This window comes from Komagataeibacter ossonobensis (genome assembly GCF_057359305.1).
Genome location: NZ_JBXAYQ010000007.1, coordinates 1 through 56,017, shown reverse-complemented (window position 1 = coordinate 56,017; position 56,017 = coordinate 1). Strand labels below are relative to the sequence as shown.

The window sequence follows — 56,017 nt, the reverse complement described above, 5'->3', positions numbered from 1 at the left end:
TCGGGCTGGCCATGGCCGATACCCTGCTGGGTGGGGCCGAACGTTTTGGCCCGGCGGGTCCGCCGCTGGCCGTCATCATCGCGCCGACACGCGAACTGGCCATGCAGGTCACGCGTGAACTGACGTGGCTGTATGCGCCCGCGGGCGGGCGCATCGTATCGTGCATTGGCGGCATGGACGCGCGGCGTGAAGCGCGTGCGCTGCAGATGGGCGCGCATATCGTAGTCGGCACGCCGGGACGGCTGTGCGATCACCAGTCGCGTGGACGTCTGGACATGTCCCAGCTGCGCGTGGTCGTGCTGGATGAAGCGGACGAGATGCTTGACCTCGGCTTCCGTGACGAACTTGAGCAGCTTCTTGACGCCATGCCCAAGACACGGCGCACGCTGCTGTTCTCGGCCACCATCGCCAAGGAAATCGCGTCGCTTGCACGCCGTTACCAGAACGACGCCGTGCGCATCGATACCCTGTCGGGCGCCAAGCAGCACGCCGATATCGAATACCGCGCCATCGTGGCCGATGCGCGCGAACTGATCCCCGCCGTGGTCAACGTGCTGCGCTATACCGACAGCCAGACCACCATGGTGTTCTGCGCCACGCGTGAAATGGTGCGCCACATGCAGGCGGCACTGGTCGAACGCGGCTTTTCTTCCGTCGCCCTGTCGGGTGAACTGGGCCAGAACGAACGGACGCGCGCCATCGACAGCCTGCGCAAGGGCCAGGCCAATGTGTGTGTCGCAACCGACGTGGCCGCCCGTGGCATCGACATCCCGGCACTGGCGCTGGTGATCCACGCGACCCTGCCGACCGATCCGGCCACTCTGCTGCACCGTTCGGGCCGTACGGGCCGCGCGGGGCGCAAGGGCGTGTGCGTGCTGATGGTGCCCATGTCGCAGCGCCGCCGTGCCGAACGCCTGATGCAGGGGGCCAAGATCACGGCCACATGGTCCGGCGTGCCGACGGCGGCCGATATCCGCGCCAATGATGCCAAGCGCCTGCTGGCCGATCCCGCCCTGAACGAGGACGTGGCCGAAGCGGACAAGGAACTGGTTGGCCAGCTGGTTGAAGGCCGCACCAGTGAACAGCTTGCCGCTGCCCTGCTGCAGATGTACCGCGCCCGCCTGCCCGCGCCGGAAAACGTGCGCCACATCACGCCCGATGCCCCGCGCCCCCCGCGTGAGCGTAGTGAGCGTAGTGAGCGTGACGGTCCCCGCCCCACCCGTGACAGCTACGCCAGCGCCGAACCGGGCGCATGGTTCGCCATGAATGTGGGCCGGCAGGAAAAGGCTGATCCCAAGTGGCTGATCCCGCTGATCTGTCGCCTTGGCGGCGTGCGCAAGGCGGAGATCGGTGCGATCCGCATCAACGATAACCAGACCCTGTTCGAGATCACCCCGGATTCGACCGAGAAATTCCGTTCGTGCATTGCCGCGATCGAGAATGACGAAGTGCAGATCACACCCGCCAGCGCACCGGCTGGCGGTGGCGCGCGCCGCAGTGGGCCGCCGCCGCGTGGCGGGCGTCCGTTCGGGCGCAAGCCCGGTGGTGGCCGCCCAGGTGGCGGGTTTGGCGGGCCGCCGCGCGGTGGCGCGTCCTCACGCAAGCGTCCGCGTTCGTAAACGCGGCACGCCCCTGCCCAGACACGCTGTGTTTCCTTCATGCCCGGTTCAGCCGGGCATGTCTGTTTTCATGACCCTGACAGGAAGGGGCCTGCCGTGCTCACCTCCCGCCATGCCAGCCTGTGCCTGTTCAGTCTTCTGGCGCTGCTGACCGCAGTCCCGGCCCATGCGGATTCCGATACCGCATTGGGCCATGAACTGGCTGCCGCCACCGGACATTACGCACCGGATACCCACCTGTTTGAAAAAGGGCCGCTGGCCACCATCGTGAAACAGGAACTGGGGGCACGGTACGGCAGCTTCATACAGAACATGGAAGTCGCCGGCCCGCTGGAGGCCGCGGGCGATACCCTGTTCATCACGGGAAACCGGCGGCATGAAGGCGGCAGCAGCATAGCCTGGCTGCTGGTTGACCGGGCGGGACGCAACATGACGGTTGGTATCCTGAACCCCGGCACGCTGGCACTTTACACAACCGGGCCTGTCGCGCTGACCAAGCCCGCCGATGTGCGAACCCTGATTGAAAACCTTGATACCGTCCCGCCGCTGTGTAACAGGCCACAGGACCTGTCACCGGGCGGGCGGCTGGACTGGCAGGGCATGCTGGAACCGGGGGGAACATGCGTCTATCGCATCGGCCTGCAACAGGGAGAGCGGGTGACGGCGCGGCTGGATACACCCGATAACGGGCTGGAAATGCGGGTGATCGACCCCCATCCGGACCATGCCGGAACCATGCAGTCATGGACCGTACCGCACGATGACCTCTACCTTGTCGAGGTTGCCCCACGGCTTGATGTCACGGTGCGGAAGAGACACGCCTTCCATTTGCGCATCAGCACCTCCCCCTGACAAAAAAGGTCCGTCCCCTTATGGGAACGGACCCTGAAAAAATCTGGCCGGTCGACATGGACTTTGCCGATTAAACCATATTTTTCAATACTTTAATTGTTATTTCCACCGCCCAGGAAATTATTGACACTGGAATTGGTCTGGCTTTTCAGATCATCCCAGCGCTGGCGTTCCGCGCTGCCAGCGTCGCGCAGGTTGTCCAGGCGGTTTTTCGGAGCATTGCGAATCGCATCCAGACGGTCGCGGCCATTCTGGATCTTGTCGTCAACGCGGCTGCGCGCATCCTCCAGCTTCTGCTTTTCGGCATCACGGGCGTTATCCCAGCGGCCAACCGTGTTGTCATGCAGGCTATTCACCCTGTTGTCGTAATCCTGCTTGAGGTTCTGCTGACGGTCCCGCAGGCGGCTATCGGCGCAGTTACCCGCCTGCGCCGCACGGCCCAGCAGGTCCCACTTGGGGGTATCCTGGCCATTGTCGCAATCAGACGCCATGGCCCCCACAGATCCCCCGACAGTTGCACCAGCCAGGGACAGGGCAAGAAGATATTTATGGAATTTCATCACCAGAACCTTGGAACAATTGTTTTCTACATGAACTTTACAAAAGTCATAGACCATATCTTGGTCAGGAATATGACAGTGCACCAGCTTCATACCTGAATATAGTAATCAATTCGCCAATGCCTAGCGCATGGAACACATGTCACCCTTCGTACTGGCGCAGGCAAGGCCGCCACGCATGGTGGACATGCCGTAATAATGCCACTATGTGACACGGACAAGCGCACGCGCCCATGCCTGAACCCCCGGTCATGGTCCGTCGTGAAAAGGTGGCGGTGCGCATACCTGTTCCTTGGCGGTCCCTGTCCCATGTGGAATGAACCTTATCTTGAAACATGCTGCCGTTCGGCCCTGCACCGCCTGAAACTGAGCGGCCATGCCGGCCGCCCGGCCAACGTGCCCGATGCACCCTGCCTGAAGCGGCTCAGCCATATGGGGCTGGCGTGCAGCGCAGGGAATGACCGCTTCACCCTGACCGGGGCGGGCCATGCGCGCCACCGGACCGAAATACTGAAATTACCCACATGATCAGCCATGACGATATCTGGCGCGCCATCGACCGGCTGGCCGCCGAACGGGGGCTGACCCCTTCCGGCCTCGCGCGGGCGGCGGGACTGGACAGCACGACCTTCAATCCCTCCAAACGGATCACGCCATCGGGCCGTCCCCGCTGGCCCGGCACGGAAAGTCTGGCGCGCACGCTGTCGGCCACCGGCATTTCGTTTGAAGGGTTCAGTCGCCTGCTGTCAGGTCACCATGACCCCGAAGTGTCGAGCAAGGCCCATCATTCCCACCTCAAGATCGCCCCCTTCTCGCAGCTTGCCCACCCCGAACTGTTTGACGAAACCGGACTACCTGATGGGGAACGGTGGGAAAAATGGGAATTCCACGGCATGGCCGACCACCATTCCTATGCCGTGCATGTGGATTGCGACACCATGGAACCGATCTTTCGCAAGGGCGGCACGCTGGTCATTTCCCCTACCGCCGCGATCCGGGTCAATGACCGTGTCCTGCTTCATACCCCGCAGGGCACGTCATGCTGCGGGCTGGTGGACGAACGCTGGCACGACGCGCCCGTGACCGCCCCGCTGCATGAACTGGTGCGCATAAAGGGACTGGCCGCGATCGAGGGGGAGGAAATCATCCTTGATGGCGCAACCCGCATCCACCGCATCACGATGGCCTGCATGTAACATTGTATGCGGAAGGTGATATTTTCCGTGTTATCGTGACAGGTAGCGGCTGACTTTCTTCCCGATTTACACTATGTCTCGGCCATGACCGACACGCCCCTCTCCCTGATCCGCAATTTCTCGATCATCGCGCATATCGACCATGGGAAATCCACCCTGGCCGACCGCCTGATCCAGGCCTGCGGCGCGCTGACACAGCGGGAAATGACCAACCAGGTTCTGGATAACATGGATCTGGAACGTGAACGTGGCATCACCATCAAGGCGCAGACCGTGCGCCTGTCCTACCCGGCCGAAGATGGCAAGACCTATGTCCTGAACCTTATGGACACGCCGGGCCATGTGGACTTTGCGTATGAGGTCAGCCGGTCGCTTGCCGCGTGCGAGGGGTCGCTGCTGGTGGTCGATGCGTCACAGGGTGTGGAAGCGCAGACGCTGGCCAATGTGTATCAGGCCATCGACGCCAATCATGAAATCGTGCCGGTCCTGAACAAGGTCGACCTGCCTGCCGCCGACTGCCCCCGCGTGAAGGAACAGATCGAGGAAGTGGTGGGCATTGACGCCGAGGATGCCGTCGAGGTCTCGGCCAAGACCGGCCTGAATATCGAGGCCGTTCTGGAAGCGCTGGTCAAGCGCCTGCCGCCGCCCACCGGCGATGCCGGGGCCCCGCTCAAGGCGCTGCTGGTTGATAGCTGGTATGACCCGTACCTGGGCGTCATCACGCTGGTGCGCGTGAAGGAAGGGCGGCTCAAGCGCGGCATGCGCATCCGCATGATGTCCACCGGCGTGGTCCACCAGGTGGATCAGGTGGGTGTGTTCGCCCCGCGCATGACCAACGTGGACGAACTGGGCCCGGGTGAGATCGGCTATATCAACGCCGCCATCAAGACCGTGGCCGACACCAACGTGGGCGACACCATTACCGATGACCGTCGCCCCGCCGATGCACCACTGGCAGGTTTCAAGCCCTCCATTCCCGTGGTGTGGTGCGGCATGTACCCCATCGTGGCCGATGATTTTGAAAAGCTGCGTGACAGCCTGGCCAAGCTGCGGCTGAATGACGCATCGTTCCACTACGAGGCCGAGACGTCCGCCGCCCTTGGCTTCGGCTTCCGCTGCGGGTTCCTTGGCCTTCTGCACCTTGAGATCATCCAGGAACGCCTCAGCCGCGAATTCGACCTTGACCTGATCGCGACAGCCCCTTCGGTCGTCTATAAAATGCAGCTGACCAATGGCGAGACGGCGGAACTGCACAATCCCGCCGACATGCCCGACCTGTCGCTGATCGAGAAGATCGAGGAACCGTGGATCAAGGCCACCATCATGGTGCCCGACGAATACCTTGGTGCGGTGCTGACCCTGTGCAGCGAACGGCGCGGCGTGCAGGAAGACCTGACCTATGTCGGCAACCGCGCCATGGCGGTCTATCGCCTGCCGCTGAACGAGGTCGTGTTCGACTTCTACGACCGTCTGAAATCGGTCACGCGTGGTTATGCCAGCTTCGATTACCAGATGGACGGGTATGAGGAGAGCGATCTCGTGCGCATTTCCATCCTGGTCAATCAGGAGCCGGTGGATGCCCTGTCATTTATCGCCCACCGTTCGGCCGCTGAAACGCGCGGGCGTTCCATCTGCGCCAAGCTGAAGGAACTGATCCCCCGCCAACTGTTCAAGATTGCGGTACAGGCCGCGATCGGCAGCCGGATCATTGCGCGTGAGACCATTGGCGCCATGTCCAAGGACGTGACGGCGAAATGTTATGGCGGCGACATCTCGCGCAAGCGCAAGCTGCTGGAGAAGCAGAAAGAAGGCAAAAAGCGCATGCGCCAGTTTGGCAAGGTCGAAATCCCGCAGAGCGCCTTCCTCGCCGCGCTGAAGATGGACCAGTAATCCCCCGTCCCGGCCTGTCACATCATAATTGTGGCAGGCCGTGCGGACATGGCGTTTTCTACTTGCGCCAATGAAAATTGGTGATATGTTCCGCACGCATCGGACCCCGCCATTCCGACAGGATGGCATACAGTCCGGTACCGGCTGGAGAGATGGCCGAGCGGCTTAAGGCGCACGCTTGGAAAGCGTGTGTACGTTAATAGCGTACCGTGGGTTCGAATCCCACTCTCTCCGCCATATCCTGTTTTCCAGTATGAAATCAGTTAATTAGCTACGCCCGGCGGCGCAGTTCCGCATGGTGTAGTTACGTGTGCAGCGTTACATATCGTAGGGCATGAATGACGTGCATGATATGTCTGGACAATGTGCCTTCATGCGTAGCGTGAAAGCCGTCAGGACATGGACAGAACTGACCCTGCCCAAATCAGACACAGGGCGTAGGCGGTCAGGATACCGCACACAACCGGCCTGAACATGATCGATTTAGGCATACATCGACCCCTGCATGATGTTCCGCAGGCTTCACACAGCGATACCCTGCCTGCGTCCTGTGGCCCCTGCCAGCATCAAGAACATCAGTAAGGATAAAGCATACTGCTTGTCCCCAGGACCTGACTGCTTGCGATCATCACGTAACCGGGTGGTTGCCTATTCGACCAGCGAACCGGCGGCAATCGTTGTATTGGCCGCGCCAGCGTCTCATGCCACCGACCCGCAAGGATTTTGAAGACGGTTTTAAAAGTCAGATACAGACATATCCTGAAATCATAAGAAAGTTTTTGCTGAAGCTTTTTCCAAAAAGCTTCGAAAGACGTCACCTTTTTAAAACAAGAGGGCACCCAAAAAGTTTTACTTTTAATTAATAATAAAAACAGTATTTAATAATTTATATCATTAATTTTTTATTTAAAATATAAAAATACATATCCATTACTGGTCGGGCGCAGGAGCAAAGCGATAACTTTCGATCTGGCGCTCCGAATTACGGACCATATCGTATGGTGTGGTCATCTTCAGGCGATCAGCGATGGTATTCCACCGTGCCGCCGCAGATTGCAGCGTTGACTGGTACGGCATGGTTACCGGCAACTGCTCGGTCCAGGCAAGGATGGGACCAGATCCGAAAATTATACCGCTTGCGGCTGCGACCAGCACGATGGTGAGCAGACGACGCGTAGGGGATGGGAAAGAAGAATGGGCCATCAGAACTGAAAATATATGAAGGGAGCGACACCGCTTGGTCCTGCGGCATCAATCATTAACACACAGATACCGAACGCAAGGGCCAGCGCCCAGTCCGGCGCACGCTGCACCACGGGAAACGCTGCAATACGTTCAGGCATGTTCCTGGACACAAAATGCAGACCGATACCAATAGCGATCAGGCCAAGCGTAAAGGGCGTGACCTGTGCAAAACTTCCTAGTTTCAGGGGTGTTATGGACTGCAGGTAAAACCAGACGCTTTGCATATCTTCCGCGTGGAAAAACAGCCATGTCAGACAGACAAAGTGAAATGTCAGCAGCACGGCCATGATGCGGAAAATGCCCCGGCTATTTTCCAGACGCTCGGAAAAAGGGCGTTCCAGCACCAGGCCACCGCCATGCAACGCGCCCCACATGACAAATTTCACGGCGGCACCGTGCCACAGGCCGCCCAGAAGCATGGTAATCAGAAGATTGGCGGATGTACGCGCCCCACCACGATGACTACCGCCAAGCGGTATGTAGAGATAGTCACGCAGCCAGAACGATAGCGTCATATGCCACCGCCGCCAGAAATCGCGCAGGGACGCACTCCGGTAAGGCTGGTTGAAGTTTTGCGGAAATTCGAAACCCAGCAGCGCAGCCAGACCTATGGCAATGTCCGTATAACCAGAAAAATCACAGAATATCTGAACGGCAAATCCATAAAGGGCGAATACCAGATCCAGCGTGGAAAAACTGGCAGGATCAGCAAAAACCGGGTCAACAAGCTGCGTTCCCAGATAACTTGCCAATATAACTTTCTTGAAAAGTCCCCCTGTAATCATCAACAGGGCTGTTGCCATGAGGGGAGGATTGCTTGATGGCCGCTCCAGCTGCGGCAGGAATTTGGAAGAACGTACAATCGGTCCGGCCACAAGCTGCGGAAAAAAGGACATATACAGCATCATGTCCGTAAAACGACGGCACCGCGTGACTTTACCACGATACACATCAACAATGTAGCTGATGCCATGAAAGGTAAAAAATGAAATGGCGACGGGCAGAAGGATTTCAATAAGCGGAACAGGTTCCCCCCATCCGATATCACGTGTCGCCTTATTCAGGGATGTCGCAAAGAAATCGTAATATTTGAAAAACGCCAGAACCAGCAACTGAACAGCTATACCGCCGCCAACCATCCATTTACGTAAACGCGGATTGTCTTCTTCTGGCAAAAACAGGCCAACCGAATAACTGACAGTCGTGCTGAACAGCAGGAGAAAGCAGAAATGCCAGTTCCAGCATGCATAAAAGACGTAGCTTGCAGCAACCAGAAAGATCTTCTTGATTTCCCACAGCCCACCAATCAATGCGAGAATGACAGCAACGGCAATAAAGAATAAGGCAAAGTCAAGCGTTGGAAAAAGCATTATTTTTTATGTTTCAGTGACGTCCACAGCTTATAACCATTCATCAAGTCATCGTATAATGACGTGGCGGTCTGTTGATAGCCCGCTTTCAGAAGATGAACATGGTCCTTCGCGGCGATTGGCGGGTTGCGGTTACCCCAGACAAGAATGGTGCATCGTCCATCCGGGTGGGCTGTATCCGCCATGGCCTGCCGCCAGTCCCACTGCATCCAGTGGTTGCGCCGGGCGACGTCAGTCTGGGCCTGCCGGACGGTATTGAGGGCGGCCGGTGAGGCAAAGCCCCTGCCCGTGGACACCAGCCTGTCACATGACCGGGTGAAAGGGGGCAGTCGTTCCTGGCGTACGCCATCGGGCGGCATGACAACCACAAGCCCCGCCATGGGCGCCGCATTATGCAGCGTCTGTATGATCTGCTCGTATCGTGCCGAATATGTATCGAAATTTGTTGAAGTATTGAAACCTTCGTTGGTGCCAAAGGCAATAATCAGAAGGCGCGGGTTCAGACGCCGCATTTCTTCCGATAGTATTTTAGGATCGACCCGGCTCAGGATTTCTATGGTGGAACCTGTAATACCCAGATTGGAATATAATATTCCCGGCGCGGGCCTTGCCTGGCTTCCTTTCGCCACTTCCCAGCCCAGGACATCCACCGGACCATCACCCATGGCGGAGACCGTGACGGCGTGCGTATCAGCCGTGGTGGGCATCCGCAGCCACATGGAATCAGAATCCTGCGATGACGCGGTTGAAACAACCGTACGCCCGCCATCATCCGTCTGTATGACAAGCTGACCGCCACCCGGCTGGCTGAGGAACTCCACCATGCCACGTCCGGCACCCCCCGCTTCATCCGGGGTAATGGTCATGCTGGCGGACGCATCCGCATGCTGCCTGACCAGACTGATACCCCACGGGCCTGTCGCTGTTTTGCTGAACGCACTGACAGGCGTCCATCCTGTAGAAGAAACCGTAACCTGTGCAGGGTGGTAATAGCGGAATGGAATGCCAGGCTGTAGAAAGCCCCTGCCGGCATTCTGGAAATCCTTTTGCAGCAGGGTGCGCATCTGGTCGCTGAAAGCATCGTTGGCGGTATGGCTGTCCCCAATCTGCAGTACGGTCACAGGTTCGGTCGCCTGGCCACCCTGCAATGAATCCAGCGCTTTATAAAAAGGTACTACAGAAGCATAACGGCCGATTTTTTCATGGTCTGGTACCGGGTCACGCGCTGCTGCACACCCCATTAACAGCATTGCACAAAACAGCGGCAACGAGCAGTTACGAAGCAGGCGAGTGCTCAGGCTACGGCGAGAGAATGACACTGAGTTCCCAGTAAAAATTTTTTAATGCCTGCTTCTACCATGCAACACGATATCTGTAACCAGATATTTTCAGTATGTGACAGGCTCTGACCCTGTCCGCTTCTATGTTTCTGCGCGCCGGGCACGGTTCAATAGAAGATATGACATGGGGAATGATGCTGAAGAATGACCATGTAGAGGCAGGCCACGCCCCTTCACGCACACGACATGACAGTCCGGAAACCGCGGACCGAAGTCATGCGTTCATATGACAGGACATGGTAAAAAACAGCAAAGCATTCCCACCCGACCGAGGCATGACCACCAGATTTCCACAATAAGGTACCATACTGCCGGAGCGCGAAACCGATTGGTGAGGCACCCGGTCGCCCTGATGCGGGTATGACATGATGGAACGGGTCCGGATACATTGCGTGACCTTATGCGGGGCCGCACGGCCTTTCCTGCGCTGCGGAAAGCCACCTGGAACAGGCCTGCTCACTACTGATGCGTGGCCAGAATCCCGGACGCATGTCTGGAAGAACGGTGGACTGTCACGAGCAGGATATCAGAGTGTAATTCCGGCATTTCTTGATTTTGAAATATCTGTTATTGGTCATGATCATGCGGTATATTTCACAGTCCCTGAAGCACAGGATGGCAACTCTTTCTGCCGTTGCTTCTATTGCCATTTTTTCTTTGGCAACAACATCTTGCCAGGCATCTGATATTACAGGTAGCCGCTCCCGGGCAGATGAAGTGGCCATGCAGCAGGGACAGACGGCGCTCCTCCATCCGCTTTCTCCCAGTGATGCCACCCGTATCCGTACAGCCTTCGCGGATCAGTCCGCTGGCAATTTCGACCAGGCCGATGCCCTGCTGAAACAGGTAAAGGACGGCAGCCTGACCGGTACCGTCCTTGCTGAACGGTGCCTCCATACATCCTATACCTGCACGACACCCATGCTGAGGGACTGGCTGGCCCATTACCCGGACCTCCCGGCCACGCCGATGATGCAGGCATTGCTGCAATCCCGCAGCGACCTGCCGGCCGATGTCTCGGCGGGATTCCCGATAAAAGTCCCTGCCAGTGGAAATCGGGCATCCGGCGGGGGCATTAATGCCGCGGATGCGCAAAATCTCTATATACAGGGGCAGGATCAGGTCGTTCTCAACAAGGCCCTGACTACACCCGCCATCAAGGAAACAAGTGGCAAGGTCGCGTTCTATGCGGGCCTGTCGGCCTGGCGGCTGGAGCAGATGCAGCAGGCGCAACTTTTATTCGCGTGGGCCGCGAATGCCGACACGGCCTCCCGCGACCTGCGTAGCGCAGCCGCCTGGTGGGCAAGCCGCGCAACCGGGCGTATCGGCAATACGAAGGATGCCTTGCGCTGGCTTGTACAGAGCGCCCGTTGCAAGGACTGCTTTTATGGGGTGCTCGCACGGCGTGCCATCAATAAAAACGGTCCGCAGATGGCTGATGCAGGTGTGCCGACCGTTGTGGATGTCAATGCGGTTTCCGCCCGGCCCGCAGGCCACCGGGCTTTGGCGCTGCTTCAGGTTGGACGTGCGGACCTGGCCGAGACCGAACTGCGCACGGATTGGGTAAATGCGGAAAATACCAATGCACGCCGGTCCATAGGGCTGATCGTACACACGGTCGGGGATGCGGCCGAAACATCCGGTCGCATGGAGACCAGTAAACTTGTGCCGGGCCATACCATCGATCTGCCACAACGTTTCACGCCACGCGGTGGGTTTGTGGTGGACCCGGCGCTTATATATGGAATCATTTCCATTGAATCCCGTTTCCAGCCGACCGTGGTCTCCAGAAGCGGTGCGCGGGGACTGATGCAACTAATGCCACGCACAGCCGCAAATTTCGTCGGTGGACGCAATGAGGATTTAAGTAATCCTTCCGTCAATCTGCTGATCGGACAGCGTTACCTGATGGCACTTGCGCATGATGGGCATATCAATAATCATCTTATCCGACTGCTGGCCAGTTATGCCGTCGGCCATACAGCGGTGGCGCACTGGAATGCTTCCGAACACGGCACCAATGAATCCCTTGCTTTTCTGGAAGCCATTCCCAATCCCAAGATCCGCAACTGGATCGAGACAGTCCTTCTGCATAGCTGGATGTATTCAGAAAAGCTCAATCGGCGTCCCGTCAGCCTTGACCTGCTGGCCGAAGACAAGAAGGCCAGGCTGCCGCTGGAAGCGGAAACATCCCTCCAGTAAAAAAATCATTTAAAATCAATTTTTTAATAAATAAAAGCCAACCAAAAACTTCTTCTTGCTTTGTACACTGTCGCAAAGGCTGCCTGTTCAATCAGCCATATAACAGGTTGTCGCCCCGTTTCCAGCAAACGTTATGAACGTGGTTGACAGGCCCCGTCCCGGACATGGCAGCACAGGCATACCTGACACCGCAACCACCCGACCGCAGGTAATCACCCGCATGCCATTACGTGGCATGCGGCATGTTGATGCCCTGTTCTTCCGAAAATTGGTCGAGTTTCAGTCATCTACCCCCTTCCTGACCAGACTCTACTTCAGGAATGATCAGATTCGCAGTGATGACGCCACGAATTGTTTCGAGAAAGATTGACGCCTTTAAAGGATCATAGTAAGGAAACATCTATAAATGTGTACAGTTTCAATTTTGATATTCCAGTGGTAATATTTATAAAATATTAAATATTTCCGCCTGCTGGAGTTGAGTCGCAGAATCAAGATCTATCAATCCGCACCGCTCCTTTGAAACTGCATTATAATTACAAGCTATCCATATCGGGATTGCTTGGTTCAATTCCGTTTGTCGCGCATCAATCTGTTGCGAATACCTTTGAGGCGTTTATGATTTTTTCTTCCGGCTGGCTTAAAAAGAACAATATGTCTCAAGGTCGGCTTCGCCATTTGATGTGCGCGACTGTGCTGTTTTCCGCGCTATGTGCTGGTGCCAATGCACAGACCCCGGGACCGGCTGTTGCAACCGGAACCTCCCCGGGCGGTTTGTCGGCCCCTGCATCTGCTCCGGCTCCTGCTGCGGCAGCGCCTTCTGCCACTGCGCAGGCGACACCTGCTACATCCTCCGATGCGGCTTCCCCCGCGCCTGTTACGACCCCGTCCCCGGCACCGGTCTGCCATGCATCGTCTGGTGAAACCGGGCGCATACTGGTGATTGGTGATTCACAGGCCCAGGGCCTGGCGGGTGGGCTGCGATGGCTTTATCGCACCAACAGGAACATGCGTGTCCTGGACCATAGTAAGATTTCCACCGGTCTGGTGTCCGTATCATTCTTTAACTGGCCGGACGAGGTTCATAATCTGGCGGCGACCGAGCATGCCGATGTTGCCGTTGTCATGTTTGGCGCCAATGACAGACCTCCGGTCAGGGTGCATGGTGTGGTTGATCCGGCCCAACTGGCGAATTTTACAAAAATTTACTCAGCGCGCGTACGTGACATCATGACGACGCTGAAAAATGCACATATCCCGGTGATCTGGGTTGGGCATCCCATGGTGCGTGATGAAGAATTCTCCGCTGACATGGCGATCCTGAATACCATTTTCCAGGATCAGGCGGCCGGGAACGGTGCCCAGTTCGTACCGCTATGGACAGCCTTTTCCGACAATGGACATTTTTCCGCATATGGCGAAGGTGTCGATGGATCCAAGGTGCGCCTGCGTGCAGACGACGGCGTGCATCTGACACCAAGCGGCTATCAGAAAGCAGCCAAGATACTGGAACCCCTGATTGCCTGTTACCAGCCTGATACGGCACAGAAAACCAAACCGGCAGCCCCGCCTGCGCCAGCACCGTCACCAGCGGCACAGTAGCAACCTATAAGAATTAGTCCGATGCTTCCACGATATGCGGACACGCCTGTCCGCATACCCATCGGGCCGTAATCGCAGCAACCAGTCATCCGGGCGATGGTCGCCCCATCGGCTGGAAAGGCAGCCGTTCCGGTCGCAGTTGTGCCCGCGACCAGCCAGATGACCCGCATGGCACCATAGCGTCGTTCCAGGCAGTGTGCCGTCCCGTGACACACCGGTATGGATGACATGGGATTGAAAGCGGCATGCTGTCACGGATGCACGTCCCTGCGTGTACCGGATCCGGTCAGCCTGGCAATAAAGGCAGTTCATGGTACTGCCAGAAACGGCCCGCGCCCTACGCCCGGATCAGATTGCCAGTCACTGATTGCGTCCATCGGGCAACGGTATCGCAAATTTCCTGCCAGACGGGTGCTGTACACGTCAGGCATAACACTAATACAGTATAACACCATTCATGCCCCTGCCGGGGTATGCCGGTATATTGATGCGCGGGAATAAAGGGTTATCGACGTATCATTTTATTACAGATATCATGGATACGATCAGACAGGGGGTAGGCATTCCCTTGCACCGCAGGGAAAATCCCTTGCGGAATGTCGGGTCTGGCGCGTATCAGGCGCTACGACAGGACATTGCGGTCAGGGAAGTATGTAGTTCGTTGGAAAAGAGTTATTTAAACGACAGAATCAGCAGGCCCACGACAGGACGGGTCGCCGTCGTGACCGGGGCAACCGGCGGCATTGGACAGGCACTGGTACGCCGCATGATCGGGTGTGGCTATCAGGTAATCATATTATCCCGACAGGCGCAGATGGACATGCCCGGTGTCACGCCCGTCGTATGTGACCTGACCAATATGGACAGCATATGCCAGGCTGCCAGAACGATTATCCAGCATGCGCCGCAACTTGACGTTATCGTGCATTGCGCGGGCATCATCACGCCCCGACCAGTTGGCGAGATGGGTACGCAGGAAATCGCCGACCAGATTGCGGTGGATCTGACCGCCCCCATTGAACTGACCAATGCCCTGCTGCCCGCGATGCGACGCGGGGGACATATCGTATTCGTCAATTCCATGGCCGCGGTTTTTCCGCTGGCGGGTAGCAGTGTCTATACGGCGGCCAAATTCGGCCTGCGCGGTTTTGCCCGTGCGCTGGAACAGGAACTGCGTCCCCGGCACATACAGGTGTCATCCATCTATCCCGCCAGCGTCAATACGCCGATGCTGCGCCATGAAATGGATGCAGGCGGGTCGATATACAATTTCATCGACCAGCCACAGGAGCCGGATGTCACGGCGCAACGGATTCTGGAATGCTGCGAACGCAGCAGCCGGGAAATTTTCAGTTCCGTCTTTGACAAACTGTTCACCCACGCCTGCCTGGCGTCACAGGGGCTGCTCAACCTCAGCCTGCCGGTCATGAAAATTCTGGGGCGGATGGGCTACCGCACCTATAAACGGCGCTCTTCACGCACCTGATCGACTGGACAGGAACCGTCTGGAATATCCCTGGAATCATAAAGAAGTTTTTTAGTGAAGCTTTTCCCAAGAAGCTTCGAAGAACGCCGCCTTTTTTGAAAAAACGCGGCACCCAAAAACTTTTGTCATTCCTGATCAGGCTTTTTCCAGCAGTTCGCGGGCCAGCACGTTATGCCGCCGGGCCAGTGCGGCCGGGTCATGCGCCGTAAACTGTCCATCGCGGATCAGCACCCGCCCATTGACGATGCTGCATGCCACCCGCCCCGGCGTACAGAACACCAGCGCCGCCACCGGATCGGACTGCGCGCCCGCATGGTCGATCCCGCGCATGTCAAACGCCACGATATCCGCCGCCATGCCGGGGGCCAGATAGCCGACATCATCACGTCCCAGCACGCAGGCGCCACCGCGTGTGGCCAGTTCCAGCACTTCACGCGCCTGCATCATGGGCTGGTTATTGCCCGCGGGCAGCAGGCGTCCCAGCAGCATGGCCTGACGGGCTTCCCCCAGCATATGGCTGCCGTCGTTGGAAGCCGAACCATCCACCCCCAACCCGACGCGCATGCCTGCCGCCACCATCCGCCGCACCGGGGCGATACCCGACCCCAGCCGCATGTTGGAACACGGGCAATGCGCCATGCCGGTATGGGTCACGCCAAAACGATGAATGCCGGCATCATCCAGTTGCACGCAATGGGCGTGCCAGACGTCCCGGCCGACCCAGCCGGTGTCCTCGGCATACTCGGCGGGGGTCATGTTGAATTTTTCACGGCTGTAGGCAATGTCGCTGGCATTTTCCGCCAGATGGGTATGCAGCATTGTGCCTGTCGCACGCGCAAGGTGAGCCGCATTGCGCATAAGATCACGACTGACGGAAAACGGCGAACACGGCGCCACGGCCACCCGCAACATCGCCAGTGGCGCCGGGTCATGATAGGTTTCGATCACGCGCTGCGTATCCGCCAGGATGGCGTCTTCATCCTCCACCACGCGGTCCGGCGGCAGGCCGCCCTTGCTTTCGCCAACACTCATCGCGCCACGGGCGGCATGGAAACGTATGCCCATCTGCCCAGCCGCCTCGATTTCATCATCCAGCCGCGCGCCATTGGGAAACAGGTACAGATGGTCGCTGGTGGTGGTGCAACCCGACCACAGCAGTTCCGTCATGGCCGTGCAGGCGGAAATGCGGATCATCTCCGGTGTCAGGCCCGCCCATATGGGATAGAGCGCCTGCAGCCACCCGAACAGGGAGGCATCCTGTGCCGTCGGAATGACGCGCGTCAGGGTCTGGTACATATGGTGGTGGGTATTGACCATGCCCGGCATCACCACATGCCCTGTCATGTCAATGACATCATCAGCCACAGGCAACGGGTCCGCAGGTGTTCCGATGGCCGCGACCTGCCGGTCACGTATCAGTACCCATCCCCCTTCGATTTCGCGCCGCTGGGCATCCATTGTAACCAGACGCAGCGCATTCCTGAGCAAAAGGGTACGGACCATGCATTACCACCTTGGAAATTGTTTCCGGACAATCAGTTGATAGAAAATAATAAAAGTTTTTGGGTCCCGCCTTTTTTCAAAAAGGCGGTATTCTTTGGCGCTTTTTGAAAAAAGCTTCACCAAAAACCTCTTTCTGTTTTGCGGGACCTCTCATTACAGATTTCCGGGAAAAGGGAAACGTTGCGTTTATGCAGCATTTCCAGCGGACTGCCTATATGCACGACCACGACTGGCCCGCAGTGGTCCATTAGGCATATGTCCCATCCGTGGGGTAAAAAAGACATTGGATGAACCGGCAGGCCCCGCCCATGTTCCATGGAGGGAAACTGCCCCTCACCCCGTCAGCATGAAGGAATCCAGGCAATGCCAGCAACCCCATCCCCCCTGCATGTCGATCCGCTTGTATGGGGCCATGGCCCGCGTATTTTCGAGGTTTTCCTTGAGCCGACCTGCCCGTTTTCGTGCCGTGCCTTCGGCAAACTGCCCGACCTGCTGGAAAAGGCTGGCGCGGACCGGATCACCATCAGGATCCGCCTGCAATCCCAGCCATGGCACATGTTTTCCGGTGTCATCATACGGTGCATCCTTGCTGCCGCCACACTGGAAGGGGGCAAGGAGACAGCCCGTACCGTCATGGCAGCCGTGGCGGCGCACCGCGAGGAATTCGAATTTACCGATCACTGCGCCGGTCCCAACATGGACGCGACGCCAAACGACATCATCAGACGGATCGAACATTATAGCGGCGTGAAGCTGACGCCGGCCTTTGCCGTGCCGGAACTGCAGAAAGCCATCAAATGGCAGTGTAAATACAGTCGCCAGAACGGTATCCATGCCTCCCCCACCTTCATGGTGGATGGCCTGATCGACCCTGCCATCAGCAGTGGCGATACGGTCGAAGCATGGATGGAGCGTATTTTCGCCTGAAGGACGTTTCTGGTGAAGCGTTTTTCAAAAAACTTCGATAGATCGCCGCCTTTTAAAAAAGGCGGCGCCCAAAAGCTTTTATCATTCCCAAGCACCTGCCGGACGGTCCATGGATCAGTTTGGCAATCACCATGCCGACTGTCTGGCCGGTATCATATGCGCAACGTATGCCGCACAGAATCACTGTAATTTTTCAGAAAAAAACTGGTGCCGGGTGAGGGATTTGAACCCCCGGCCTTCGGTTTACAAAACCGCTGCACTACCACTGTGCTAACCCGGCATGACAATGAAGCACGCCCACGATCGGACGCATCACTGCACCTGTTTCCCCTTTTTGCCGAAATGCCCCGCATGGTCAAGCGGGGATTCCCCTTTAATGCGCGGCCATCCGCTGCGCCCACACGGCGCGGATATGTTCGCGTTCCGCACGGCTCAGGTTCCCAGAAACCGCACCATTGGCCTGCTGTGTTGCAGGGGGCCTGCGGCCATGCGCGGCATGGCGGACGGGACGAGAGGCATGGGGCGCGATCCCGGCGGCAGGATTTTCGTTCACCTCCCTGATCGCCTCGGCACATGACGACTGCTTGCCAACACCTGCCTCGATCGTGGGCAGCAGGCCCACGGGGGAGAAGACAAAACCCGTCAGCACCGACGCCACGGCCCGGCCGATCACCTCTGCCCCGGGCATGATGCTGGGGTGCTTCAGCGGCCCGGTAATGTGCAGCGGGCCGGGGAAGGATGCGATGGCGAAATGGCGCGACCGTGTCAGCAGGGCGTATTTGATGGTGTTGTCACTGAAATTGATATCCCCCTTGCCCACCGTGGAGGTATCGCCCGTTTCCATCAGCATGGTTTTGGTATGGAACACACCATCACGCAGTGGCATGTCCGCGATCAGGCATTTCAGGTCGGTCTTGGCTGGCAGCCCGAGGGCGGACAGCAGCGCCTTGCCCAGTTCCAGCCCCAGCAGGTCGGGCAGGATGGCGGAAATATCCCCGCCTTCATCCAGCGCCATGGTTACGCCGCCATTGCCATCGCCCACGATCTGCGCCAGCGACTGCCCATGGCCATGCACCATGATATGGCCGCCAATCGTCCCCTGCCCCTGATAATTACCCAGCGCCTGCATAAGGCGGGACAGGTCGATCTGTTCCATATCGACCCGGATGCGGGCATCAACGCCATTGCCCTGCGGCACGAAGGTGCCACTGCTGGCCAGTTTCCCCTTGCCCACACCAAAACTCAGGTGATGGACATCAATCGTCCCGTCGCGGATATCCACCAGCGCATCGATGTTATCCAGCGGCACATGCCGGTTTTCGATATGGTCCCCGTGATAGGCCAGATGGACATTGGTGGCCTTCAGCTTGGGCAGGTTGATGGGCGTGGTGGGCAGCACGGCGCCACTGGCCTCATGCGCCTTCTGTTCCGCCGCCTGCTGTGTGGTGGAGGGATGATCCCCTGGTGTCGCCCCGAAGAAACCGCCAAGATCGGCAAGGTCCACATGGCGCGAATGCAGGCCGGCATCCACGAACGTAACCGCCTGGTGGGGATCGACGCTCAACGTGCCGCCAAGGTCGCTGGACCCGACCATGCCCTCGAAGTCATGAAAGCGCACGCGCCGGTCATGGTAATCAAGGCTACCCGCCACATGGTAGGTGGGTGTCTGCGGGATCACCACGCCCGTCAGCGGATACAGCAGCGACATGTCCGGTCCCGCCAGCGTCAGCTTCAGGCGCGCGCCACGGAACGACAGCGGGTCATCCACCGATCCCACCAGCGTCAGGCGCGTGGGGCCGTGATGCACATCGACATCAATGGGATAGGGTTTCGTCCTGTCCGCCAGTGACACCAGCGCCCCGCCGGAAAAATGCCCCGTAATGGCCTGCCCGGTATAGGTGCCGCGCACATCCGCAACGATGCGGGCCTGCGTATCCGCCTTCGCCGGCGTGGTATGCACCTGCGCGCGCATGTTGCTGCGCAGGCCCGCATGCACGAAATGCAGTTGCCCGTCGGCAATGTTCAGTTCCCCGATCTGCGGCATGGCAGTGGACCCGCCATCACTGCTGCCGGGGAAATGGTAATTGGCGCTGCCATCACGCTTTTCATCCAGTTCCACGACCGGCCTGTCCAGCGCGATTACCGGCAGGTCGATCCTGCCCCCCAGCAGGTGCCACAGATTGACCCCCACCATCAGGTGGTCCGCCGTGGCGAATGGCGGCAGGGTGTCAAACCCGTCCGGTTCATCAATATGTACGTCATCGGCGGTAATACGGATCACGCGCCCCAGATGCACATGCAGGTGCGCGATCGTGACCCTGCGACCCAGCGCGGCCTCCGCCCGGCGTTCCACCATCGGGATGAACCAGTCCCATGACCAGAAGATGACCAGCGCCAGCATGGCAACCGCCAGAACCCCCAGCACCGGAAACCGTATCTGCGCCAGCACGCCACGCCGCCGTGTGCTGGGTGATCCATCCTGACGGTCCGGTTCTGGCATGCCGCGCGTGCTCCTTGTGCAATGACGGGTAAGGTATCAGATGAACGACTGGCCGCAGATGGAGTTGCGGTCCGTGCCCGTCCCCTCCCTACCCGCCCACGGTTAACGGCAGGTTTGGACTGGCGCGCAGGCCGCGCGTCCTGTATGCGGGCAGGCAATATCGTTCCCCTATGCTAACCCCTTTGTCGCGAGAGGTCACCGTCATGCCCGCCTATCGTTCCCGCACTACGACCCATGGCCGCAACATGGCCGGTGCGCGCAGCCTGTGGCGTGCAACCGGCATGAAGGATGGTGACTTCGGCAAGCCGATCATCGCCATCGCCAATTCGTTCACGCAGTTCGTGCCCGGTCATGTCCACCTCAAGGACCTGGGCCAGCTTGTGGCCGGTGCGGTGGCCGAAGCCGGTGGCATCGGGCGGGAGTTCAACACCATTGCCGTGGATGACGGCATCGCCATGGGCCATGGCGGCATGCTGTACAGCCTGCCGTCGCGCGAACTGATCGCGGATGCGGTGGAATACATGGTCAACGCCCACTGCGCCGACGCGCTGGTGTGCATAAGCAACTGTGACAAGATCACGCCGGGCATGCTGATGGCGGCGATGCGGCTGAACATACCGACCATCTTCGTCTCCGGCGGGCCGATGGAAGCGGGCAAGATCATCAATAACGGCACCGAACAGCAGGTTGACCTCATCACGTCCATGGTGGCGGCGGCCAATTCGGATGTGACGGATGAACAGTCGGCCACGATCGAACGCTCCGCCTGCCCCACCTGCGGTTCGTGCTCGGGCATGTTCACCGCCAATTCCATGAACTGCCTGACCGAAGCGCTGGGCCTTGCCCTGCCGGGCAATGGCAGCCTTGTCGCGACCCATGCCGACCGCCGCGAACTGTTCGAGCGCGCGGGCCGTGAAATCGTCGCCCTTGCCCGCCGCTGGTATGAAAATGACGACGCCACGGTCCTGCCGCGCGGCATCGCCACCAAGTCCGCGTTTGAAAACGCCATGTCGGTCGATATCGCCATGGGCGGGTCGACCAACACCGTCCTGCACCTGCTGGCGGCAGCGCATGAGGGCAAGGTGCATTTCACCATGTCCGACATCGACCGCCTGTCCCACAAGGTGCCCAACCTGTGCAAGGTCTCGCCATCGCGCATGGATATCCACATGGAGGACGTGCACCGCGCCGGTGGCATTCCCGCCATCATGGGCGAACTGGCCCGCATGGGCCTGCTGCACATGGACACCCCCAGCGTGCATGCACCCAGCATGGCGGCAGCCCTGTCCAAATGGGATATCAGCGCCGATACGGTGGATGAGGACGCCCGCACCTTCTTCCGCGCCGCCCCCGGTGGCGTGCGCACCACGGAAGCATTTTCACAGGCCAGCCGGTACAAGGCGCTGGATACCGACCGTGCCAATGGCGCGATCCGTGATTCGGAACACGCCTACAGCCAGGACGGTGGCCTTGCGGTGCTGTTTGGCAACCTTGCAGAAGATGGCGCCATCGTCAAAACCGCAGGCGTTGCCGATAACCTGCTGACCTTTACCGGCCCGGCCCGCATTTTCGAAAGCCAGGACGCGGCCGTATCTGCCATCCTTGGCAATAAGATCGTGCCGGGCGACGTGGTGGTGATCCGCTACGAAGGGCCGAAGGGTGGGCCGGGGATGCAGGAAATGCTGTATCCGACCAGCTATCTTAAATCCAAGGGACTGGCTGAAAAATGCGCCCTGATTACCGATGGCCGCTTTTCTGGCGGCAGTTCGGGACTGTCGATCGGCCATATCTCGCCCGAGGCGGCGGAAGGCGGCATCATCGGCCTTCTGCATGAAGGCGATACGATCGAGATCGACATTCCCAACCGCGTCCTGCGCACCACCGTCACCGATGCGCAACTGGCTGCCCGCCGCGATGAAATGGAAGAACGTGGCGACCGGGCGTGGCAGCCAGACCGGCAGCGCGAAGTCTCCGTCGCCCTTCAGGCTTACAGCGCACTGACCACCAGTGCCGCGCGCGGCGCCGTGCGTGATGTCAGTCAGCTTGGGCGCCGCACCAGCCGCTGATATATCCGGCGACCTGGCAGACTGTTGGAAAATAATCAAAGTTTTTGGATACCGCCTTTTTTCTAAAAGGCGGCGTTCTTTTGAAGCTTTTTGAAAAAAGCTTCAGCAAAAACTTTCTTGGGATTGCAGACTGTTCAGACAGTCTTTTCCGACACCGACGCCCCGGCGGGATACAGGTTCCCACCGGGGCGTCGCGCGTTATGTGGCTAGACCTCGCGGAAGGTGACGGCCTTATGCCCCATGCGGCGAAATGTCGCCGTCACCCGCTGCTTCAGCGCCACCAGATCGGGCAGGATGGCGTTGTGCAGGCTGCGCACGCTGTCATGGGTTGCGTAAAAACGCAGCGAGGACGCAATGCCCGTAATGATGGCCGCCCCCACGAACACGCCATCCACTTCTATGATCTTTGACTCAAACATGGTTCCCTGACCCGAACTGCCGGTTGCGCCAGCCTGAATGGCACGACCACCCCATGGGCAGACCGTATCGACAGACCGCCACCAGCAATATTCTTCTGATTTCCATTACCCGCCGCAAACGCGGCAGGGCAGAAGGAGTTTCATCATCACATATCCCGAAAAAACCCTGTGGCCACAATTGGTTGACAGCCATGGTCCGGGCTATGTGACACGCCCCCGCCAGAGCGTGGCAGTGGGACCGCAGGGCATGAAAAAGACGATTATTGTGGCATTTCAATGACTGATGACAATATGGACAGACAGATACCAAAACAATACATGCAGAACATGAATGGTCCGCAATAATAATTGCCATGAACTGCAATATACCGACATACCAGCCCATCACCTGCCCTATGCACGGTATATGACAGGACTTGCCCACGACGTTGCAGGCCGCCCATACTGGGCAGGGCTGACATGCCCACACCCCCCGTGACAGCAGGGGGACAAAAGCTGTTTCCTGTCACCCTGACAATTCACCAAGACCTTACACAGACCGGTGCCGACCCTTGCCTAGCCTGACACGTCCAACCCATCCCGAATGTCCTGTCCCGCCACGGCGGACCCTGCATGGGACCGTTCTGGTCCTGGCCCTTATGGGTGGCATGGATGTGGCACATGCCGCATCAGCCACCTATCCCGCGCCCATCATGGGAACGGAGACGACCGCGCATGCATGGGGTATTGAAACCCGCTTTGCGCAGACCGCGCCCTGCGTGGTGGAAATGACCATAAACCAGCCCACTTTCATGGCCCACATGCCCGAAATGATTCAGGCCGGACTGTTCAATACGCAGGTCACACCCGCCCTGCAGAAGCAGGCGCCGCATTATCTCATGAACACATTGCAGATGGATGTGACGCCCGGCTTCGTCCACACACTGTTTACCCAGCGCGGCGCACCCGTACGCTGTCATTTTGCATGGTCCTACACCGCCCCGAACGGTACGCCGCACCCCATGGTGAATTTTGACGTGACCCGTCAGGCACATGACCGCATTGACTGGGCGCATCTGCGTTTTGGCGACATGATGACGATGGCGCAGAACCCGGTGGTGGACCGGGAATTTGATGCGCAGGTCAATCAGGAAACGATAGACGTGACCATTGCCCTGTCCAGAAGCGGCTTTTCAGCCGACCTGCCATCGCCCGCCACAACGGCAGGGACGCGTTCCCCTTAAGGGAAAAATGATTGATAAATAAACATAAAAGCTTTTTGGCGCCGTCTTTTTTTAAAAAGGCGGCGTTCTTCTGAAGCTTTCAGAAAAAAGCTTCACCAAAAACTTCCTTGTTATTAGCCAACAGTTCCTTAACGACCATGTCCGGCAAGCTGCATGACGAGGTCGATCAACGCCGCCGCCAGCAGCACGACCGTCACCACACGCAGGCCGATGCGCAGCATGCGCTCGCGCCGCGTGGGGGGCAGTTCACGACGATGCAGGACGAAGGAATCCTGCGGGCCGGGATTTCCTGAATCAGGTTGCTCGGCCATTGCCCTGCCTTATCAGATGTTTCATGGATAAGCCCCATTTTACCAGAACAGATGGATAACGCCAGACCGTGTCCCGACATTGCCCTGCCCTTCGCATGACACGGTATGTCCTGCCCCTTCTGGTCTGGCTTGTGGCCCTGTTCCCATCCCATGCCGCACACGCCGAAGGGTGTGCGGAACTGGGGGCGGGGCAGCAGTTGCCAACGCTGGACAACGCAAAACTGTCGCCCCGGACACAACTGCTGTGCAATGCCCGCTATGCCGTGCTGTATTCCGGGCTGGCACACGAACCCCTGTGGTCGGCGGAACATCTTGATACCGCCATGATCCGCGCGGCCATGTCCACCCCGCGCCGGGGGGACTTCCACCCTGACCCGCGCATTGCGCCCGGGGCGCGGGCGGAACTGGAAGATTATGTCCGATCCGGCTTTGACCGGGGGCATATGAGCCCCTCGGGCGACATGCCCGACGAACAGACACAGCAAGAGACGTTCCTGCTATCCAATATCGTGCCGCAACGCGCCGCACTGAACCGGGGCAGGTGGGAGGAAATCGAATCGGCCGTGCGCAGGCTGACCCTGCGTGAAGGGGAACTGTATGTCGTGACCGGCCCCGCCTTCCATGGCCGCACGCTGTCGGCCATCGGGGCGGATCGCGTGCTGGTGCCAACCTCGACATGGAAGGCCATATATGACCCGCGCCGTGAACAGACGGGGGTTTACGTATGCCATAACGTCGCCCGCACGCCCGGCTGCAGCCATGTCAGCGTGGCGGAACTGACCCATATTACCGGGATCGATCCCTTTCCCGCCCTGCCCGCACGCCTGAAGCAGACCTGCATGACGTTGCCGTTGGGCACGACACGTCCCCACACACGCAGGACAACCCGTTACCACCGCCGCAGCCGGCATACCTATTACCGGTGGTGACCAGCCCCTTTCTTTTTTGCAGGAGACAGATCATGACCGCCCATCACCCGACAGCCACCGACGCGCTGGTCCCCTTTGCCGATAACAGCGCCAGCCGTACCATTGGTGGCATGACGGTGGAAAACAGCACCGACAGCATCGCCTTTTACGGCCAGACGGACCTGAGTCGTGACAAAGCCGGGCTGGAACGCGCACGCGCGCTGCTGGCCTTCATGCAGCAGGTCGTGACGACCCTGGAAGCGCAGAAGGACCTGCCTGATTCCCTGCCGCCCCGCAAACCGGCCAAGGTCGCCAACCCCTTTGCCTGATACCGCGCCGATCCGGCACGCCTGATGCACAACGGGGCCGGTCCATTGCTGGACCGACCCCGTTGCAAAACCCGTATCCCGTGGCACGCCACGGGATAGACAGGATCAGCGCTTGCTGAACTGGAAGGAACGACGGGCCTTGGCGCGACCGTACTTCTTACGTTCAACAACACGCGAATCGCGCGTCAGGAAGCCAGCAGCCTTCAGGATGCTGCGCAGCGCGGGTTCGTAATGGGTCAGCGCACGGCTGATACCATGACGGACCGCACCAGCCTGACCGGACAGACCGCCACCGACAACGGTGCAGTACACGTCAAACTGGTTGTAGCGATCAGCAACCAGGAACGGCTGGGTGATCAGCATGCGCAGCACGGGGCGTGCGAAATAGGTGCCGACCGGACGGCCATTGACGATGATGTCGCCCTTGCCCGGCTTGATCCACACGCGGGCCACGGCGTCCTTACGACGGCCCGTGGCATAGGAACGGCCCTGCGCATCGCGCTTGGCTTCGTAAACGGGTGCGGCTTCCTGCGAAGAGGTAACCTGGCCGGAAGCAACCGCTTCCTTGAGGTCGGCCAGCGTGCCTGTACGTTCTTGGGTTTCGGACATGTTGTTCAGCCCCCGACCTTCTGGGTGTTCACGGCGTTCTTGCGGTTCATTGACGCAACGTCGAGAACCTGCGGCTTCTGCCCTTCGTGCGGATGTTCGCTACCGGCATACACATACAGGTGCTTCATCTGCGCGCGCTGCAGCGGGCCACGGGTGATCATGCGCTCGACAGCCTTGCGCACGACATCACCGGGGTTCTTGCCGGTCAGGCGCTGGGTGATGGTGCGTTCCTTGATCCCACCGGGATAGCCGGTGTGATAGTGGAACAGCTTCTGGTCCACCTTGTTGCCGGTCAGGCGGACCTTCTCGGCGTTGATGACGACAATGTTGTCGCCGCAATCAACATGCGGGGTGAACTGGGGCTTGTGCTTGCCGCGCAGGCGCTGGGCGATGATGGTCGCCAGGCGACCCAGGACGAGGCCTTCGGCATCGATCAGGGTCCAGCCACGCGTCACCTCTGCGGGTTTCAGCGAAAGTGTGGTCTTCATGGATTCAGTGTTCCGTCCAGTAATGTAGCGGTAACAGGTGGCGCGTTATCATCCGTACGGGACACGAACGTCAAGCACATAATCCCGTACAGGCGGCATTTTTCCGGTAAAAAAACGTGTGTGGTATCATGATACCGCACATCTTTCCGCAGCTCTCTGCCCGCTGGCGATTGCCCAAGGGGGCTGGAATGCGATAGCACTCAGTTCAAGGTCATTACGGATATCAGGCTCGTGAAGAAACTCTATCCCGCCATTCCCCTGCTTATACTTGTGCTGCTGGTCGGCAGCTGGGGGGTGCACCACTTTGCCCAACGCAGGCTGGAGGCCGGCATTGCCGACTTCCGGGCCTCCATCGGGCCTGACGCCACGTTCAGCTACGCCACGGCGCGCCCGCGCACGCTGGCGCGGGGTGCGCATTTCACCGCTGTCACCTACCACAACCCCGCCATGACGCTGATCGCGGCCGACGTGCGGCTGGGTGGGCTGACCGGCAATAACGTGCAGGGCGAGAAGATCGGCAGTCTGGTGCTGCGCAACGTGAAGGTCATGACCACCTCCAACACCATATCGCTGGATCAGGTGGAACTGGGCAACCTTGTCCTGCCCAACACCGCGCGTGCGGCGGGCGACATGGCCCGCCCGCTGGGTTTCGATTCCCTGGTGCTGGACAAGGGGACATTTACCAACATGCATCTGGCCATTCCCGCCAGCCAGACGGACGTGACCATCGGGCGCATGACCGTAAGCCAGTACGGAATGGGCCGCGCATCGCATCTGGACCTTGACCGGCTGGCGACGCAGATCAACCTGACACCGACACGCCGCATTTCCGTCGATCATATCGTGGTGGACGGCCCGGATTTCGCCAGCGAGGTCGCAAGCCTGATCCAGTCGGGGCATCTGGTGCATGAACGCCATCCGCAGACGATGGACCTGAAGAAGGTGGAAATCGACAGCACCCACCCCATGCTGCAGATCGACCATGTGACCACGTCGCGCTTTTCCACCGAAACCGAAGACAAGATGGATACGAAGCTGGATCACCTGACCCTGTGGTCCACCGGCACGGACAACCCGTCCATCCTCAATGCTTTCGGCTATGACCATTTCAGCGGCAACATCCACGCCAACAGCACCAGCGACCGCAGCGCGGGTCGTGTGCATCTGGAACCGCTGACCATCGAATCCCCCGACATGGGCAACCTGACCATGGTGTCCGAACTGGACCAGATCCCGTTTGACGACATGGCCATCATTCCCGAAACCGCGCGGATCGTCTCCGCCGCCATGACGTGGGACGACCTGTCGCTGGCCAATCACGTGGTGGCCGGTCTGGCCAAAAGCCGTGACATGGATGTGGATACCTACCGGCAGAACCTGCTGACCACGCTCAGCACGTCCGATGATGCCTCGATGCGCGCCATGGGCCGCTTCCTGCAGTCACCGCAGGACCACCCGCTGCAGATCGCCCTGCGCCCGATGAAGCCTGTCAACCTGATGATGCTGGGTGTTGCCCTGTCCATGGCCGGGGATCCGTCAGTCGCCGCACCGCTGGGCCTGACCATCTCCACACCCTGATGACCGATGCCGGGCCGGTGCATGTCATTGGCGCGACCGGCCGGTCGGGACTGGCGCTGTGCCATGCGCTGAAGGCGGCCCGGCGGCCCGTTGTGCCCGTCATGCGCAACCTGTCCCGGTGGCGGGCGACGGGCATGGCGTATCCGGCCCGTGTGGCTGACCTGCGCGATGATACCGGCCGCCTGCGCGCTGCACTGGCTGATGCCACGTCCATTGTCCTGACCGCCCATGCCCGCCACCTGCCCGCCGTGCTGGCGGCGGCGCCGCCACAGGCCCGGATCGTGGCGCTGGGCAGCACCCGTATCTTTACCCGCTGGCCCGACGCGCATGCGCGTGGCGTGATGGCAGGCGCGCAGGCATTTGTCCGCTCAGGCCGCCATGGCGTGCTGCTGCACCCGACCATGATTTATGGCGCAACGGGAGAGGATAACGTGCAGCGCCTTGCCACCCTCATGCGCCGCCTGCCCATCCTGCCGCTGCCCGGTGGTGGCACATCACGCATCCAGCCCATATGGCAGGGCGATGTGACCCGCGCCATCCTTGCTGCCCTGAACCACGCGTGGGATGGGCCGCACAGCCTGGTCATCGCGGGTGGGGATCAGGTTACCTATCGTGATTTCACGCGCCATGTCGCGATCGCGGCGGGGCTGCGCCCACGGCCTGTCGCATCCGTTCCCGGATGGATGCTTATGGCGGCGGCGCGAATCCACCTGCCCGGCCTGCCGCATATTGCGCCAGCCGAGGTGCGGCGACTGATGGAAGACAAGATTTTCGACATTGCTCCCATGCGCACGCAACTGGGGCTTACACCCTCGCCGCTACTGGCCGGGCTGGAACGCACATTCGCGCGACCCGGGCAATAGCCTGCCGCCACACGTCATATTCGTTATTTTCAGGAAAGGTGGGTTGGGGCGAACGACGGGGATTGAACCCGCGACAACCGGTACCACAAACCGGCGCTCTACCAACTGAGCTACGTCCGCCACAACTGCGCAGTCATTTAGAAAATCCGTACGCGTACGTCAACTATCCTTTTTGGATTTCCACCACATTTCCTGCGCACAGCCGTTCACGCACGGATTGCAGCCGCTTTACGGCGCCCGCGATCACCTCCTTCTTCTTGCAGAAGGCAAAACGGACATAGCGGGCGGGGATATCCGTGCCCCTGCTGTCATAGAAAGCCGAGACCGGAATCGCGGCCACGCCCACATGGCGGATCATCTGCTGGCAGAACGCGACATCATCCCCCGCAAAGCCAAGTGGCGCGATATCCGCGATCAGGAAGTAGCTGCCATCCGATGGCAGCACCGACAGGCCCGCGCGCGACAGCCCATCCGCAAGGGTATCACGCGCGCCGCGCATGCCTTCCGCCAGCTGGTGGAAATAGGCGGTATCCTTGTCCAGCCCCATGGCCACCGCACGCTGCAGGTTGGGGGCGACAGTGAATGTCAGCAACTGGTGCGCCTTCATCACCAGGTCAGCCAGCGGGGCGGGAGCCGTGACGTAACCAACCTTCCATCCCGTCATGGAAAAGCTCTTGCCCGCGCTGCCAATGCGGATCGTGCGTTCACGCATGCCTGGCAACGTCATGAGCGGCAGGTGCGCAATCGTGCCGAAAGTCAGGTGTTCATACACCTCGTCACACACCGCATAGGCATCATGGCGCGCAACAAGGCCGGCGATGAACTCCAGTTCATCGCGGGTGAACACCTTCCCGGTCGGATTCATGGGTGTATTCAGCAAGATCGCCTTGGTGCGCGGGCTGAAGGCAGCCGCCAGTTCCGCCCGCGGCAGGTCCCAGTGCGGCGGTGTCAGCCGCACCTTGCGCACGACCGCGCCCAGCATGTCCAGAACCGGCATGTACGTGTCGTATAACGGTTCGAACACCACCACTTCATCGCCCCGGTTGACCAGTGCCATGAGGGAGGCGGTAATCGCTTCCGTAGCACCACATGTCACCACCACTTCACGCGCGGGATCGACCGCAATTCCATAAAAGCGCGCATTGGACCGTGCCACGGCGGCCCGCAGTTCCGGCAGGCCCGCAAGCGGGGGATACTGGTTGCGCCCGTCACGCAGGGCGTCGGCTGCGGCATCCACCATGTCGGCAGGCCCTTCGGTATCGGGAAAACCCTGACCGAGGTTGATGGCGTCATGTTTCACCGCCAGCGCAGAGATGACTGAAAAAATGGTGGTCGGCAGCCCCGAAAGCAGCGAGTTGGCGGGTTTCATCATATCATCCTGTCCCGGCGCGCATATCAGGACGCGCGCGCGTGCGTGTTTTTTGCCTTATCATCCGATTGCCTGAAATCCAAAGCCATGCAACCCTGCCTGCGCCAGACAGACGGCACCGCGGACCTTACGCCACGAGACGGAAGACAGACACAGCAGCATGAAAAAGATCGAGGCCATCATCAAGCCCTTCAAACTCGACGAGGTGAAGGAGGCCCTGCATGAAATCGGTCTGATGGGAATCACCGTCACGGAGGCCAAGGGCTTCGGGCGGCAGAAAGGCCATACGGAACTGTACCGTGGCGCGGAATACATCATCGACTTCCTGCCCAAGGTAAAGCTGGAAATCGTGTGTCCCGACGACATGACCGAGCGCGCGATAGAAGCCATCATGGCGGCCGCCCGCACGGGGCGCATTGGCGATGGCAAGATATTTGTCACCCCCGTCACGGATGTCATCCGTATCCGCACAGGTGAGCGCGGCGCCGATGCGGTCTGAGGTCAGGGATGCAAATATGGCTTCCATGACCGCAGGCCTATCGACAGCAGCCTTCCGTTTCCGTAACCATAGCCGCCGCGCCGCATGGAACGGCACACCAAAGTCAGGACAGGTAAATTAACATGGCAAAAAAAGCACAGGCCCCGGCCGCGGCCTCCACGCCGTCACATTCCGCCAAGGCCATCGCGAAGGTCTTTGATATCATCAAGGAAAACGCGGTCGAGATGGTTGACCTGCGTTTCACCGATCCGCGTGGCAAGTGGCACCACACCACCCAGTACGTCACCACGATCGAAGAAGACACCTTCCGCGAAGGCTTCATGTTCGACGGCTCCTCCATCGCCGGGTGGAAAGCCATCAACGAAAGCGACATGATCCTGCTGCCTGACCCGACCACCGCAGTTATGGACCCGTTCTCCGCCAAGCCGCAGCTGATCCTGATCTGTGATATTGTCGAACCGTCCACCGGGCAGTTCTACAACCGCGACCCGCGCGCGACCGCCAAGCTGGCCGAACAGTACCTGCAGTCCACCGGCCTCGGCGACACCGCCTTCTTCGGCCCCGAAGCCGAATTTTTCATCTTCGACAGCGTGCGCTTCGGCACCGGCCCGAACTTCGGCACCTACGAGCTGGAAAGCATCGAAGGCCCCGGCGCCTCGCTGAAGGACTACCCCGAAGGCAACATGGGCCACCGCCCCGGCGTCAAGGGTGGTTACTTCCCCGTAGCCCCGGTTGACAGCGAAGGCGACCTGCGCGCCGAAATGCTGACCACCATGGGTGAGATGGGCCTGCCCATCGAAAAGCACCACCACGAAGTCGCACAGTCGCAGCATGAGCTGGGCACCAAGTTCGACACGCTGGTCCGCTCCGCCGACTTCATGCAGATCTACAAGTACTGCGTGCACAACGTTGCCCATTCCTATGGCAAGACGGCAACCTTCATGCCGAAGCCGATCTATGGCGACAACGGTTCGGGCATGCATGTTCACCAGTCCATCTGGCGCGACGGCAAGCCCACATTCGGCGGCAATGGCTATGCCGACCTGTCGGATGAGGCGCTGTACTACATCGGCGGCATCATCAAGCACGCCAAGGCGCTGAACGCCTTCACCAACCCGTCCACCAACTCCTACAAGCGCCTGATCCCCGGATTCGAAGCGCCCGTGCTGCTGGCATACTCGGCGCGCAACCGCTCCGCTTCGTGCCGTATCCCGTACGCGACCAGCCCGAAGGCGAAGCGCGTCGAGGTCCGTTTCCCCGATCCGACCGCGAACCCCTACCTTGCTTTCGCCGCCATGCTGATGGCTGGCCTCGACGGGATCAAGAACAAGATCCACCCGGGCGATGCGATGGACAAGGACCTGTATGACCTGCCGCCGGAAGAACTGAAGCAGATCCCGACGGTTGCCGGCTCCCTGCGTGAAGCCCTGACGGCGCTGGAATCCGATTACGAATTCCTGCTGGCCGGTGACGTGTTCACCAAGGACCAGATCGAAAGCTACTGTGCCGTGAAGTGGGAAGAAGTCTACAAGTTCGAACACACGCCGCACCCCGCTGAATTCGAAATGTACTACTCCGTCTGATAACGGCTTCCCTCCGGGAAGGCCTTATGGACGAAAGCGCCGGGACCGGAATGGTTCCGGCGCTTTTTTCATGTCCGCATCACAACCGCGCGCGACAATGGGGCAACCGGGGTCGTGTGCACACGTTTGCTCGATTCCCGGCCCTGCACACTGGTCCTGACCACCAATCGCCTACACCTTGAGGCCTGCATGCCGCACGTACACGCCTCACGAGGACAGACATGACCCAAGCCATACCCGACACCATGCAGGCCGTTACCTTCAGCCAGCCCGGCGGTCCCGATTGCCTACGCATTTCCACCCTGCCCGTGCCCCGTCCCACCGGTGGGACGGTACTGGTCCGCGTCATGGCGGCGGGCATCAACCGGCCCGACATCATGCAGCGCCAGGGACTGTATCCGCCACCGCCGGGGGCCAGTCCCCTGCTGGGGCTGGAAGTCGCGGGGGAAGTCGTGGCGACGGGACCAGACGTACCCGCCGACAGTTTCCCCGCCATCGGCGCGCGGGTATGCGCGCTGGTCAATGGCGGGGGCTATGCCCAGTACTGCACCGTGCCCGCGGGCCAGTGCCTGCCATGGCCCACGGGCCTTGACGCCATCCATGCAGCCGCCCTGCCCGAAACCTTTTTCACCGTCTGGTCCAACCTGTTCATCACAGCGGGGCTGAAACCGGGTGAAAGCGTGCTGGTGCATGGGGGGACCAGCGGCATCGGCACCACGACCATCCAGCTTGTGCGCGCCATGGGGGGCACGGTCTATGCCACGGCGGGCACGGATGACAAATGCGCGCTGTGCACCACGCTTGGCGCCACCGCCGCCATCAATTACCGGACCGAGGATTTTCCCAGGCGCATAAAGGAACTGACGGAAGGCCGGGGTGTGGATGTCATCCTTGATATGATCGGGGGCGCGTATCTGGATGGCAACCTGCGGTCACTGGCAACCGCGGGACGGCTGGTCATCATCGCCCTGCAGGGCGGGGCGAAGGCCGATGGCGTCAGCCTGGCGCGCATCATGACCCGCAGGCTGGTGGTGACAGGCAGTACGCTGCGCCCGCGTGATGCCGCATACAAGGCAGCCGTCGCCCGGCAACTGGAAGAACGGGTATGGCCATTGCTGGCGCAGAGGACCATCCGGCCCATCATCCATGCCACCTTCCCCTTTGCGCGGGTTGCCGATGCCCATAAACTCATGGAAAACGGAACGCATATGGGCAAGATCATGCTGGACCTGCAGCACCTGCCCATCGATACGACAGGACGATAGGAACACAGCGGGTGCTACTGAACGTCATTGAGCGCGGACCAGAACAGATTACCCCGGACACGGCCGGGCGCCCTCCCGTTGTCCTGCTGCATGGCCTGTTCGGGCGGGCGCGCAACCTTGGCTTCTTCCAGCGCCGGCTTGCCACCACCCGTCGCACGCTGGCCATTGACCTGCGCAACCATGGCGACAGCCCGCACGGGCTTATGGATTACTACACCATGGCCGCCGACCTGCTGGAAACGCTGGCCCACCACAATGCCCTGCCCGCGACCCTGGTGGGGCATTCCATGGGTGGCAAGGTCGCGATGACGCTGGCGCTGACGCGACCGGGCATGGTGCACAGCCTGCTGGTGGCCGATATCCCGCCCGCACGCACCGGGCATGGTCAGTTCGCGCTGGGCGAACAGATGCTGCGGGTGCCGTTTCCGCCGTTCCTCAACCGCGCGGGCGCGGACAGGCTGCTCCAGCACTACATTCCCAACACGGATATCCGCGCGCTCATGCTGCAGAACATCCGGGTGGGAGAAAACCCGGACTGGAGCATCGGCCTGCGGGAAATCGTGGAATCGCTGCCCAATGTGGAAAACTGGCCCTACATACCAGAAGGCTATGCCTATCCCGGTCCCACGCTATTCCTGGCGGGGGGGAATTCCCCCTATATCCGCCCCGAGCATTATGCCATCATGCGCCGGCTGTTTCCGTGCTACCGGCTGGAACTGATCGAACAGGCCGGGCACTGGCTGCATGTCGAAAACCCCGAAAGATTTGCGGAACTGCTGGAAAATTTCACTGAACGTTACTGAACCGCCTTCCGTTACACATCCGGTCCTTGACAGACCCCCCATCCGCGTCGGTTATGCTGACGATATAACAGGGCAGGCAGGTGCGCGGCCCCGGCAACAGACCAACATGGCGGAGACCCGTAGCCTTTCATGACGGTGACACTCAGTCCCTCCTCCCGGCGGCGCAATGCCGTGGAGCCCGTACTGATCCCACGCCGCACACAGCCCGGCGCCAGCCTGCCGCCTGATCCGGCAGGGGACCAGTACCAGCCACCCGACCGCGAGCGCCTGCTGGCGGGCGTGGCCGTGCCGCCACCGCCGGGCTATCGCAAGCTGCGCCCCACCATGTCGGGCCTGATCCGCCCCGATACGGAAGAAACACCCGGCCCCGGCCGGGCCATCGCCATATCGGGGCTGCTGCACGCGGCCCTTCTGGCGACCATCCTGATTGAATCCGCCCACCACAGCCAGCATGGCTCCCCCAATGCCACGCAGTCGGAGCCACAGGTGGAAATGGTCTTTTCGCCGCCGACCTCCAGCGGGATGCAGGGACAGTCCTCGCCTGACATGGCGGGCGGCCAGAACGCGCCACGGCAACAGCAGGACCAGCCCGAACCCAGCGCGCAGGAAAAGACCCCCAACCCGCAGCAGAGTGACGAGGATTCCTCCCCCTCGCCCAACATACCCACACCGGAAGTGCCTGCCGCACCGCCGCTGAGTGACGCGCCATCCGACCTGTCGGTACCGCAGTCCGAACGGCAGGATGCGTTCAATCCGTCCATGCAGAGTTCGGGCCACGGCCACCACCCCGCACAGCAGTCGCACAACCATTCCTCCGCCACGGATTACAGGGCGCTGGAACATCCGCGTAACTGGACGCTGTCGCAATCACCCCTGCCGCGCCGCAGCCAGCGCGGACGCGCGGGCGGCACGGGCAGCCCGATCGACCTGTCGCTTGGCCCGCTGGTCAAGAATGGCCAGGTCAACGCCCCCTATTCCACCAACACGCAGATCAAGGGGGTCAGCGATGATTATGGCAGCGAACTCGACCGCTGGATCCGCAGCCACATGTACTACCCCGAGGAAGCGGCCCGCGCGGGTGAGGAAGGCCCGTCTTCGGTGCATGTGGAACTGGACCGCGATGGCCATGTCACCAAGGTGCGCCTGACAGGGCAGTCGGGGTCGTACTACCTTGATGCCGCGACGGTGGGCATGTTCCGCAACGCACAGCTACCGCCGGTGCCACCGGACATGCAGGGGGATACCTTCCCCATTGACCTGACCATCAACTACATCCTGATCCGCCGCTAGGCGCGTCAGGCAGACGGAGAGACGCGCCATGGATACAGCCCCCCTCCTGCAGCAGGTCGGACGTGACTTCCAGCCGTTCGATACGGCGGATGCCGCCGTGGCCCGCATTACCGAACTGTATGACCATGCGGGCGAACTGGTCCGCCATGCCTTTACCACACGCGATACGACGGGCCTTGCGGATGCGGTCTATCCCTACCTGGCCTTCATGCCGCAGGCCGCCCTGCCGCCCGATGGCCCCCGTCCGCCCTTTGACGTGGTGCTGGAGCCGGGATTCTATGGCACCACCCTGACCCGGCCCGCGCTGTTTGCCGATTACTGGCACGAACAGATCGAAAGCCTGCTGCGCCATTACAGAACGCCGGTCCTGGTCGGACTGTCGAACCAGCCAATCCCGCTACCCTATGTGATGGAGGAAGCGGTTACGTCGCTGACCGAATCCGACCTGGCATGGATCCAGTCGCATTTCGCGCTGCCTGACCTGCATGTCACTGATGATTCGATCGCCAACTGCGATTACATCCCGCGCCCCGGCGTACCCCGGCCGCTGGCGCTGTTTACGGCGGCGCGCACCGATTATTCACTGGCGCGGCTGCACCATTACACCGGCACCGCACCGCGCCATTTCCAGCGCTTCATCCTGCTGACCAATTACCAGCGTTACGTGGATGCATTCCGCGAATACGGGCATGCCCAGGTGGATGCGGGATCGGAATACACCACCTTTGTCGAACCGGGGGAGATCATCCACACCCGCGACACCCCGCATGCACCCACCCATGCGGGCCAGAGCCTGCCGCAGATGCCCGCCTACCACCTGTGCCGCCCCGACGGCGACGGCATCACACTGATCAATATTGGCGTAGGCCCCGCCAATGCCAAGACCATTACCGACCACCTTGCGGTGCTACGCCCGCACTGCTGGCTGATGGTGGGCCATTGCGCGGGATTGCGCCGCAGCCAGAAGCTGGGGGATTACGTGCTGGCGCATGGCTACCTGCGTGACGACCACGTGCTGGATGACGACCTGCCGCCATGGGTGCCCGTTCCCCCCATTGCCGAAGTGCAGATGGCGCTGCAGGACGTAACCGCGCGCGTGACCGGCCTGCATGATGCCGAAGTCAAGACACGCCTGCGCACCGGCACGGTCATGACCACGGACAACCGGAACTGGGAACTGCGGCTTGGCGCGCTGTTCACCCGCATCAACACCTCCCGCGCCATTGCGGTGGATATGGAGTCAGCCACCATCGCGGCCAACGGGTTCCGTTTCCGCGTGCCCTACGGCACGTTATTATGCGTATCGGACAAGCCGCTTCATGGGGAACTGAAGCTGCGCGGCATGGCCAATGCCTTCTACCGCGAACGCGTGCGCCAGCATCTGGTGGTAGGAATCGAGACCATGCAGCAGTTGCGTGCGCAGGGCGTGGACCGCCTGCATTCACGCAAGCTGCGCGGGTTTGACGAACCGGCATTCCGGTAACGGCGGGGATGGGGCTGCTTTCGCACCTGGCTGGGGGCGAAACGGGTCTTGCGAACACGTTACCGACCGCCATATGGGGTGGCAGGTTTTCTCAGGGCGCTGCCCTGAGACCCGGCAAAGGCCAGTGGCCTTTGCAAACTGCTTTAATTTTCAGGACCATTCAAAAAATCTGTCCCTGAAACAGTCTCGAAATCATAAGGAAGTTTTTGGTGAAGCTTTTTTCAAAAAGCTTCGGAAGAACGCCGCCTTTTTGAAAAAAGGCGACATCCAGAAACTTCTTACTTTTAGAAATCCGGCAGCGTCGGGGCCAGATGGCCACCCTGCCTGACCGGGGCCATGCGGCGGGCCAGGCCGGTCGCGTCATCGGTTTCCACCATCATGCCCGCAATACTGGCATCCCCTTCGGCGGGTTGCAGGCGGTCACCGGGCATCTTGCGCACGAAGCGGGCGATGGCCGCGTCCTTGCCCATGCCGATCACGCTGTCATAATCGCCACACATGCCCGCATCGGTCTGGAATGCGGTACCGCCGGACAGGATACGATGGTCCGCCGTGGGCGTGTGGGTATGGGTACCGATCACCAGCGATACCCGGCCATCAAGGAAATGCCCCATGGCCCATTTCTCGCTCGTGGCTTCGGCATGCACGTCCACCACGGCGGCGTGCATGGTCACACCCAGCCGGTGTCGCGACAGGATATCGGTGACGGAGCGGAACGGATCATCCATCGCATCCATGAACTGACGGCCCATGACACTGACCACCAGCGCCTTGCGGCCATCGACCAGTTCCACCACCACGCTGCCCTGTCCCGGCGTGCCAGGGGGGTAGTTGGCGGGGCGGATGATGCGGGGTTCGCTATCGATATGGCCGATCAGGTCACGACGATCCCAGCTATGGTTGCCCAGGGTGATGACATCGGCCCCCGCTTCGATCAGGTCACGCCCGATGGCGGGCGACAGGCCGAAGCCATGGCTGGCGTTTTCCCCGTTCACCACCACAAGATCGAGTGCCAGGTCGCGCCGCAGGGTAGGCAGGCGTGAAATAACGGCTTCGCGCCCCACGCGCCCGACAATGTCACCCAGAAACAGAATTCTCAAGAAAACAGCCTTTGTTACCGTGTACGCCCGTCGCCACGACACCGGATCCATTCACGTTCGGTCACGATCGCGGGCAATGCCACATCATACAGGCCGGTCGGAATGCATGTCACTTCCTGAAAGGACAGGCCAAAACCAACCGTTCGCGCACGCGGCAGGCGCGCCAGCGTGCGGTCGTAATATCCCCCGCCATATCCCAGCCGCATGCCACGTCGGTCAAACGCCAGCAGCGGCACACACACCACATCGGGCTGCATGGAGGGACCATCGGGGTGCAGGGTGCCGTAACGTCCCGGCAGCATGGGACATTCGGGCCGCCAGCGGCGAAAGATCAGTGGATGGCCGCGCGGCGGGGTTTCAGGCAGGACAATGCACATCCCGTCCGCATGCAGGGCCTGCATGACCGGCTGCAGGTCACTTTCCCCTGGCAGGGGCCAGACCAGGGCGACACAGTCCCCCGCCCCGGTCATGCCACGCAGGCCGCGCACCATGCGGTGGCACAGGGCTTCTTCCGCACCGGCACGGGTGGGACTGGTTGTGAAAGCCTGCCGGTGGCGCGTCATCTGGTGGCGCAGGGCCTGCTTGGCCCGCACGACAGGCCACGATTCGGGATCGAGAGAGGTCATGAAAACATATACGGAGCCGCCATGGCCGTTGGTCGGATCAGCCCTCCCGGACCTGCTGACGCAGGTGGGCGCCAGGTAACGTGACCACGGTCACGACAGTGCCAGCTCCCTAGGAAGTGCTTATCGGCCCAGGGGTTGAATCATGCCTGACGCACCTGGCAGCCCCGCCCCTGCAATCTAGTCTTCTTCCATCGCGGCTGCAATGCTTTCCGCACGTTCAACCAGATGCGCCAGCTGGTCGCGCCGGCGTTCGTTTTCAATCCGCGCCTGACGCCCCTGCGCCAGCTGATGGGCGGTGTCAGAGGACACCTTTTCCGCCGTCAGGTCATGGATTTCATCGGCCATAAGCAGGGCGGCAAGGGCCAGCAGGCGTCCCTCCCCGCTATGCCCACCCAGTTCGCGGATGCGGTCGATACGCCGCTCCACTTCCTGCGCCATGGCCTGCAGGTGCTTTTCCTGTCCTTCCTTGCAGCCCACGGCATAGGAAAAGCCGTTGATGCGCACGGTCACCTGGCTCATGGCCGTTATTCCTTCCCGCCGTCAGCTTCGTCCTCGCCCAGCACATCACGCACACGGGCAATCAGAACATCGATATTGGCCGCCAGTGCCTGCACGTCCACCTCCGGTCCGGACGGGCGGGCGATGGACGCCAGTTCCGTGCGCCGGTCAAGGGCGAAGGCAATACGGTTCAGGGCCAGTTCAAGACGATCCGCCGGGTCCCGTCCGGCATCCGAGGGGGAAGGGGCGACTTCCTGCCCCGGTGGCATGATAATATCAGACACGTTCATTCTTTCCCTCGTTCCTCCCCTTGAACTGATCGCCCGGTGTGGTTTCAACGTCAAGCATGATCGACAAACATGACCATTCTATGCATGCCGCCCCCTGCATCACCGTTTCCTGCATGCATGACCTGACGCGGGTCATGGCCATGGCCGCATCGTTACGCGTCAACTGCACCATGGTTTCCCCTCCCGGCGCGGGATGTGTCATGGGGGTGCCATGGTGGACGGCGCTGGTGGCGGACTGCCCGCTGCCGGCCCTTCTGGATTGTGGGCAGGCGGCGGGATACGCCGCCTGCGCCCTGCGCGCGGGCGTATATGGCGTCATTGCGCATGTGTCCGTGGCACAGCACCGTGCCCTTGTGTCCCTGGCGCAGGTTACGGGCGGCCATGTGATGGAACGGCGCCCCGCATCGCTGGACCTGCCCCCGCGTGACGCCGGGCCGGTGCTGGAGCGGTACCTGCGGAGATTTTCCGCAGGATGACCGGATGCACGCGACGGGCAACCCGCCTGTGGCGGCATGATACCATCAACCCGCAGCCGAAGCATGCGCTTTTGGGTCATGCGCCCGTCACGGGCTGATCACGGCATGACACCCGCGACCACCCGGTTACCGAGATCCCGGTCCGGGCACGGGCATCAGACACGGCACCGCGCCACAACAGGCTGACTGAAACCCTGATGCCGGGCAAATCACAGCCATCCGCCGGGATACGCCCCATTGCCCTGCCTGCGGACACATGCCATGCGGGGGCTGTTCGCCACCCCGATGGTCGCATAGGATCAGGCCGACATGACCGATTGCCAGCTTTACCTCATCACCCCCGAATCGCTTGATCCGGCGACGTTCGCCCCCCGCCTGGCCGAAGCGCTGGACGCAGGTCCGGTCGCGGCCGTGCAGCTGCGCCTTAAAAACGTGGATGACGACACGATCCGCCGCGCGGTGGACGTATTGCAGCCCGTTGCCCATGCGCGGGACGTGGCCTTCATCATGAACGACCGGCCCGACCTTGCCATCGCCTGCGGATGCGACGGGGCGCATGTGGGCATGGACGATACGGATGTGGCCACGGCGCGCCGCATGCTGGGAGACGAACTGCAACTGGGCGTATCATGCTACGACAGCCGCGACATGGCCCTGCGCGCGGGGGAAGCGGGGGCTGATTACGTGGCGTTTGGTGCGTTTTTCCCCTCCCCGTCCAAGGAAACCGAAATCCGCGCCGATCCCGCCCTGCTGACGTGGTGGAGCAGCATGATCGAACTCCCGGTCGTGGCCATTGGTGGCATCACGCCTGAAAACTGCGGCACGCTGGTGCGCGCGGGGGCCGACTTCCTGTCGGTGATCAGTGCCGTATGGTCCCATCCCGATGGGGCAGGCGCGGGTGTACGCGCCATGAACGCAGCGATTGCGGCGGCAGAAACCACTTAAAAAACAACAGAAGTTTCCGGGCGCAACTTTTTGAAAAAAGCGTCACCAAAAACTTCTTTCGTCATCCCTGGCCTTCGCCCATCCACTGCACATCACTGATCCGGCCGGTACCGGCCGCCAGCATCACCAGACGATCAAAGCCAAGGGCTATGCCCGCGCATGGTGGCAACGTGTCGAGGGCGGACAGAAAAGCTTCATCCATCGGCCAGTCCAGCCCGGATTCATCGGGATAAAGCGCCAGGCGGCGGGCACGATCGGCCTCGAACCGCTGGCGCTGTTCGGTGCTGTCGGTCAGTTCCTCGAACGCATTGGCCAGTTCGATCCCGCCCGCATACAGTTCAAAACGCAGCGCCACGCGTGGATCGGCCGGGTCACGCCGCGCAAGGGCTGCCTGGCTTGCAGGCCAGTGTGTCAGGAAGGTGGGGCGCGTGCGCCCGATATGCGGCTCGATCCGCGCCATCATCAGGCGAAAGAACAGGTCTTCCCATGTCTCACCCTGCCGCAGGTCGCAGTCTGCCGCGCGCGCAAGGGCGGCGGCATCCCCTTCATTCGCCAGGATATCCACGCCGACATAGCGACGAAAGGCATCCGCGACACGCAGGCGTTCAAAGGGGGCGGCAATGCTGATGTCATCCCCACCCACCCGCACCACGGGCGGCAGGACGGCACGCAGCAGGGTTTCCGTCTCATCCATCAGCGCATCAAACGTGGCGCCGGGATGATACCATTCCAGCATGGTGAATTCATGCGCGTGCAGCCGGCTGCCTTCCGCATTCCGCCATACACGGGCCAGCTGGTAAACCGGCAGGCCGGTCGCCGCCACGATGCGTTTCATGGCGAATTCCGGGCTGGTGTGCAGCCACAGTTTCTGGCGGCTGCCATCCGCGCCTGCACGTTCGGTGGCGAAGACCTTCAGGTGGACTTCCTCACCCGGAGTCGGCACGGCATAGGGGGTCTCGACTTCCATGTAGCCACGCGCATCAAAAAACGCCCGGACCCCACGCAGCACAAGGCTACGGCGCAGCAGGAACGGCAGGCGGTCGGCAATGCGGGCAGGATCGGGGCGTGGCGGGGAAGCATTCATGCCTCAGGCAAACACCGTTACCGCCTGATCGACAACCCTGACATTGGAATCATCCAGATTGCCGATGGCCTTTGCGAGGGCCTGAAGATTCACTTTTTTATTGTCACGGCATACATCAAATGTATCATTGGCCCCATTGCAAGTAATGACGATGCCGTCGCACATATGCGTCGTGACGGGATGACCTTCCGGGTCCGGGTGTTCCACGTTTCCCATTGATCCGATCCCCGCTTCGGACAGGACATGCCCGATTGCCAGAAACCGTTCGTGCCCTGAGCGCATTGCGATGTTCCACAGATGGTATAAATGGCCACACAGCGCCATTATTCATCCCCACAGCAGGAAATCAACGCCGCATCGTGAATGTCATCGATTCAAAAAAACCGGAATTTCAGCATCCCCGCACGGCGTCCCCGGCCACGCGCACGCTACGCAATGTAACCGACCTGCTTGCGGCAGACCTGATTACCCCGGCGCAGGTCCCGGCGCTGGATCAGGTGGCCCGGCATTACGCCACCGCCATTCCCCCCGCCTTTGCCAGCCTGATCGAAAGTCCCGATGACCCGATCGGCCGGCAGGTCATTCCCGATGCGGCGGAATGCAAGACGGACCCGACGGAAGACCCGGACCCGATCGGGGATGACGCGCTTTCCCCCGTACCGGGCATCGTACACCGCTATGCCGATCGTGCGCTGCTCAAGCCGCTGCTGGTCTGCCCGCTTTACTGCCGCTTCTGTTTCCGCCGCGAACATGTCGGCCCCGGCGGCGGCGTGCTGGATGATGCGGCGCTGAACCGCGCACTGGACTGGCTGCGCGCACATACCGACATTCATGAAGTCGTGATGACCGGGGGCGATCCGCTGATGCTGTCGCCACGCCGCATGCGCACGATCATGACGGCGCTGGAGGGAATGGACCATATCCATACCATCCGTATCCATTCCCGCGTGCCGGTGGCCGACCCTGAACGCCTGAATGATGAAATGGCGGATGCGCTGGAAACCACGCGTTCCATGTGGCTGGTGGCGCATATCAACCATGCCCGTGAACTGACCTCCGCCGCCCGCGCCGCCATCCGCCGCGTACAGGCGCGCGCGATTCCGGTACTGGGGCAGTCCGTGCTGCTGCGCGGCGTCAACGACACGCCCGAAGCGCTTGAGGCCCTGCTGCGCGCGCAGGTGGCCGCGCGCATCCGCCCCTATTACCTGCATCAGCTTGACCCCGCCCCCGGCACCGCACGCTTCCATGTGCCCATACGCGAAGGACAGCGCCTGCTGGCCAGCCTGCGCGGGCGGGTGACGGGCATCGCCTGGCCGACCTATGTGCTGGATATTCCCGGTGGCCATGGCAAGGTGCCGATCGCGCCCGACTACCTGCACGAAGGGCCGGACGGATACCTGCGCGTGGAAGCGCCCGATGGCACAATCCACCGCCTGGCACGCGAACGCGGGTAAAACGCGGGCGAAAAGACAGCCCGCAACCTTGCCCTTCCGCGCGTGGGGCGCTAGAAGCCGAACCGCCATACTTCCCACAACCATACAGGGACCACCATGAAGCAGCAGGCAAACCTGATCCGCGCCGGACAGGTTATTGAGCACGACGGCCGTCGCTGGACGGTCCTGAAGCAGCAGATCATCACGCCGGGCAAGGGCGGTGCATTCATCCAGGTGGAAATGCGCGACCTCAAGACCGGTAACAAGACCAACGAACGCTGGCGCACTGCCGACACCGTTGAACGCCTGATGACCGAGGAGAAGGAATACACCTACTCCTACATGGACGGCGACAACATCGTGCTGATGGACCCCGAGACGTTCGAACAGCTGATCCTGCCGCTGGATCTTCTGGGTGACCAGGCGCCGTTCCTGCAGGACAACATGACGCTGGTGCTGAACCTGGTGGAAGGCGACCCGGTTGGCGCCGTCCTGCCCGCGCAGGTCACGCTGGAAGTGGTCGAGGCCGATCCCGTGGTGAAGGGCCAGACCGCAAGCTCGTCCTACAAGCCCGCGCGCCTGTCCAACGGCGTCAAGACCATGGTGCCGCCCTTCATCGAAGCGGGTGAACGCATCGTGGTCCGCACCGAGGACAGCACCTACGTCGAGCGCGCCAAGTCCTGACCATCCACCCATCCGTGCCGGGGTCTTCACACCCCGCGCGGGCCGGTTTTTCAACGCCTCAACACTCCGTTCCACCGCACGAACCAGACAGGACCGATCACCGTGGCAATGCGACTCTCTCCCCATATGACGGTGATGCAGAACGCTGCCCAGAAGGCCGCACGCCGTCTTCTGCGTGACTTCAACGAAGTCGAGCAGCTTCAGGTCAGCATCAAGGGCCCTGGCGATTTCGTGTCGCAGGCCGACCTGCGGGCCGAAACCGCCATCCGCGAGGAACTGGCGCGCGCCCGCCCCGGCTATGCCTTCCTGATGGAGGAAAGCGGTGCCTCGGGGAACGAGGGATGGACGTGGCGCTGGATCGTCGATCCGCTGGATGGCACGACCAACTTCCTGCATGGCATCCCGCACTGGGCCATTTCCATCGGCCTGCAGCGCCGCCTGCCCGATGGCACGATCGAGATCGTGGCGGGCCTTGTCTACAACCCCGCCGCCAATGAGATGTTCTGGGCGGAAAAGGGCGTGGGCGCGTTCCTCAATGACCGCCGCCTGCGCGTCTCCGCGCGTCGGTCGATGAATGAGGCCCTGTTCGCGACCGGTATCCCGTTTGCCAAGGTTTCGGCCCGCAACCGCCTGTCATTTGCCCGCACGCTGGGCGCGCTCATGCCGCAGGTTGCCGGTATCCGCCGATTCGGTGCTGCGGCACTCGACCTCGCCTGGGTCGCGGCGGGGCGGTATGACGGCTACTGGGAAATGGGCATCAAGCCATGGGACTGCGCGGCCGGCATCCTGCTGGTGCGTGAGGCCGGTGGCTATGCCACCGATCCCGAGGGCGTTGACCTCAATGACCTTGGCGCGTCCATCGACGCGGTGGCGGGCAACCCGCAACTGCATGGGCCGCTGCGCGAACTGGTGGCCAGCAGCATCGCCTGATGCCGCGCGGGCGCGGGTGCGGCTCGTTTGCCGATTGCGCCCCCGCCCGTCGCCCGGTAGCCTGCCGGGCACGATGCGATACATATTCCCCCCTTTCCACCGCCGGTCCCTGCGTGGGCTGATCGTGCTGGGTGCCACGGCCATCGGGCTGTCCGCCCCCATTGCGGGTGCCCATGCGCAGGTTACGACCAGCAGGAACGCGCTGGACGCGCTGGGCGCGCCACGACGCCCCGCCATGCTGCCCGATGGCGGCAGCATGTCCGCTTCCCCCACCGGCACCACGACCAGCACGGCGGGCGGCACCCCGGCCGCCAGCAGCACCGGCGACCATGCCGCCGGGGACATTCCTGGCAGCCACGCCCCCGCCACGGCCATTGCGTCGCCTGCCGCCATCGCCTCCCTGCCGCCGGTTGCGACCCGGCCACCCGATAACCCCGTGCTGCGCCCGCCGGAACTGCACGTGCCGCTGCATCCCTTTCCCATGCCCCCCGAAGTCAAGGCCGACCCGCAGGCACGGGGCCGGGCGGAACGGATTACCGGTGGCACGCGCCTGCACTTCACCCCGCAGTCAGCGGAGATGAATTCCCGCATGATTGCGGCGCTGCAAACATTTGCCACAGTCATGCAGAAACTGCCTGACCAGCACATCAGCATTGCGGCATATGGCGAAGGCCGCGCCGATGATCCGTCCACACCCCGCCGTATTGCGCTGTCGCGCGGGCTTGCGGCGCGTTCGGTGCTGCTGCATGCCGGTATCGCGCCCACGCGCATCTATGTCCGCGCGGTGGGGCTGCCGGATGAAAATGCGCACGGAGCCGGAACAGATTGTATTGACGTCACCCGTTCGGGTGTGGTGGCCTCGAATGCTACAGGCTCACCTTCACGTTAAGGAAACCATTGCGTGACACGACCGACGACCTATCTTGTCCGGGTTCTGCTGTTCCTTCTGGCGGTCGGGGTTGTCACAGCCCTGCTTTCCTCCACCCTGTATCAGGCGTTCTGCAACAATCCCTACCTTGATGGCCTGATCATCGGCATCCTGCTGCTAGGCATCGGGTGGAACATTTCCATGATCCTGCGGCTGATCCCCGAAGTCCGCTGGGTCAACATCCTGCGCCACCCGCGTGAGGGCCTGACCACGCCGCCGCCGCCGCGCCTGCTGGCGCCCATGGCCTCCATGCTGGCCACCCATGACAAGGGCCGCAGGCTGACCCTGTCCGCCCCGGTCATGCAGTCCCTGCTGGACAGCCTGTCGGCGCGTCTGGACGAGGGGCGTGAACTGTCACGCTACCTGACGGGTCTGCTGATCTTCCTTGGCCTGCTGGGCACGTTCTATGGCCTGCTGCTGACGGTTGGCTCCATTGCCGACGTGATCGGCAACATGTCGGTTGGCAGCGGGGATACCACCGTCATGTTCGACCAGCTCAAGTCCGGGCTGGCCGGCCCCCTGCATGGCATGGGCACCGCGTTTTCGGGGTCCATGTTCGGGCTGGCGGGCGCGCTGGTGCTTGGCTTCCTGGATCTTACGGCGGGACAGGCGCAGACACGCTTCTTTAACGAACTGGAAGAATGGCTGGCCACCATCACCCGCCTTTCGGCAGGCGGGCTGCAGGTTGGCGGCAATGACGCCAGCATCCCGGCCTATGTGCAGGCGCTTTTGGAACACACGGCCGAGAACATGGAAAAACTCCAGATCCTTCTGGCCCGCAGCGAGGAAACCCGCGCACAGGAACAGCGTCTGCTGACCGCGCTGAACGACCGTCTGGCGCAACTGGCGGACAGCCGGGGCGAAGAACACCTGCAGGGCATCGAATCCCTGCTGGCCCGTCTGGTGCAGGAATCCGCGGCGGGACGGGAGCAGATCGCAACCGACATCCGCAACGACCTGCGCCTGCTTGCACGCACCATCGCCGCAAGCGCCCCGGGAACGAACCACTCCGCTTCCTGACCGTATCCCAAGGCTGAGGTTCATCCCATGGCGCGCCGTTCCCGTCGCTCGATCCGTTCCGAACTGAATGCATGGCCCGGCTATGTTGACGCGCTGTCAACGCTGCTGATGGTCATCATATTCGTGCTGCTTGTTTTCGTGCTGGGGCAGGCCTTCCTGTCCGTAACACTGAACAAGCGCCAGCAGGCCCTTGACCAGCTTGAGCGCGAAGTGGCGAAGCTGGGGCAGATGCTCTCGCTTGAAAAAAGCCATACGACATCCCTGCAGGGCGAGGTCGCCAGCCTGCACAAAGCGCATGATGCCGATGTGGCTACCGCGACATCACTGACCGCACAGCTTAACCAGCAGACCAGTGAGCGCGACAGCGCGCAGGCCCACGCCACGGCACTGGATGACCAGGTGGCGCAGCTGCGCGCGCAGCTGGCCGCCATTGGTGCCGCGCTGGAAGTGACCGAAAACGAAGTGCATGACCGCGACCAGAAAATCAGCAACCTGGGCATGCAGCTGAACGTGGCGCTGGCGAAAAAGGTCGAGCAGCTGCAGCAGTACCGTTCCGAATTCTTCGGTCGCCTGCGCAGCGTGATGCAGCACCACAAGGGTGTGCAGATTGTCGGCGACCGCTTCGTGTTCCAGAGCGAGGTGCTGTTCCCCGTTGGCAGCGCCGACCTGTCATCCGAAGGGGTGGAGGAAATCAAGGTGCTGGCCAAGACCCTGCGTGAGGTCGCAGCCCAGATCCCGCCCGACGTTCCGTGGATCCTGCGCGTGGATGGCCATGCCGACCGCCAGCCGATCCACACCGCCTTCCCCAGCAACTGGGAACTGTCATCCGCCCGCGCCATTACGGTGGTCAAGCTGCTGATTGCCGAAGGGATCGACCCACACCATCTGGCCGCGACCGGCTTTTCCGATTACCAGCCGCTGGACCACGGCACGACAGCCGAGGCCCTTGCCCACAACCGGCGCATCGAATTCCGCCTGACGGATCGCTGATCCACCATGGGCGAAACATGGCAACAGGCCGCCCCAGGCGGTCTGTTGCTGCGTTATCGTATCAGGAAACGCGCGCGACCATTACGGTCGCGATGGCGCCGCGTGACAGAAGGTAATGGCTGTTTCCGGGTATCGCGTTTTTTTAACACGCCGTTTCCTGAAGCTTTTTGAAAAAAGCTTCACCAAACACTTCTTCTGATCAGGTGGGTTGCCCGAAGGCCTTCAGGCGCAGGCGCTCTGTTTCATGGCCTGCATCGGGAATGGTGGGATCAAGCTGCACCACGTGCTGCCATGCCTTCCATGCCGCCTGCCAGTCGCCACGCTGCTCCTCGGTGTCCTCAAGGATCTTCCACGCGGTCACGTCGCGCCCGTCATGGTGTAACGCCACGCCAAGGTCGGCCACCGCCCCATCGGGATTGGCCGCCGCCAGGCGGGCCTGCGCACGGTTACGCCACAGTACCTCGACATCCGGCTGCAGAAGCAGGGCATCGTCCATGTCCTGCACCGCATCCAGCGGGCGCTGGGCATCAAGATCATCCTGCGCGCGCCTGAGCAGCAGATTGGTGGTGGGGGCAAGATCCTTCTGGCGTATCTGCTCGATCCGGGTCAGCAGGTCACGCGCCCCGTGGACGTTTGATGCATGGGCCAGTTCGGTTTCCAGATCATCCAGCGATGGCTCGGCTTCCGCCTTCCCCGTGGCGGGGGCATGACCATTTACGGCGGCCGGGCCGGCATGCTGGTCAACCCCGTGCGACGGCAGGGCGGCATGGGCCTGCGGGCCGCTGCCCATCAGACCTGCTGCCATCACCATGGGTACGCACGAAAAGCCGCGGAAGCAGGTTTCCAAAAACCTGCCTACGCAGCTTCGCGGCTGTTCAAAGATGAACCTGACGGTCAAGGCCGTCCGGCAATCAGCCCTGACGGGCCTTCATGCGGGGGTTCTTCTTGTTGATGACATAGACCTTGCCACGGCGACGGACCACACGGCAGTCCTTGTCCCGAACCTTGGCCGACTTCAGGCTGTTTCTGATTTTCATGATCCGACCCTCGACTAGCGGCGGAATACCGCCAAAGAGGCGCCCGAATACCCCTGCCTGCGCCAAGAGTCAACCGGTGGGCCGGATTCTGGGGCCATTTACAGGCGTAAAATCGTATCTGTGATCGAATCCGGCACGAAAAACGGGGCAATGGTCTGGAAATCGGCAGTGCGGGGCGAACGCGGCCGCCACGCCAGCCCGATGGTGCGCCATGCCTGTGCGCCGGTAACCGGGCGGACCACCACGTCCTGTCCCGCCATCAGCGGGGATTCGACCGCAAGCCGGGGCAGCAGCGCAAGACCCATGCCCGCCGCGACCATTTCCACCATGGTGTAGAGCGAACTGACGGTACATTCCGCCTCGTCCTCCGGCTGGGTCCAGCCCCGCACCTGGCGGCACATGGCCAGTGCCTGGTCACGCAGGCAGTGCCCGTCCTCCAGCAGGATCATCCGCTCACGCACGATGCTGCGCACCGGCACGTCGGGCAGGTGCGCCAGCGCATGGTCGCGCGGCATGACCACCATGAAGGGATCACGCCACAGGGGCAGCGTCTCGCTATCCGCGCAGTCGCACGGCATGGCCAGCAGCACGAGGTCCAGCCTGCCTGCCGACAGCTTTTCCATCACGTTATGGGTCACGTCCTCGTTCAGCGACAGGCGCAGCTGCGGATAGGCGCCGGGCAGCCTGCGCACCAGCGCGGGCATGACAAACGGGCCGATGGTGGGAATAACGCCCAGGCGCAGCAGGCCGCTCATCGGCTCACGCGAAGCCACGGCCACGTCCAGCACGCCCTGCAATGCCTCCAGCGCGGCGCGGGCGCGCACGACCACCTTGTCCCCCAGCGGCGTGAACACGACCTTCTTGCCCACGTCACGATCAAGCAGCCTGACATCCATCTGGCGTTCCAGGGCCAGTATCCCGGCGGACAGCGTGGACTGTGTCACCGCGCAGACCCTGGCCGCCCGGCCGAAATGACGCAGTTCGGCAAGGGTGACGAGATAACGCAGCTGCTGTGCGGAGGGCATCGGAAGCATCGATAACTCCGATCATGCATATGTAAATTATTCAATAGCGTGATAGCATCACTCCCGGCATAGATACAGCCCGCGGGGCGGCGCGCCCGTCCCGGCCATATACAACCCCAACAGGAGATCACCCTAGATGCTGACAGTCGGTGACAAGTTTCCCACCTTCAACCTGAGCGCCGTTCCCGGTGGCCCCGAAGGCCTGAAGGGCGATTTCGTCCAGATCACGGACGAATCCAACAAGGGCAAGTGGAAGGTCGTCTTCTTCTGGCCGCTGGACTTCACCTTTGTCTGCCCGACCGAAATCGTGGCGTTCGGCAAGCTGGCCGGTGAATTCAAGGACCGTGACGCGGTGGTTTACGGCGTGTCGATCGACAGCGCATTCGTGCACCTGAACTGGCGCCTGAACCATGCCGAACTGAAGAACCTTGAAATCCCCATGCTGTCCGACATCAAGCGCGAGCTGATCGAAAGCTGTGGCGTGATGGCCGAGCAGGCCGGGGCCGCGCTGCGCGCCACCTTTATCGTGGACCCGCAGGGCATCATCCGCCACGTCAGCGTCAATGACCTGTCGGTTGGCCGCAACCCGCAGGAAGTCCTGCGTATCCTTGACGGCCTGCAGAGCGACGAGCTGTGCCCGTGCAACTGGAAAAAGGGCGACGCCTTCATCAAGGCCTGATCGCCACACGACCGGCCGTCCCCGCGCCCCGCGCGGGGCGGCCACGCCGCCTGTCCCGATCCCTGCCCCACCCGCAGGGGTCGGGACAGGTGGCGCGCCACCATCACACGACCGGCAATACACGGAACACGCCCATGTCCATCGACTCCCTCAAGGCCGCCCTTCCCGATTACGCCAAGGACCTGAAGCTGAACCTTGGTGCCCTTGCCAATGACTTCGTGCTGACGCCGCAGCAGCTGGGCGGCACGTTCATCGCGTCCGCCATCGCGTCGCGCAATCCGGCGGTAACGCACGCCCTGGTGGCGGAATATGGCCCCAAGATGACGCCCGAGGCCCTGCAGGCCGCCCGTTCGGCTGCCGCCATCATGGGCATGAACAATGTCTATTACCGTTTCGTGCATCTGGTTGGCGGCGATTACGAGAAGATGCCCGCCCGCCTGCGCATGAACGTCATTGCCAATCCCGGCGTGGACAAGGCGGATTTCGAACTGTGGGCCATGGCGGTATCCGCCATCAATGGCTGTGGCCTGTGCATGGAAAGCCACGAACGCCAGCTGCGTGAAGCCGGCGTCACGACCGAGCAGATCCAGGCCGCCGTCCGGGTCGCCGCAGTCGTACATGGCGTGGCCGTAACGCTGGATGGTGTGGAAATTCCCGCCTGATCCGGTCCCGATTACAGACAAAACGCCATGAACGTGACGGTCATGGCGTTTTTTTTTGCCTGCCCTGTTGCCATGATCGGGCCAGCCTGTTATTTGCCCTTTCACCGAACGGTTGCAGCCCCACGGGGCGGTAACGGATGCGGGTGTAGCTCAGTTGGTTAGAGCGCCGGCCTGTCACGCCGGAGGTCGCGGGTTCGAGCCCCGTCACTCGCGCCACTTTACGGTGCATTTCCCCTTTTGAAATCTGTTGCACGGATGGGTCTGGCTGAAACCTGTCCTACCGTTTCAGCATGCCTGCATGTGTTGCGTCATGCCGTCCATATGCTCAGTCTGTAGCCAGATTCCCGCATGACGGAGCCCAACGGCCATGACCGATCTCTTTACCCCCTATGCACTGAAGAGCGAGACCCTGCGCAACCGTATCGCCGTATCCCCCATGTGCCAGTACATGGCGCGCGATGGCATGGTGAACGACTGGCACACTGTGCATTACCCCACCCTGGCCCGTGGTGGCAGCGGGCTGGTGGTGGTGGAAGCCACCGCCGTCTCACCCGAAGGGCGCATCACGCCGGGCTGCCTTGGGCTGTGGAATGACGCGCAGGCCGAAGCCTTCCGCCCGCTGGTGCACGCAATACGCGACGCAGGGGCCGTGCCCGGCATCCAGATCGCCCATGCGGGCCGCAAGGCCAGCGCCAACCGCCCGTGGGAAGGCGACGACCACATCGCCACCGATGACCCGCGTGGGTGGGATACCATCGCCCCGTCCGCCATTGCCTTTGGCGCCAACCTGCCCAGGGTGCCGCGCGCCATGACCCTGGCGGACATCACCCGCGTGCGTCAGGATTTCGTGGCGGCGGCGGTTCGGGCGCGTGATGTCGGGTTTGGCTGGCTCATGCTGCATTTTGCCCATGGCTATCTGGGGCAGAGTTTTCTTTCCCCCCATTCCAACCAGCGTGATGACAATTATGGCGGCAGCCTTGAAAACCGTGCCCGCTTTCTTGTGGAAACCCTGCGCGACGTGCGGACCGTCTGGCCCGAGGACCGGCCGCTCAGCGCCCGCCTTGGCATGATCGAATTTGACGGTCAGGACGAACAGACGCTGCAGGATGCCATTGCGGTCGCGAAGGTCTTTCGCGAATCGGGTCTGGACTTCCTTGATGTCAGCATCGGTTTTTCCACGCCTGCGGCAAAAATTCCGTGGGGCCCGGCCTTCATGGCCCCGGTCGCGCAGCGCGTGCGACGCGAAACCGGCCTGCCGGTCGCCACAAGCTGGTATCTGGGCACCGCTCCCGTCATTGACGGGCTGGTGCGTGAGGAAAAGATCGACCTTGCGATGATCGGCCGCCCCTTCCTTGAAAACCCGCACTGGCCGTATGCGGCGGCACGGGCGCTGGGACGCGCGGATGCGGCATGGGTCCTGCCCGCACCCTATGCCCACTGGCTGGCGCGCTACCGTTCTGCCTGATGGGTAAATGATAAAAGTTTTTGGGTGCCGCCTTTTTTCAAAAAGGCGGCGTTTCCTGAAGCTTTCTGAAAAAAGCTTCGCCAAGAACTTTCTCTTTTAAAGCAATGCCCTACACCCCGGCATCATTCAGGTACTGCGCCACCATGGGCCAGTAGGTTGCGCCAAACAACCGCAGATGGACCAGTGCGGTCCACAGGCGGTAAATGGCAAAACGGACCCCATGCCCGCGCTCCAGCCCACCATGACGGGTATAAAATCCCGCAGGCGGCTGGCTGAACACGCCCGGCGTGGCAAGATCCACCTCGGCATGGCCATAATAGCAGCACGGATCAATCAGTCCCGTTACATGCCGGTCCGCCACCAGCACGTTCCCACCCCACAGGTCACCATGCAGCAGGCAGGGCGTGGGCGTCGCGGGCAGCAGGTCAGGCAGGCGGCGCATCAGGGTTTCAAGCTGGCGGGCAAGGTCGACGGGCACATGCGCCAGATGCACGCCGATACGGTGCCGCGCCCAGAAATCCGGCCATGTCTCCGTCCAGTCATTGCATACCCTTACGGCGCCAAAGGCATAATCCCCGGACCAGCCATAACGGATACCGTCCCCATCGGGCCGCCCCGTGTGTGCAAGGGACAGCACACGCGCCAGATCATCCCAGCATCGGGACAGGCGGCCATCGGCAGGCAGGTACTGCAGCACCAGGGCGTCTTCATCCACCGCCAGCACATCGGGCACAGGTGCGCCCGTCTGACCAAGGGTGCGCAGCATGGCGGCTTCGGCCACCGGGTCGGGACCATGCTTGACCACGACCCGGCGCCCGTCACTAAGATAGACCAGTAGCACCTGCACCACGTCGCCACCGGGCAGCGGGTGCCAGTTCCACAACCCCGCCCCCAGCAGGGCGGCCCCATGCCGGGCAAGGCGCGTCATGGACTGTCGCGCCGCAGTTTTTCCACCAGTGCCGCGGCACCCGCCGTGACGTCGCGCCATGTAGTGTCGAACCCGCTGGCGTCCCCATAATACGGGTCGGCCACGGCATGGCCCCTGCGCCCGGGCACATGGTCCAGCAGCAGTGAGACCTGCGCCCGGCTACCCGCCGGTTTCATGGCCATCAGATGCGCAAGGTTGGCATGATCCAGTGCGATGATGTGGGTGAAACGGTCAAAATCCGCCGCCGTCACCATGCGCGCACGATAACGGGTAATGTCGATGCCATGCCGACGGGCAACAGCACAGGCCCGACGGTCAGGCGGTGCGCCCGCATGCCAGTCGCCCGTACCCGCCGAATCGACCGCAACCGACAGTCCCGCCCGGTCGGCAGCCACGCGGAATGCAGCCTCCGCCAAAGGGGAGCGGCAGATATTGCCCATGCAGACAAACAGGACCGCAGGCATGTCAGTCATCTATCCCCTTTCGGGGGTGTGTTCGGGAAAACGCTGCCGCAGCAGGCCGATGGTCTCGGCAATCAGGTCGGCAGGCGTTTCTTCCAGATGCACGACCACCGGGTGTTCATCCGCCCCCGGCGGCTTGAGCGTGGCAAGCTGGCTGGGCAGCAGGCTGGGCGGCATGTAATGCCCGCGCCTGCGCTGCAGGCGTTCGGCCAGCACGTCCTCGGGGATTTCCAGATAGACGAACACGATATCCGCCGCCCCGTCGGCACGCAGCAGGTCGCGGTATGACCGCTTGAGCGCGGAGCAGGTCAGGATCCCCCCCTGCCCTGACGCCACGCGGCCAAGCAGCCATTTATGGCAGGCCTGCAGCCATGGCAGGCGGTCCGCATCGGTCAGGGGAATGCCCGCCGCCATTTTTTCCACATTGGCGCGCGGGTGCAGCATGTCACCTTCCTGATAGGGCCAGCCCAGCAGGTTGTGCAGCCCTTCCGCCAGCGTGGTCTTGCCACAGCCCGACACCCCCATGATGACCAGGACCTGCGGCCGTATGCCCTGGTCCTGCAGTTCCCGCCCGGTCATGCCGCAACCAGCTTCTGCAGCCCCGTGGCGGTCGCCACGATTACTTCGGATGTACGGCCGATGAACAGACCGGTCTCGATCACGCCGACCACCTGCGCCAGTTGCGCCTGCAACCGCGCGGAATCGGCGATTGCGCCAAAATGACAGTCAAGGATCATGTTGCCCCCGTCGGTTACGAACACGTTGCCGCTGCGGTCCATGCGCTGGGTGATACGCGCGCCCAGCGCCTCAAGCTGCCGGGCGGTCGAGGTCCAGCCAAAGGTCGCGACTTCCACCGGGACGGGCACACGCGCGCCCAGACGATCCACCAGCTTGCTGTCATCCACCACGACCACGAATTTGCGCGATGCGGCGGCCACGATCTTTTCACGGAACAGCGCGCCCCCAAGCCCCTTGATCAGATTGAGCGAGCCGCGTTCGACCTCATCCGCGCCATCAATATCGATGTCGATCTGCGGGTGGGTGGCGAATGTCACCAGTTTGATCCCGTGCGAGCGCGCCTGCTCGGCCGAGCGTTCGGACGTGGGAATGGCACAGAATCGCAGCCCCTCCGCCCAGCGGCGGCCAAGTTCCTCGATCATGAAGGCCGATGTGCTGCCTGAACCAAGGCCGACCACCATGCCTTCCCTGACCATGTCCGCGGCCTCGATCGCCGCCTTGCGCTTCAGTTCTGCCCGTGGGTCCGTGTTCTGGGTGGACATGCGCTGCTTCCTCTCCTGCGGGGCATCCCGCCACCGGGTGCCCCGTCGTTTTTATTGAACCGTGATCCGTATCGCACAAACACGATACTGTGCCACTT

At 61.4% G+C, this 56,017-nt stretch carries 56 protein-coding genes, 4 tRNA genes and 1 other RNA gene (1 of these 61 cut by a window edge); 34 read left to right on the top strand and 27 right to left on the bottom strand.

The genetic code is table 11. The features are described from left to right. Window positions 1-1,619, top strand: the 3' portion of a protein-coding gene (locus AC1RQ9_RS07050) for a DEAD/DEAH box helicase (protein ID WP_485986157.1). It extends 157 nt beyond the left edge of the window; 1,619 of the gene's 1,776 nt are visible here — the last part of the coding sequence; its start codon lies beyond the left edge, outside the window; it ends in the stop codon at window positions 1,617-1,619. Between the two features lie 96 nt (window positions 1,620-1,715). After that, window positions 1,716-2,471 carry a hypothetical protein gene (locus tag AC1RQ9_RS07045; protein ID WP_485986156.1) on the top strand — a complete coding sequence of 252 codons (756 nt, stop codon included), beginning with the start codon at window positions 1,716-1,718 and terminating at the stop codon, window positions 2,469-2,471. A gap of 92 nt (window positions 2,472-2,563) precedes the next feature. On the opposite strand, the gene AC1RQ9_RS07040 is transcribed toward AC1RQ9_RS07045, so the two are convergent. Continuing rightward, window positions 2,564-3,031, bottom strand: coding sequence for a hypothetical protein (locus AC1RQ9_RS07040; protein ID WP_485986199.1), 468 nt, complete (start codon window positions 3,029-3,031; stop codon window positions 2,564-2,566). Between the two features lie 309 nt (window positions 3,032-3,340). Between AC1RQ9_RS07040 and AC1RQ9_RS07035 the strand changes: the two genes are divergently transcribed. The 4 genes from AC1RQ9_RS07035 (at window position 3,341) to AC1RQ9_RS07020 (ending at window position 6,354) form a co-directional block, all read left to right on the top strand. After that, a complete protein-coding gene (locus tag AC1RQ9_RS07035; protein WP_193733393.1) occupies window positions 3,341-3,559 on the top strand; it encodes a hypothetical protein in 219 nt (72 codons plus the stop codon). Next, window positions 3,556-4,227 carry a helix-turn-helix transcriptional regulator gene (locus AC1RQ9_RS07030; protein WP_485986155.1) on the top strand — a complete coding sequence of 224 codons (672 nt, stop codon included), beginning with the start codon at window positions 3,556-3,558 and terminating at the stop codon, window positions 4,225-4,227. Before AC1RQ9_RS07035 ends, AC1RQ9_RS07030 begins: the two co-directional genes overlap by 4 nt. A gap of 84 nt (window positions 4,228-4,311) precedes the next feature. After that, window positions 4,312-6,117: a translation elongation factor 4 gene (gene lepA / locus AC1RQ9_RS07025; protein ID WP_485986154.1), complete on the top strand. Its 1,806-nt coding sequence runs from the start codon at window positions 4,312-4,314 to the stop codon at window positions 6,115-6,117. A gap of 146 nt (window positions 6,118-6,263) precedes the next feature. Beyond that, window positions 6,264-6,354: transfer RNA gene (locus tag AC1RQ9_RS07020), tRNA-Ser, on the top strand. Between the two features lie 693 nt (window positions 6,355-7,047). On the opposite strand, the gene AC1RQ9_RS07015 is transcribed toward AC1RQ9_RS07020, so the two are convergent. From AC1RQ9_RS07015 to AC1RQ9_RS07005, 3 genes are read right to left on the bottom strand one after another with little or no spacing between them, the layout of a single operon-like run. After that, window positions 7,048-7,320, bottom strand: coding sequence for a hypothetical protein (locus AC1RQ9_RS07015; protein WP_485986153.1), 273 nt, complete (start codon window positions 7,318-7,320; stop codon window positions 7,048-7,050). After that, complete coding sequence (locus AC1RQ9_RS07010; protein ID WP_485986152.1) at window positions 7,320-8,732, bottom strand: MBOAT family O-acyltransferase; 1,413 nt, start codon at window positions 8,730-8,732, stop codon at window positions 7,320-7,322. Before AC1RQ9_RS07010 ends, AC1RQ9_RS07015 begins: the two co-directional genes overlap by 1 nt. Then, window positions 8,732-9,853 (bottom strand): GDSL-type esterase/lipase family protein, encoded by a 1,122-nt coding sequence (locus AC1RQ9_RS07005; RefSeq protein WP_485986151.1) that lies wholly within the window; start codon window positions 9,851-9,853, stop codon window positions 8,732-8,734. Before AC1RQ9_RS07005 ends, AC1RQ9_RS07010 begins: the two co-directional genes overlap by 1 nt. A gap of 942 nt (window positions 9,854-10,795) precedes the next feature. Between AC1RQ9_RS07005 and AC1RQ9_RS07000 the strand changes: the two genes are divergently transcribed. From AC1RQ9_RS07000 to AC1RQ9_RS06990, 3 genes are all read left to right on the top strand, one after another. Further along, on the top strand, window positions 10,796-12,274 hold the full coding sequence (locus AC1RQ9_RS07000) for a lytic transglycosylase domain-containing protein (RefSeq protein WP_485986150.1): 1,479 nt from the start codon (window positions 10,796-10,798) through the stop codon (window positions 12,272-12,274). 774 nt (window positions 12,275-13,048) lie between these two features. Then, window positions 13,049-13,876, top strand: a complete 828-nt coding sequence (locus tag AC1RQ9_RS06995) for an SGNH/GDSL hydrolase family protein (protein ID WP_485986149.1) — start codon at window positions 13,049-13,051, stop codon at window positions 13,874-13,876. 721 nt (window positions 13,877-14,597) lie between these two features. Then, window positions 14,598-15,362, top strand: coding sequence for an SDR family NAD(P)-dependent oxidoreductase (locus tag AC1RQ9_RS06990; protein WP_485986148.1), 765 nt, complete (start codon window positions 14,598-14,600; stop codon window positions 15,360-15,362). Between the two features lie 135 nt (window positions 15,363-15,497). On the opposite strand, the gene AC1RQ9_RS06985 is transcribed toward AC1RQ9_RS06990, so the two are convergent. Beyond that, on the bottom strand, window positions 15,498-16,865 hold the full coding sequence (locus AC1RQ9_RS06985) for an 8-oxoguanine deaminase (RefSeq protein ID WP_485986146.1): 1,368 nt from the start codon (window positions 16,863-16,865) through the stop codon (window positions 15,498-15,500). Window positions 16,866-17,228: 363 nt separating this feature from the next. Between AC1RQ9_RS06985 and AC1RQ9_RS06980 the strand changes: the two genes are divergently transcribed. After that, entirely contained in the window at window positions 17,229-17,792 is a 564-nt protein-coding gene (locus AC1RQ9_RS06980; RefSeq protein ID WP_485986145.1) for a DsbA family protein, read from the top strand. Window positions 17,793-17,997: 205 nt separating this feature from the next. Here AC1RQ9_RS06980 and AC1RQ9_RS06975 read toward each other — a convergent pair. Together AC1RQ9_RS06975 and AC1RQ9_RS06970 are read right to left on the bottom strand one after the other, a co-directional pair. Beyond that, a tRNA-Thr gene (locus tag AC1RQ9_RS06975) sits at window positions 17,998-18,072 on the bottom strand. Window positions 18,073-18,165: 93 nt separating this feature from the next. After that, entirely contained in the window at window positions 18,166-20,292 is a 2,127-nt protein-coding gene (locus AC1RQ9_RS06970; RefSeq protein WP_485986144.1) for an AsmA family protein, read from the bottom strand. 203 nt (window positions 20,293-20,495) lie between these two features. On the opposite strand from AC1RQ9_RS06970, the gene ilvD reads away from it, so the two are divergent. Continuing rightward, window positions 20,496-22,358: a dihydroxy-acid dehydratase gene (gene ilvD, locus AC1RQ9_RS06965; RefSeq protein ID WP_485986143.1), complete on the top strand. Its 1,863-nt coding sequence runs from the start codon at window positions 20,496-20,498 to the stop codon at window positions 22,356-22,358. Between the two features lie 206 nt (window positions 22,359-22,564). Here the strand turns inward: ilvD and AC1RQ9_RS06960 are convergent, their stop codons facing one another. Then, the gene (locus AC1RQ9_RS06960; protein ID WP_485986142.1) at window positions 22,565-22,777 is read right to left on the bottom strand and encodes a hypothetical protein; all 213 of its coding nucleotides are present in this window, start codon (window positions 22,775-22,777) and stop codon (window positions 22,565-22,567) included. 551 nt (window positions 22,778-23,328) lie between these two features. On the opposite strand from AC1RQ9_RS06960, the gene AC1RQ9_RS06955 reads away from it, so the two are divergent. Further along, a complete protein-coding gene (locus AC1RQ9_RS06955) occupies window positions 23,329-24,000 on the top strand; it encodes a hypothetical protein (protein WP_485986141.1) in 672 nt (223 codons plus the stop codon). Between the two features lie 128 nt (window positions 24,001-24,128). On the opposite strand, the gene AC1RQ9_RS06950 is transcribed toward AC1RQ9_RS06955, so the two are convergent. Further along, a complete protein-coding gene (locus AC1RQ9_RS06950) occupies window positions 24,129-24,311 on the bottom strand; it encodes a hypothetical protein (RefSeq protein ID WP_010510200.1) in 183 nt (60 codons plus the stop codon). A gap of 95 nt (window positions 24,312-24,406) precedes the next feature. On the opposite strand from AC1RQ9_RS06950, the gene AC1RQ9_RS06945 reads away from it, so the two are divergent. Together AC1RQ9_RS06945 and AC1RQ9_RS06940 are read left to right on the top strand one after the other, a co-directional pair. Further along, entirely contained in the window at window positions 24,407-25,240 is an 834-nt protein-coding gene (locus tag AC1RQ9_RS06945; RefSeq protein ID WP_485986197.1) for a DNA/RNA non-specific endonuclease, read from the top strand. Window positions 25,241-25,272: 32 nt separating this feature from the next. Next, the gene (locus AC1RQ9_RS06940) at window positions 25,273-25,548 is read left to right on the top strand and encodes a hypothetical protein (protein ID WP_485986140.1); all 276 of its coding nucleotides are present in this window, start codon (window positions 25,273-25,275) and stop codon (window positions 25,546-25,548) included. Window positions 25,549-25,653: 105 nt separating this feature from the next. Here AC1RQ9_RS06940 and rpsI read toward each other — a convergent pair whose 3' ends face one another. Both rpsI and rplM read right to left on the bottom strand, forming a co-directional pair. Continuing rightward, window positions 25,654-26,157 (bottom strand): 30S ribosomal protein S9, encoded by a 504-nt coding sequence (rpsI, locus tag AC1RQ9_RS06935; protein ID WP_025439615.1) that lies wholly within the window; start codon window positions 26,155-26,157, stop codon window positions 25,654-25,656. Window positions 26,158-26,162: 5 nt separating this feature from the next. Then, window positions 26,163-26,645, bottom strand: a complete 483-nt coding sequence (rplM, locus tag AC1RQ9_RS06930) for a 50S ribosomal protein L13 (protein ID WP_010510192.1) — start codon at window positions 26,643-26,645, stop codon at window positions 26,163-26,165. Window positions 26,646-26,876: 231 nt separating this feature from the next. On the opposite strand from rplM, the gene AC1RQ9_RS06925 reads away from it, so the two are divergent. Together AC1RQ9_RS06925 and AC1RQ9_RS06920 are read left to right on the top strand one after the other, a co-directional pair. Then, window positions 26,877-28,223, top strand: coding sequence for a hypothetical protein (locus tag AC1RQ9_RS06925; protein ID WP_193733374.1), 1,347 nt, complete (start codon window positions 26,877-26,879; stop codon window positions 28,221-28,223). Next, entirely contained in the window at window positions 28,223-29,086 is an 864-nt protein-coding gene (locus tag AC1RQ9_RS06920) for an SDR family oxidoreductase (protein WP_485986139.1), read from the top strand. The genes AC1RQ9_RS06925 and AC1RQ9_RS06920 overlap by 1 nt, the downstream gene beginning before the upstream one ends. Before the next feature lie 44 nt (window positions 29,087-29,130). Here the strand turns inward: AC1RQ9_RS06920 and AC1RQ9_RS06915 are convergent. Beyond that, window positions 29,131-29,206: transfer RNA gene (locus AC1RQ9_RS06915), tRNA-His, on the bottom strand. A gap of 43 nt (window positions 29,207-29,249) precedes the next feature. Beyond that, window positions 29,250-30,455, bottom strand: a complete 1,206-nt coding sequence (locus AC1RQ9_RS06910; protein WP_485986196.1) for an aminotransferase — start codon at window positions 30,453-30,455, stop codon at window positions 29,250-29,252. Window positions 30,456-30,615: 160 nt separating this feature from the next. Here AC1RQ9_RS06910 and AC1RQ9_RS06905 point away from each other — a divergent pair, with 160 nt between their 5' ends. The 6 genes from AC1RQ9_RS06905 to AC1RQ9_RS06880 all read left to right on the top strand — a co-directional run bounded on the left by AC1RQ9_RS06905 (window position 30,616) and on the right by AC1RQ9_RS06880 (window position 37,378). Next, a complete protein-coding gene (locus AC1RQ9_RS06905; RefSeq protein WP_010510184.1) occupies window positions 30,616-30,954 on the top strand; it encodes a P-II family nitrogen regulator in 339 nt (112 codons plus the stop codon). Window positions 30,955-31,076: 122 nt separating this feature from the next. Beyond that, window positions 31,077-32,537: a type I glutamate--ammonia ligase gene (gene glnA / locus AC1RQ9_RS06900; protein ID WP_193733372.1), complete on the top strand. Its 1,461-nt coding sequence runs from the start codon at window positions 31,077-31,079 to the stop codon at window positions 32,535-32,537. A 221-nt stretch (window positions 32,538-32,758) separates the two neighbouring features. Beyond that, complete coding sequence (locus AC1RQ9_RS06895; RefSeq protein WP_485986136.1) at window positions 32,759-33,802, top strand: NAD(P)H-quinone oxidoreductase; 1,044 nt, start codon at window positions 32,759-32,761, stop codon at window positions 33,800-33,802. Between the two features lie 11 nt (window positions 33,803-33,813). Further along, window positions 33,814-34,605 (top strand): alpha/beta fold hydrolase, encoded by a 792-nt coding sequence (locus tag AC1RQ9_RS06890; protein ID WP_485986135.1) that lies wholly within the window; start codon window positions 33,814-33,816, stop codon window positions 34,603-34,605. Window positions 34,606-34,734: 129 nt separating this feature from the next. After that, complete coding sequence (locus tag AC1RQ9_RS06885) at window positions 34,735-35,895, top strand: energy transducer TonB (protein ID WP_485986134.1); 1,161 nt, start codon at window positions 34,735-34,737, stop codon at window positions 35,893-35,895. A 28-nt stretch (window positions 35,896-35,923) separates the two neighbouring features. Continuing rightward, a complete protein-coding gene (locus AC1RQ9_RS06880) occupies window positions 35,924-37,378 on the top strand; it encodes an AMP nucleosidase (protein WP_485986133.1) in 1,455 nt (484 codons plus the stop codon). A 284-nt stretch (window positions 37,379-37,662) separates the two neighbouring features. On the opposite strand, the gene AC1RQ9_RS06875 is transcribed toward AC1RQ9_RS06880, so the two are convergent. From AC1RQ9_RS06875 to AC1RQ9_RS06855, 5 genes are all read right to left on the bottom strand, one after another. Further along, window positions 37,663-38,478, bottom strand: a complete 816-nt coding sequence (locus AC1RQ9_RS06875; protein ID WP_193733367.1) for a TIGR00282 family metallophosphoesterase — start codon at window positions 38,476-38,478, stop codon at window positions 37,663-37,665. A gap of 14 nt (window positions 38,479-38,492) precedes the next feature. Beyond that, window positions 38,493-39,104: a 5-formyltetrahydrofolate cyclo-ligase gene (locus tag AC1RQ9_RS06870; RefSeq protein WP_485986131.1), complete on the bottom strand. Its 612-nt coding sequence runs from the start codon at window positions 39,102-39,104 to the stop codon at window positions 38,493-38,495. A gap of 9 nt (window positions 39,105-39,113) precedes the next feature. Continuing rightward, a non-coding RNA gene (gene ssrS, locus AC1RQ9_RS06865) (6S RNA) lies at window positions 39,114-39,272 on the bottom strand. A 9-nt stretch (window positions 39,273-39,281) separates the two neighbouring features. Continuing rightward, the gene (locus AC1RQ9_RS06860) at window positions 39,282-39,623 is read right to left on the bottom strand and encodes a cell division protein ZapA (RefSeq protein ID WP_193733365.1); all 342 of its coding nucleotides are present in this window, start codon (window positions 39,621-39,623) and stop codon (window positions 39,282-39,284) included. Window positions 39,624-39,628: 5 nt separating this feature from the next. Continuing rightward, a complete protein-coding gene (locus tag AC1RQ9_RS06855) occupies window positions 39,629-39,892 on the bottom strand; it encodes a hypothetical protein (RefSeq protein ID WP_193733364.1) in 264 nt (87 codons plus the stop codon). Window positions 39,893-39,972: 80 nt separating this feature from the next. Between AC1RQ9_RS06855 and AC1RQ9_RS06850 the strand changes: the two genes are divergently transcribed. Further along, window positions 39,973-40,368, top strand: a complete 396-nt coding sequence (locus AC1RQ9_RS06850) for a hypothetical protein (protein WP_485986195.1) — start codon at window positions 39,973-39,975, stop codon at window positions 40,366-40,368. Between the two features lie 309 nt (window positions 40,369-40,677). Next, window positions 40,678-41,313 carry a thiamine phosphate synthase gene (thiE, locus tag AC1RQ9_RS06845; RefSeq protein WP_485986128.1) on the top strand — a complete coding sequence of 212 codons (636 nt, stop codon included), beginning with the start codon at window positions 40,678-40,680 and terminating at the stop codon, window positions 41,311-41,313. A gap of 61 nt (window positions 41,314-41,374) precedes the next feature. On the opposite strand, the gene epmA is transcribed toward thiE, so the two are convergent. Next, window positions 41,375-42,397 carry an EF-P lysine aminoacylase EpmA gene (gene epmA / locus AC1RQ9_RS06840; RefSeq protein WP_485986127.1) on the bottom strand — a complete coding sequence of 341 codons (1,023 nt, stop codon included), beginning with the start codon at window positions 42,395-42,397 and terminating at the stop codon, window positions 41,375-41,377. A 3-nt stretch (window positions 42,398-42,400) separates the two neighbouring features. Beyond that, complete coding sequence (locus AC1RQ9_RS06835; protein WP_485986126.1) at window positions 42,401-42,679, bottom strand: hypothetical protein; 279 nt, start codon at window positions 42,677-42,679, stop codon at window positions 42,401-42,403. Window positions 42,680-42,765: 86 nt separating this feature from the next. Here AC1RQ9_RS06835 and AC1RQ9_RS06830 point away from each other — a divergent pair, with 86 nt between their 5' ends. The 6 genes from AC1RQ9_RS06830 (at window position 42,766) to AC1RQ9_RS06805 (ending at window position 48,382) form a co-directional block, all read left to right on the top strand. Beyond that, window positions 42,766-43,851, top strand: coding sequence for a lysine-2,3-aminomutase-like protein (locus AC1RQ9_RS06830; protein ID WP_485986193.1), 1,086 nt, complete (start codon window positions 42,766-42,768; stop codon window positions 43,849-43,851). Window positions 43,852-43,947: 96 nt separating this feature from the next. Beyond that, on the top strand, window positions 43,948-44,514 hold the full coding sequence (gene efp, locus AC1RQ9_RS06825) for an elongation factor P (protein ID WP_193733360.1): 567 nt from the start codon (window positions 43,948-43,950) through the stop codon (window positions 44,512-44,514). Window positions 44,515-44,622: 108 nt separating this feature from the next. Next, on the top strand, window positions 44,623-45,444 hold the full coding sequence (locus tag AC1RQ9_RS06820; protein ID WP_025439632.1) for an inositol monophosphatase family protein: 822 nt from the start codon (window positions 44,623-44,625) through the stop codon (window positions 45,442-45,444). A 73-nt stretch (window positions 45,445-45,517) separates the two neighbouring features. Next, complete coding sequence (locus AC1RQ9_RS06815; protein ID WP_485986125.1) at window positions 45,518-46,333, top strand: OmpA family protein; 816 nt, start codon at window positions 45,518-45,520, stop codon at window positions 46,331-46,333. A 12-nt stretch (window positions 46,334-46,345) separates the two neighbouring features. Continuing rightward, on the top strand, window positions 46,346-47,392 hold the full coding sequence (locus tag AC1RQ9_RS06810) for a flagellar motor protein MotA (RefSeq protein ID WP_141261830.1): 1,047 nt from the start codon (window positions 46,346-46,348) through the stop codon (window positions 47,390-47,392). A gap of 27 nt (window positions 47,393-47,419) precedes the next feature. Beyond that, complete coding sequence (locus tag AC1RQ9_RS06805; RefSeq protein WP_485986123.1) at window positions 47,420-48,382, top strand: peptidoglycan -binding protein; 963 nt, start codon at window positions 47,420-47,422, stop codon at window positions 48,380-48,382. Window positions 48,383-48,581: 199 nt separating this feature from the next. On the opposite strand, the gene AC1RQ9_RS06800 is transcribed toward AC1RQ9_RS06805, so the two are convergent. The 3 genes from AC1RQ9_RS06800 to AC1RQ9_RS06790 form a co-directional block, all read right to left on the bottom strand. Then, a complete protein-coding gene (locus AC1RQ9_RS06800; RefSeq protein WP_485986122.1) occupies window positions 48,582-49,193 on the bottom strand; it encodes a tetratricopeptide repeat protein in 612 nt (203 codons plus the stop codon). A gap of 100 nt (window positions 49,194-49,293) precedes the next feature. Beyond that, window positions 49,294-49,419 (bottom strand): type B 50S ribosomal protein L36, encoded by a 126-nt coding sequence (ykgO, locus tag AC1RQ9_RS06795; protein ID WP_003617324.1) that lies wholly within the window; start codon window positions 49,417-49,419, stop codon window positions 49,294-49,296. A gap of 98 nt (window positions 49,420-49,517) precedes the next feature. Beyond that, window positions 49,518-50,453, bottom strand: coding sequence for a hydrogen peroxide-inducible genes activator (locus AC1RQ9_RS06790; RefSeq protein ID WP_485986121.1), 936 nt, complete (start codon window positions 50,451-50,453; stop codon window positions 49,518-49,520). Between the two features lie 127 nt (window positions 50,454-50,580). Here AC1RQ9_RS06790 and AC1RQ9_RS06785 point away from each other — a divergent pair, with 127 nt between their 5' ends. The 4 genes from AC1RQ9_RS06785 (at window position 50,581) to AC1RQ9_RS06770 (ending at window position 53,250) form a co-directional block, all read left to right on the top strand. Beyond that, window positions 50,581-51,123 (top strand): peroxiredoxin, encoded by a 543-nt coding sequence (locus tag AC1RQ9_RS06785; RefSeq protein ID WP_193733355.1) that lies wholly within the window; start codon window positions 50,581-50,583, stop codon window positions 51,121-51,123. A 134-nt stretch (window positions 51,124-51,257) separates the two neighbouring features. After that, complete coding sequence (gene ahpD, locus AC1RQ9_RS06780) at window positions 51,258-51,785, top strand: alkylhydroperoxidase, AhpD family (RefSeq protein WP_193733399.1); 528 nt, start codon at window positions 51,258-51,260, stop codon at window positions 51,783-51,785. 139 nt (window positions 51,786-51,924) lie between these two features. After that, window positions 51,925-52,001, top strand: a tRNA-Asp gene (locus AC1RQ9_RS06775). 151 nt (window positions 52,002-52,152) lie between these two features. Next, entirely contained in the window at window positions 52,153-53,250 is a 1,098-nt protein-coding gene (locus AC1RQ9_RS06770) for an NADH:flavin oxidoreductase/NADH oxidase (RefSeq protein WP_485986118.1), read from the top strand. 109 nt (window positions 53,251-53,359) lie between these two features. Here the strand turns inward: AC1RQ9_RS06770 and AC1RQ9_RS06765 are convergent, their stop codons facing one another. Genes AC1RQ9_RS06765 through rpiA form a run of 4 tightly spaced genes read right to left on the bottom strand, consistent with a single transcriptional unit; the run spans window position 53,360 to window position 55,919 of the window. Then, the gene (locus tag AC1RQ9_RS06765) at window positions 53,360-54,178 is read right to left on the bottom strand and encodes a fructosamine kinase family protein (RefSeq protein WP_485986116.1); all 819 of its coding nucleotides are present in this window, start codon (window positions 54,176-54,178) and stop codon (window positions 53,360-53,362) included. After that, a complete protein-coding gene (locus AC1RQ9_RS06760; RefSeq protein ID WP_485986114.1) occupies window positions 54,175-54,651 on the bottom strand; it encodes a low molecular weight protein-tyrosine-phosphatase in 477 nt (158 codons plus the stop codon). The genes AC1RQ9_RS06765 and AC1RQ9_RS06760 overlap by 4 nt, the downstream gene beginning before the upstream one ends. Next, complete coding sequence (locus AC1RQ9_RS06755; protein ID WP_485986113.1) at window positions 54,652-55,218, bottom strand: gluconokinase; 567 nt, start codon at window positions 55,216-55,218, stop codon at window positions 54,652-54,654. After that, window positions 55,215-55,919 carry a ribose-5-phosphate isomerase RpiA gene (rpiA, locus tag AC1RQ9_RS06750; RefSeq protein WP_193733350.1) on the bottom strand — a complete coding sequence of 235 codons (705 nt, stop codon included), beginning with the start codon at window positions 55,917-55,919 and terminating at the stop codon, window positions 55,215-55,217. The genes AC1RQ9_RS06755 and rpiA overlap by 4 nt, the downstream gene beginning before the upstream one ends. Window positions 55,920-56,017 lie beyond the last annotated feature (98 nt).

Bases quoted from the DNA above. Each gene is read 5' to 3' on its own strand.
- AC1RQ9_RS07040 (WP_485986199.1), bottom strand. From the start codon at position 3,031: ATGAAATTCCATAAATATCTTCTTGCCCTGTCCCTGGCTGGTGCAACT.
- AC1RQ9_RS07035 (WP_193733393.1), top strand. From the start codon at position 3,341: ATGTGGAATGAACCTTATCTTGAAACATGCTGCCGTTCGGCCCTGCAC.
- AC1RQ9_RS07030 (WP_485986155.1), top strand. From the start codon at position 3,556: ATGATCAGCCATGACGATATCTGGCGCGCCATCGACCGGCTGGCCGCC.
- lepA (WP_485986154.1), top strand. From the start codon at position 4,312: ATGACCGACACGCCCCTCTCCCTGATCCGCAATTTCTCGATCATCGCG.
- AC1RQ9_RS07015 (WP_485986153.1), bottom strand. From the start codon at position 7,320: ATGGCCCATTCTTCTTTCCCATCCCCTACGCGTCGTCTGCTCACCATC.
- AC1RQ9_RS07010 (WP_485986152.1), bottom strand. From the start codon at position 8,732: ATGCTTTTTCCAACGCTTGACTTTGCCTTATTCTTTATTGCCGTTGCT.
- AC1RQ9_RS07000 (WP_485986150.1), top strand. From the start codon at position 10,796: ATGCAGCAGGGACAGACGGCGCTCCTCCATCCGCTTTCTCCCAGTGAT.
- AC1RQ9_RS06985 (WP_485986146.1), bottom strand. From the start codon at position 16,865: ATGGTCCGTACCCTTTTGCTCAGGAATGCGCTGCGTCTGGTTACAATG.
- AC1RQ9_RS06980 (WP_485986145.1), top strand. From the start codon at position 17,229: ATGCCAGCAACCCCATCCCCCCTGCATGTCGATCCGCTTGTATGGGGC.
- AC1RQ9_RS06970 (WP_485986144.1), bottom strand. From the start codon at position 20,292: ATGCCAGAACCGGACCGTCAGGATGGATCACCCAGCACACGGCGGCGT.
- ilvD (WP_485986143.1), top strand. From the start codon at position 20,496: ATGCCCGCCTATCGTTCCCGCACTACGACCCATGGCCGCAACATGGCC.
- AC1RQ9_RS06960 (WP_485986142.1), bottom strand. From the start codon at position 22,777: ATGTTTGAGTCAAAGATCATAGAAGTGGATGGCGTGTTCGTGGGGGCG.
- AC1RQ9_RS06950 (WP_010510200.1), bottom strand. From the start codon at position 24,311: ATGGCCGAGCAACCTGATTCAGGAAATCCCGGCCCGCAGGATTCCTTC.
- AC1RQ9_RS06945 (WP_485986197.1), top strand. From the start codon at position 24,407: ATGACACGGTATGTCCTGCCCCTTCTGGTCTGGCTTGTGGCCCTGTTC.
- AC1RQ9_RS06940 (WP_485986140.1), top strand. From the start codon at position 25,273: ATGACCGCCCATCACCCGACAGCCACCGACGCGCTGGTCCCCTTTGCC.
- rpsI (WP_025439615.1), bottom strand. From the start codon at position 26,157: ATGTCCGAAACCCAAGAACGTACAGGCACGCTGGCCGACCTCAAGGAA.
- rplM (WP_010510192.1), bottom strand. From the start codon at position 26,645: ATGAAGACCACACTTTCGCTGAAACCCGCAGAGGTGACGCGTGGCTGG.
- AC1RQ9_RS06920 (WP_485986139.1), top strand. From the start codon at position 28,223: ATGACCGATGCCGGGCCGGTGCATGTCATTGGCGCGACCGGCCGGTCG.
- AC1RQ9_RS06910 (WP_485986196.1), bottom strand. From the start codon at position 30,455: ATGAAACCCGCCAACTCGCTGCTTTCGGGGCTGCCGACCACCATTTTT.
- AC1RQ9_RS06905 (WP_010510184.1), top strand. From the start codon at position 30,616: ATGAAAAAGATCGAGGCCATCATCAAGCCCTTCAAACTCGACGAGGTG.
- glnA (WP_193733372.1), top strand. From the start codon at position 31,077: ATGGCAAAAAAAGCACAGGCCCCGGCCGCGGCCTCCACGCCGTCACAT.
- AC1RQ9_RS06895 (WP_485986136.1), top strand. From the start codon at position 32,759: ATGACCCAAGCCATACCCGACACCATGCAGGCCGTTACCTTCAGCCAG.
- AC1RQ9_RS06885 (WP_485986134.1), top strand. From the start codon at position 34,735: ATGACGGTGACACTCAGTCCCTCCTCCCGGCGGCGCAATGCCGTGGAG.
- AC1RQ9_RS06880 (WP_485986133.1), top strand. From the start codon at position 35,924: ATGGATACAGCCCCCCTCCTGCAGCAGGTCGGACGTGACTTCCAGCCG.
- AC1RQ9_RS06870 (WP_485986131.1), bottom strand. From the start codon at position 39,104: ATGACCTCTCTCGATCCCGAATCGTGGCCTGTCGTGCGGGCCAAGCAG.
- AC1RQ9_RS06860 (WP_193733365.1), bottom strand. From the start codon at position 39,623: ATGAGCCAGGTGACCGTGCGCATCAACGGCTTTTCCTATGCCGTGGGC.
- AC1RQ9_RS06855 (WP_193733364.1), bottom strand. From the start codon at position 39,892: ATGAACGTGTCTGATATTATCATGCCACCGGGGCAGGAAGTCGCCCCT.
- AC1RQ9_RS06850 (WP_485986195.1), top strand. From the start codon at position 39,973: ATGCATGCCGCCCCCTGCATCACCGTTTCCTGCATGCATGACCTGACG.
- thiE (WP_485986128.1), top strand. From the start codon at position 40,678: ATGACCGATTGCCAGCTTTACCTCATCACCCCCGAATCGCTTGATCCG.
- epmA (WP_485986127.1), bottom strand. From the start codon at position 42,397: ATGAATGCTTCCCCGCCACGCCCCGATCCTGCCCGCATTGCCGACCGC.
- AC1RQ9_RS06835 (WP_485986126.1), bottom strand. From the start codon at position 42,679: ATGCGCTCAGGGCACGAACGGTTTCTGGCAATCGGGCATGTCCTGTCC.
- efp (WP_193733360.1), top strand. From the start codon at position 43,948: ATGAAGCAGCAGGCAAACCTGATCCGCGCCGGACAGGTTATTGAGCAC.
- AC1RQ9_RS06820 (WP_025439632.1), top strand. From the start codon at position 44,623: ATGCGACTCTCTCCCCATATGACGGTGATGCAGAACGCTGCCCAGAAG.
- AC1RQ9_RS06815 (WP_485986125.1), top strand. From the start codon at position 45,518: ATGCGATACATATTCCCCCCTTTCCACCGCCGGTCCCTGCGTGGGCTG.
- AC1RQ9_RS06805 (WP_485986123.1), top strand. From the start codon at position 47,420: ATGGCGCGCCGTTCCCGTCGCTCGATCCGTTCCGAACTGAATGCATGG.
- AC1RQ9_RS06800 (WP_485986122.1), bottom strand. From the start codon at position 49,193: ATGGTGATGGCAGCAGGTCTGATGGGCAGCGGCCCGCAGGCCCATGCC.
- ykgO (WP_003617324.1), bottom strand. From the start codon at position 49,419: ATGAAAATCAGAAACAGCCTGAAGTCGGCCAAGGTTCGGGACAAGGAC.
- AC1RQ9_RS06790 (WP_485986121.1), bottom strand. From the start codon at position 50,453: ATGCTTCCGATGCCCTCCGCACAGCAGCTGCGTTATCTCGTCACCCTT.
- AC1RQ9_RS06785 (WP_193733355.1), top strand. From the start codon at position 50,581: ATGCTGACAGTCGGTGACAAGTTTCCCACCTTCAACCTGAGCGCCGTT.
- ahpD (WP_193733399.1), top strand. From the start codon at position 51,258: ATGTCCATCGACTCCCTCAAGGCCGCCCTTCCCGATTACGCCAAGGAC.
- AC1RQ9_RS06770 (WP_485986118.1), top strand. From the start codon at position 52,153: ATGACCGATCTCTTTACCCCCTATGCACTGAAGAGCGAGACCCTGCGC.
- AC1RQ9_RS06765 (WP_485986116.1), bottom strand. From the start codon at position 54,178: ATGACGCGCCTTGCCCGGCATGGGGCCGCCCTGCTGGGGGCGGGGTTG.
- AC1RQ9_RS06760 (WP_485986114.1), bottom strand. From the start codon at position 54,651: ATGACTGACATGCCTGCGGTCCTGTTTGTCTGCATGGGCAATATCTGC.
- AC1RQ9_RS06755 (WP_485986113.1), bottom strand. From the start codon at position 55,218: ATGACCGGGCGGGAACTGCAGGACCAGGGCATACGGCCGCAGGTCCTG.
- rpiA (WP_193733350.1), bottom strand. From the start codon at position 55,919: ATGTCCACCCAGAACACGGACCCACGGGCAGAACTGAAGCGCAAGGCG.